The organism is Actinoplanes sp. NPDC023714 (assembly GCF_040639855.1).
GTDB lineage: Bacteria > Actinomycetota > Actinomycetes > Mycobacteriales > Micromonosporaceae > Actinoplanes.
The window spans coordinates 148,273-203,640 of the sequence record NZ_JBFAAR010000004.1 but is presented as its reverse complement, the minus strand read 5'-3'; the positions used below and the strand labels follow the sequence as shown (position 1 = coordinate 203,640).

57 protein-coding genes and 2 pseudogenes (1 of these 59 only partly in view) are annotated in these 55,368 nt (G+C 72.0%); 22 read left to right on the top strand and 37 right to left on the bottom strand.

Annotated features, from left to right (window positions below):
• Window positions 1-271 precede the first annotated feature (271 nt).
• Window positions 272-670 (bottom strand): nuclear transport factor 2 family protein, encoded by a 399-nt coding sequence (locus AB0G10_RS20290; RefSeq protein ID WP_360923592.1) that lies wholly within the window; start codon window positions 668-670, stop codon window positions 272-274.
• A 63-nt stretch (window positions 671-733) separates the two neighbouring features.
• Here AB0G10_RS20290 and AB0G10_RS20285 point away from each other — a divergent pair, with 63 nt between their 5' ends.
• Entirely contained in the window at window positions 734-1,288 is a 555-nt protein-coding gene (locus tag AB0G10_RS20285) for a helix-turn-helix domain-containing protein (RefSeq protein ID WP_360923589.1), read from the top strand.
• On the opposite strand, the gene AB0G10_RS20280 is transcribed toward AB0G10_RS20285, so the two are convergent.
• The 5 genes from AB0G10_RS20280 to metF form a co-directional block, all read right to left on the bottom strand.
• Window positions 1,244-2,668 carry an MFS transporter gene (locus tag AB0G10_RS20280; RefSeq protein WP_360923587.1) on the bottom strand — a complete coding sequence of 475 codons (1,425 nt, stop codon included), beginning with the start codon at window positions 2,666-2,668 and terminating at the stop codon, window positions 1,244-1,246. The genes AB0G10_RS20285 and AB0G10_RS20280 overlap by 45 nt on opposite strands.
• Before the next feature lie 32 nt (window positions 2,669-2,700).
• Window positions 2,701-3,168, bottom strand: coding sequence for a MarR family winged helix-turn-helix transcriptional regulator (locus AB0G10_RS20275; RefSeq protein ID WP_360923584.1), 468 nt, complete (start codon window positions 3,166-3,168; stop codon window positions 2,701-2,703).
• 83 nt (window positions 3,169-3,251) lie between these two features.
• Entirely contained in the window at window positions 3,252-3,680 is a 429-nt protein-coding gene (locus AB0G10_RS20270) for an HNH endonuclease (protein ID WP_360923582.1), read from the bottom strand.
• A 76-nt stretch (window positions 3,681-3,756) separates the two neighbouring features.
• Entirely contained in the window at window positions 3,757-4,395 is a 639-nt protein-coding gene (locus AB0G10_RS20265; RefSeq protein WP_360923579.1) for a CDP-alcohol phosphatidyltransferase family protein, read from the bottom strand.
• Between the two features lies 1 nt (window position 4,396).
• The gene (metF, locus tag AB0G10_RS20260) at window positions 4,397-5,320 is read right to left on the bottom strand and encodes a methylenetetrahydrofolate reductase [NAD(P)H] (protein ID WP_360923575.1); all 924 of its coding nucleotides are present in this window, start codon (window positions 5,318-5,320) and stop codon (window positions 4,397-4,399) included.
• 26 nt (window positions 5,321-5,346) lie between these two features.
• Between metF and AB0G10_RS20255 the strand changes: the two genes are divergently transcribed.
• Window positions 5,347-6,417: a polyprenyl synthetase family protein gene (locus AB0G10_RS20255; protein WP_360923572.1), complete on the top strand. Its 1,071-nt coding sequence runs from the start codon at window positions 5,347-5,349 to the stop codon at window positions 6,415-6,417.
• On the opposite strand, the gene AB0G10_RS20250 is transcribed toward AB0G10_RS20255, so the two are convergent.
• A complete protein-coding gene (locus AB0G10_RS20250; protein ID WP_360923569.1) occupies window positions 6,414-6,764 on the bottom strand; it encodes an Rv2175c family DNA-binding protein in 351 nt (116 codons plus the stop codon). The genes AB0G10_RS20255 and AB0G10_RS20250 overlap by 4 nt on opposite strands.
• Window positions 6,765-6,800: 36 nt before the next feature.
• Here AB0G10_RS20250 and AB0G10_RS20245 point away from each other — a divergent pair, with 36 nt between their 5' ends.
• The 3 genes from AB0G10_RS20245 (at window position 6,801) to AB0G10_RS20235 (ending at window position 10,666) form a co-directional block, all read left to right on the top strand.
• Window positions 6,801-7,652, top strand: a complete 852-nt coding sequence (locus tag AB0G10_RS20245) for a hypothetical protein (protein WP_360923566.1) — start codon at window positions 6,801-6,803, stop codon at window positions 7,650-7,652.
• A gap of 141 nt (window positions 7,653-7,793) precedes the next feature.
• A complete protein-coding gene (pknB, locus tag AB0G10_RS20240) occupies window positions 7,794-9,788 on the top strand; it encodes a Stk1 family PASTA domain-containing Ser/Thr kinase (protein ID WP_360923563.1) in 1,995 nt (664 codons plus the stop codon).
• On the top strand, window positions 9,779-10,666 hold the full coding sequence (locus AB0G10_RS20235; RefSeq protein WP_360923560.1) for a deoxyribonuclease IV: 888 nt from the start codon (window positions 9,779-9,781) through the stop codon (window positions 10,664-10,666). Before pknB ends, AB0G10_RS20235 begins: the two co-directional genes overlap by 10 nt.
• Here the strand turns inward: AB0G10_RS20235 and AB0G10_RS20230 are convergent.
• Window positions 10,637-10,873, bottom strand: coding sequence for a hypothetical protein (locus AB0G10_RS20230; protein WP_360925038.1), 237 nt, complete (start codon window positions 10,871-10,873; stop codon window positions 10,637-10,639). The two genes, AB0G10_RS20235 and AB0G10_RS20230, sit on opposite strands and share 30 nt — an antisense overlap.
• Window positions 10,874-10,953: 80 nt before the next feature.
• Window positions 10,954-11,532: pseudogene (locus tag AB0G10_RS20225) on the bottom strand (LysR family transcriptional regulator); the annotation flags it as partial.
• Between the two features lie 38 nt (window positions 11,533-11,570).
• On the opposite strand from AB0G10_RS20225, the gene AB0G10_RS20220 reads away from it, so the two are divergent.
• Window positions 11,571-12,272, top strand: a complete 702-nt coding sequence (locus AB0G10_RS20220) for a hypothetical protein (RefSeq protein WP_360923557.1) — start codon at window positions 11,571-11,573, stop codon at window positions 12,270-12,272.
• Here the strand turns inward: AB0G10_RS20220 and AB0G10_RS20215 are convergent.
• The 5 genes from AB0G10_RS20215 to AB0G10_RS20195 form a co-directional block, all read right to left on the bottom strand.
• Window positions 12,257-13,204 (bottom strand): IPT/TIG domain-containing protein, encoded by a 948-nt coding sequence (locus AB0G10_RS20215; RefSeq protein ID WP_360923554.1) that lies wholly within the window; start codon window positions 13,202-13,204, stop codon window positions 12,257-12,259. The genes AB0G10_RS20220 and AB0G10_RS20215 overlap by 16 nt on opposite strands.
• An 11-nt stretch (window positions 13,205-13,215) precedes the next feature.
• Entirely contained in the window at window positions 13,216-14,724 is a 1,509-nt protein-coding gene (locus AB0G10_RS20210; protein ID WP_360923551.1) for an IPT/TIG domain-containing protein, read from the bottom strand.
• Between the two features lie 65 nt (window positions 14,725-14,789).
• A complete protein-coding gene (locus AB0G10_RS20205; protein ID WP_360923549.1) occupies window positions 14,790-15,809 on the bottom strand; it encodes a GntG family PLP-dependent aldolase in 1,020 nt (339 codons plus the stop codon).
• Window positions 15,802-17,208, bottom strand: a complete 1,407-nt coding sequence (locus AB0G10_RS20200; protein ID WP_360923547.1) for a class II 3-deoxy-7-phosphoheptulonate synthase — start codon at window positions 17,206-17,208, stop codon at window positions 15,802-15,804. Before AB0G10_RS20200 ends, AB0G10_RS20205 begins: the two co-directional genes overlap by 8 nt.
• Before the next feature lie 67 nt (window positions 17,209-17,275).
• On the bottom strand, window positions 17,276-18,748 hold the full coding sequence (locus AB0G10_RS20195; protein WP_360923544.1) for a glycosyl hydrolase family 18 protein: 1,473 nt from the start codon (window positions 18,746-18,748) through the stop codon (window positions 17,276-17,278).
• A 171-nt stretch (window positions 18,749-18,919) separates the two neighbouring features.
• On the opposite strand from AB0G10_RS20195, the gene AB0G10_RS20190 reads away from it, so the two are divergent.
• From AB0G10_RS20190 to AB0G10_RS20170, 5 genes are all read left to right on the top strand, one after another.
• Complete coding sequence (locus AB0G10_RS20190) at window positions 18,920-19,390, top strand: glutathione peroxidase (protein ID WP_360923541.1); 471 nt, start codon at window positions 18,920-18,922, stop codon at window positions 19,388-19,390.
• Window positions 19,390-20,067, top strand: coding sequence for a DUF429 domain-containing protein (locus AB0G10_RS20185; protein ID WP_360923538.1), 678 nt, complete (start codon window positions 19,390-19,392; stop codon window positions 20,065-20,067). The genes AB0G10_RS20190 and AB0G10_RS20185 overlap by 1 nt, the downstream gene beginning before the upstream one ends.
• 141 nt (window positions 20,068-20,208) lie before the next feature.
• Complete coding sequence (locus AB0G10_RS20180) at window positions 20,209-22,059, top strand: SCO2524 family protein (RefSeq protein ID WP_360923535.1); 1,851 nt, start codon at window positions 20,209-20,211, stop codon at window positions 22,057-22,059.
• Window positions 22,060-22,061: 2 nt separating this feature from the next.
• The gene (locus AB0G10_RS20175; RefSeq protein ID WP_360924953.1) at window positions 22,062-22,964 is read left to right on the top strand and encodes an SCO2523 family variant P-loop protein; all 903 of its coding nucleotides are present in this window, start codon (window positions 22,062-22,064) and stop codon (window positions 22,962-22,964) included.
• Window positions 22,961-23,944, top strand: a complete 984-nt coding sequence (locus AB0G10_RS20170; RefSeq protein ID WP_360923532.1) for an SCO2522 family protein — start codon at window positions 22,961-22,963, stop codon at window positions 23,942-23,944. The genes AB0G10_RS20175 and AB0G10_RS20170 overlap by 4 nt, the downstream gene beginning before the upstream one ends.
• 6 nt (window positions 23,945-23,950) lie before the next feature.
• Here AB0G10_RS20170 and AB0G10_RS20165 read toward each other — a convergent pair whose 3' ends face one another.
• Both AB0G10_RS20165 and AB0G10_RS20160 read right to left on the bottom strand, forming a co-directional pair.
• Window positions 23,951-24,892 (bottom strand): DUF6879 family protein, encoded by a 942-nt coding sequence (locus AB0G10_RS20165; protein ID WP_360923529.1) that lies wholly within the window; start codon window positions 24,890-24,892, stop codon window positions 23,951-23,953.
• Window positions 24,893-24,903: 11 nt separating this feature from the next.
• Window positions 24,904-25,842, bottom strand: coding sequence for an SCO2521 family protein (locus AB0G10_RS20160; RefSeq protein ID WP_360923526.1), 939 nt, complete (start codon window positions 25,840-25,842; stop codon window positions 24,904-24,906).
• 151 nt (window positions 25,843-25,993) lie between these two features.
• On the opposite strand from AB0G10_RS20160, the gene AB0G10_RS20155 reads away from it, so the two are divergent.
• The gene (locus tag AB0G10_RS20155; RefSeq protein WP_360923523.1) at window positions 25,994-26,968 is read left to right on the top strand and encodes an FAD-dependent oxidoreductase; all 975 of its coding nucleotides are present in this window, start codon (window positions 25,994-25,996) and stop codon (window positions 26,966-26,968) included.
• Here the strand turns inward: AB0G10_RS20155 and AB0G10_RS20150 are convergent.
• The 5 genes from AB0G10_RS20150 to AB0G10_RS20130 all read right to left on the bottom strand — a co-directional run bounded on the left by AB0G10_RS20150 (window position 26,931) and on the right by AB0G10_RS20130 (window position 30,801).
• Entirely contained in the window at window positions 26,931-27,698 is a 768-nt protein-coding gene (locus tag AB0G10_RS20150; RefSeq protein WP_360923520.1) for a GNAT family N-acetyltransferase, read from the bottom strand. The two genes, AB0G10_RS20155 and AB0G10_RS20150, sit on opposite strands and share 38 nt — an antisense overlap.
• A 179-nt stretch (window positions 27,699-27,877) precedes the next feature.
• Window positions 27,878-28,687 carry a pyrroline-5-carboxylate reductase gene (gene proC / locus AB0G10_RS20145; protein ID WP_360923517.1) on the bottom strand — a complete coding sequence of 270 codons (810 nt, stop codon included), beginning with the start codon at window positions 28,685-28,687 and terminating at the stop codon, window positions 27,878-27,880.
• Window positions 28,688-28,744: 57 nt separating this feature from the next.
• Window positions 28,745-29,773 (bottom strand): 6-phosphofructokinase, encoded by a 1,029-nt coding sequence (locus AB0G10_RS20140; protein WP_360923514.1) that lies wholly within the window; start codon window positions 29,771-29,773, stop codon window positions 28,745-28,747.
• 142 nt (window positions 29,774-29,915) lie between these two features.
• The gene (locus tag AB0G10_RS20135) at window positions 29,916-30,410 is read right to left on the bottom strand and encodes a pyridoxamine 5'-phosphate oxidase family protein (RefSeq protein ID WP_360923511.1); all 495 of its coding nucleotides are present in this window, start codon (window positions 30,408-30,410) and stop codon (window positions 29,916-29,918) included.
• 199 nt (window positions 30,411-30,609) lie between these two features.
• On the bottom strand, window positions 30,610-30,801 hold the full coding sequence (locus AB0G10_RS20130) for a hypothetical protein (protein WP_360923508.1): 192 nt from the start codon (window positions 30,799-30,801) through the stop codon (window positions 30,610-30,612).
• A 264-nt stretch (window positions 30,802-31,065) separates the two neighbouring features.
• On the opposite strand from AB0G10_RS20130, the gene AB0G10_RS20125 reads away from it, so the two are divergent.
• Together AB0G10_RS20125 and AB0G10_RS20120 are read left to right on the top strand one after the other, a co-directional pair.
• Window positions 31,066-31,332 (top strand): hypothetical protein, encoded by a 267-nt coding sequence (locus tag AB0G10_RS20125; RefSeq protein ID WP_360923505.1) that lies wholly within the window; start codon window positions 31,066-31,068, stop codon window positions 31,330-31,332.
• Between the two features lie 139 nt (window positions 31,333-31,471).
• Entirely contained in the window at window positions 31,472-31,729 is a 258-nt protein-coding gene (locus tag AB0G10_RS20120) for a hypothetical protein (RefSeq protein WP_360923503.1), read from the top strand.
• 186 nt (window positions 31,730-31,915) lie between these two features.
• Here AB0G10_RS20120 and AB0G10_RS20115 read toward each other — a convergent pair whose 3' ends face one another.
• On the bottom strand, window positions 31,916-33,406 hold the full coding sequence (locus AB0G10_RS20115; protein WP_360923500.1) for a DHA2 family efflux MFS transporter permease subunit: 1,491 nt from the start codon (window positions 33,404-33,406) through the stop codon (window positions 31,916-31,918).
• Between the two features lie 95 nt (window positions 33,407-33,501).
• On the opposite strand from AB0G10_RS20115, the gene AB0G10_RS20110 reads away from it, so the two are divergent.
• Complete coding sequence (locus tag AB0G10_RS20110; protein WP_360923497.1) at window positions 33,502-34,152, top strand: helix-turn-helix domain-containing protein; 651 nt, start codon at window positions 33,502-33,504, stop codon at window positions 34,150-34,152.
• 9 nt (window positions 34,153-34,161) lie between these two features.
• On the opposite strand, the gene AB0G10_RS20105 is transcribed toward AB0G10_RS20110, so the two are convergent.
• Window positions 34,162-34,653: a polyadenylate-specific 3'-exoribonuclease AS gene (locus tag AB0G10_RS20105; RefSeq protein WP_360923494.1), complete on the bottom strand. Its 492-nt coding sequence runs from the start codon at window positions 34,651-34,653 to the stop codon at window positions 34,162-34,164.
• 25 nt (window positions 34,654-34,678) lie between these two features.
• Window positions 34,679-35,530, bottom strand: a complete 852-nt coding sequence (locus AB0G10_RS20100; RefSeq protein ID WP_360923491.1) for a phosphotransferase — start codon at window positions 35,528-35,530, stop codon at window positions 34,679-34,681.
• A 238-nt stretch (window positions 35,531-35,768) separates the two neighbouring features.
• Between AB0G10_RS20100 and AB0G10_RS20095 the strand changes: the two genes are divergently transcribed.
• Complete coding sequence (locus AB0G10_RS20095; RefSeq protein WP_122977019.1) at window positions 35,769-36,455, top strand: Crp/Fnr family transcriptional regulator; 687 nt, start codon at window positions 35,769-35,771, stop codon at window positions 36,453-36,455.
• 402 nt (window positions 36,456-36,857) lie between these two features.
• On the opposite strand, the gene AB0G10_RS20090 is transcribed toward AB0G10_RS20095, so the two are convergent.
• The gene (locus AB0G10_RS20090; RefSeq protein WP_360923488.1) at window positions 36,858-37,007 is read right to left on the bottom strand and encodes a hypothetical protein; all 150 of its coding nucleotides are present in this window, start codon (window positions 37,005-37,007) and stop codon (window positions 36,858-36,860) included.
• 76 nt (window positions 37,008-37,083) lie between these two features.
• A complete protein-coding gene (locus AB0G10_RS20085) occupies window positions 37,084-37,764 on the bottom strand; it encodes a lysophospholipid acyltransferase family protein (RefSeq protein WP_360923485.1) in 681 nt (226 codons plus the stop codon).
• Between the two features lie 141 nt (window positions 37,765-37,905).
• Here AB0G10_RS20085 and AB0G10_RS20080 point away from each other — a divergent pair, with 141 nt between their 5' ends.
• Together AB0G10_RS20080 and AB0G10_RS20075 are read left to right on the top strand one after the other, a co-directional pair.
• Window positions 37,906-38,769, top strand: coding sequence for a DUF308 domain-containing protein (locus tag AB0G10_RS20080; protein WP_360923482.1), 864 nt, complete (start codon window positions 37,906-37,908; stop codon window positions 38,767-38,769).
• 238 nt (window positions 38,770-39,007) lie between these two features.
• Window positions 39,008-40,456, top strand: a complete 1,449-nt coding sequence (locus AB0G10_RS20075) for a trehalose-6-phosphate synthase (protein ID WP_360923479.1) — start codon at window positions 39,008-39,010, stop codon at window positions 40,454-40,456.
• On the opposite strand, the gene AB0G10_RS20070 is transcribed toward AB0G10_RS20075, so the two are convergent.
• The 4 genes from AB0G10_RS20070 to AB0G10_RS20055 are packed head-to-tail and all read right to left on the bottom strand — an operon-like array spanning window position 40,436 to window position 44,088.
• Window positions 40,436-41,065, bottom strand: coding sequence for an alpha/beta hydrolase (locus AB0G10_RS20070; protein ID WP_360923476.1), 630 nt, complete (start codon window positions 41,063-41,065; stop codon window positions 40,436-40,438). The two genes, AB0G10_RS20075 and AB0G10_RS20070, sit on opposite strands and share 21 nt — an antisense overlap.
• The gene (locus AB0G10_RS20065) at window positions 41,062-42,408 is read right to left on the bottom strand and encodes an NAD(P)-binding domain-containing protein (protein ID WP_360923473.1); all 1,347 of its coding nucleotides are present in this window, start codon (window positions 42,406-42,408) and stop codon (window positions 41,062-41,064) included. Before AB0G10_RS20065 ends, AB0G10_RS20070 begins: the two co-directional genes overlap by 4 nt.
• Before the next feature lie 25 nt (window positions 42,409-42,433).
• Complete coding sequence (locus AB0G10_RS20060) at window positions 42,434-43,114, bottom strand: endonuclease/exonuclease/phosphatase family protein (protein WP_360923470.1); 681 nt, start codon at window positions 43,112-43,114, stop codon at window positions 42,434-42,436.
• A gap of 23 nt (window positions 43,115-43,137) precedes the next feature.
• Complete coding sequence (locus tag AB0G10_RS20055) at window positions 43,138-44,088, bottom strand: ROK family glucokinase (protein ID WP_360923467.1); 951 nt, start codon at window positions 44,086-44,088, stop codon at window positions 43,138-43,140.
• A 477-nt stretch (window positions 44,089-44,565) separates the two neighbouring features.
• On the opposite strand from AB0G10_RS20055, the gene AB0G10_RS20050 reads away from it, so the two are divergent.
• Complete coding sequence (locus AB0G10_RS20050; protein WP_360925036.1) at window positions 44,566-44,778, top strand: hypothetical protein; 213 nt, start codon at window positions 44,566-44,568, stop codon at window positions 44,776-44,778.
• 719 nt (window positions 44,779-45,497) lie between these two features.
• Here AB0G10_RS20050 and AB0G10_RS20045 read toward each other — a convergent pair.
• Both AB0G10_RS20045 and AB0G10_RS20040 read right to left on the bottom strand, forming a co-directional pair.
• Window positions 45,498-45,770: pseudogene (locus tag AB0G10_RS20045) on the bottom strand (hypothetical protein); the annotation flags it as partial.
• 27 nt (window positions 45,771-45,797) lie between these two features.
• Complete coding sequence (locus tag AB0G10_RS20040) at window positions 45,798-46,250, bottom strand: SRPBCC family protein (protein WP_360923464.1); 453 nt, start codon at window positions 46,248-46,250, stop codon at window positions 45,798-45,800.
• Between the two features lie 128 nt (window positions 46,251-46,378).
• Here AB0G10_RS20040 and AB0G10_RS20035 point away from each other — a divergent pair, with 128 nt between their 5' ends.
• Both AB0G10_RS20035 and AB0G10_RS20030 read left to right on the top strand, forming a co-directional pair.
• The gene (locus tag AB0G10_RS20035) at window positions 46,379-47,995 is read left to right on the top strand and encodes a sensor histidine kinase (RefSeq protein WP_360924950.1); all 1,617 of its coding nucleotides are present in this window, start codon (window positions 46,379-46,381) and stop codon (window positions 47,993-47,995) included.
• A 7-nt stretch (window positions 47,996-48,002) separates the two neighbouring features.
• Window positions 48,003-48,668 (top strand): response regulator transcription factor, encoded by a 666-nt coding sequence (locus AB0G10_RS20030; protein ID WP_014441555.1) that lies wholly within the window; start codon window positions 48,003-48,005, stop codon window positions 48,666-48,668.
• A 224-nt stretch (window positions 48,669-48,892) separates the two neighbouring features.
• Here AB0G10_RS20030 and AB0G10_RS20025 read toward each other — a convergent pair whose 3' ends face one another.
• A complete protein-coding gene (locus AB0G10_RS20025; RefSeq protein ID WP_360923461.1) occupies window positions 48,893-49,396 on the bottom strand; it encodes a MarR family transcriptional regulator in 504 nt (167 codons plus the stop codon).
• Window positions 49,397-49,464: 68 nt separating this feature from the next.
• Between AB0G10_RS20025 and AB0G10_RS20020 the strand changes: the two genes are divergently transcribed.
• On the top strand, window positions 49,465-50,706 hold the full coding sequence (locus AB0G10_RS20020; protein ID WP_360923458.1) for an MFS transporter: 1,242 nt from the start codon (window positions 49,465-49,467) through the stop codon (window positions 50,704-50,706).
• On the opposite strand, the gene AB0G10_RS20015 is transcribed toward AB0G10_RS20020, so the two are convergent.
• From AB0G10_RS20015 to AB0G10_RS20000, 4 genes are all read right to left on the bottom strand, one after another.
• Window positions 50,646-50,999, bottom strand: a complete 354-nt coding sequence (locus AB0G10_RS20015; RefSeq protein ID WP_360923455.1) for a thioredoxin family protein — start codon at window positions 50,997-50,999, stop codon at window positions 50,646-50,648. The two genes, AB0G10_RS20020 and AB0G10_RS20015, sit on opposite strands and share 61 nt — an antisense overlap.
• Before the next feature lie 43 nt (window positions 51,000-51,042).
• Complete coding sequence (locus AB0G10_RS20010; protein WP_360923452.1) at window positions 51,043-53,010, bottom strand: ATP-binding cassette domain-containing protein; 1,968 nt, start codon at window positions 53,008-53,010, stop codon at window positions 51,043-51,045.
• Window positions 53,011-53,198: 188 nt separating this feature from the next.
• Entirely contained in the window at window positions 53,199-54,329 is a 1,131-nt protein-coding gene (locus tag AB0G10_RS20005; protein ID WP_360923449.1) for a glycosyltransferase family 4 protein, read from the bottom strand.
• A gap of 28 nt (window positions 54,330-54,357) precedes the next feature.
• Window positions 54,358-55,368 carry the 3' portion of a M48 family metallopeptidase gene (locus tag AB0G10_RS20000; RefSeq protein WP_360923447.1) on the bottom strand. 234 nt of this gene lie beyond the right edge of the window, so 1,011 of the gene's 1,245 nt are visible here — the last part of the coding sequence; its start codon lies off the right edge, out of view; its stop codon occupies window positions 54,358-54,360.

Here is a 55,368-nt window from a genome sequence, read left to right as displayed (position 1 = left end):
GCACATCAGCGCTTTCCGACTGTCCAGTTTGTCGCCACGCCGCGCAGCCAGTCCCGGCCGGCTGTACACCACGGCTCACTCGCCGCCCGAAATGTCGCCCTGCAGTACAGCCAGCCCCGGCCGGCTGCACACCACGGCTCACTCGCCGCCCGAAATGTCGCCCTGCGGTGCAGCTGGCATCGGGCGGCTGCAGCCCGTTGTCGCGGAGCGGGCGGCGCGGGCGGGCGCGGCGGGGCGGGCGGGGCGGGCGCGGCGAGGCCGGCGGGGCGGGTCAGGCCAGGGCTTGGGCGATCGCGAGGGTGTGCTGGTATTCCTTCCAGTGGGCGAGCCTGCCGTCCCGCGTCGTGAGCACCCCGATGAACGGGGCCGCGGCCGAAACCCCGGTCACGACATGGGTGCCCACCAGCTCGTACTCCACGACGATCACGGAGGGGTCGGCTGTCTGGTGCACGAGCACGTCGCGGCATTCGTCGAAGCGGACCGGGAACGCGGCCCGGCCGGCCTCGGTGTAGGCGAGCACCTGCTCCCGGCCCGCGGTACGGGTGGGGTGGCCGGGCGCCGCGAACGGTGTCTCCACCACGACGTCGTCGGTGAGCATGTCGGCGGTGAAGGTCGGCGCACCGGCGAGCCACCGGGCCCGCATCCGGTCGAAGATCTCACTGGGGGTCACGACGGTCCTCCCATGGACGACGATAAACTCAGCCGATCCGACAATAGTGAGTGGAGACTCAACTTGGAAGAAGCGGAAGAAGCGGAAGGACCGAAAGGGCCGAAAGGGCCGAAGCGCGCGGACGCCCAGCGCAACCGCGCCCGCATCCTGGACGCCGCCGAGGGGGTGTTCGCCGAGTTCGGGCCGGGCGGCTCGACCGAGGAGGTGGCGCGCCGGGCCGGTGTCGCGATCGGTACGGTCTTCCGGCACTTCCCCACCAAGGACGCCCTGTTCACGGCGATCCTGAAGCGTCTGCTGGCCCGTCTCCTCGAGGAGGCCGGCGAGCTCGGCGGCCCGGACGGGCTGTTCCGCTTCATGACGAGTGTGGTGACCCAGGCCTCGGCGAAACGGGCGCACCTCATCGACCTGCAGCTGCCCGGGGCGGTGGGGCAGTTGCGGGACGCGGTCGGATCGCTGCTGGCGCAGGCCCAGGACGCCGGGACGGTCTCGCGCGATGTCGAGCTCGGCGAGGTGATGGCGCTGCTGGTCAGCCTCTGCCAGGGCGCGGTCGTGGGCGGATGGGAGGAGCGGTTGTCACGGCGTACCCTCGCGGTGGTCTTCGCGGGGTTGAGCGCCTGAAGGGGTGAGCGTGCGAGAAGCGGGTGCCGGCGGCCTGCGCAGGAACGTCAGAGCCACGAGGGATGCCGCCGCCACGAAGCCGGCCGCCAGCAGGAACGCCAGGCCGTAGCCGTCCTGCAGGGCCGCCACCTCCCCGGCCCCGCGCGCCGACGACGCCGCGGCCCGCCCCGCCGAGGCGGCCGCCAGCACCGACAGCCCGAGCGCCATCCCGGCCTGCTGCGCCGTGTTGTTCAGCCCGGACACGAGCCCGGTGTCCTCTTCGGACGCCCCGGCCATGGACAGCATCATGATCGCCGGCAGCGCCGCGCCGAGCCCGAGGCCCATGACGGTCAGCGCCGGCAGCACGCCCAGGAGATAGGACGGCGATTCCGGCAACCGGGACAGCGCGATCAGCCCGCCGGCCGCCAGGACCAGGCCGCCGAGCAGCACCCGGCGCGGGCCGAAGCGGGCCGTCAGCCGGGCCGCCAGGAGGAGCGAGACCAGGCCGATCATCACGGGTGTGGGGAGGAAGGCCAGCCCGGTCCGCATCGCGTCGAAGCCGAGGACCCGCTGGAGGAAGAGGGTGTTCACGAACTGGAAGCCGAGGCCGGCCGCCACGATCAGGAGCACCGCGCCGTTGGCGGCCAGCAGCCACGGGCGGCGCAGCAGCCGGAGCGGGATCAGTGGGCTGCGGGCGTGCTTCTGCCGTACCAGGAAAGCCGCGAGCAGCAGAAGCGCTGCCGCCCCGGCGGGAGCGACCCCGTCGACGATCGCGTAGACGCCGGCCGAGAGGCCCGCCGTGATCAGGAGAGCGCCCGGAACGTCCAGGCCGCCCGCCACCGGCGGTACCGCGGGGAGCAGGCGCAGGCCCGCCACGAAGGCGGCCACCCCGATCGGCACGTTGATCAGGAAGATGGCGGGCCAGCCGGCCAGGTCGGTGAGGACGCCGCCGACCACGAAGCCGATCGCGGCGCCGCCGGCCTGGGTGAAGCTGAAGACGCCGAGCGCGCGGGCCTGCGGGCCGGGGTCGGGATAGAGGCGGACGATCACGCCGAGGATCACGGCGGAGGCGAACGCGCCGCCGGCGCCCTGCAGGAAGCGGCCGGCGACCAGCAGTCCGGCGCTGGTCGCGAAGCCGCAGAGCAGCGAGGCCAGGGTGAACAGGGCGAGGCCGCCGAGGAAGACCCGCCGGGATCCGAGCAGGTCGCCGAGCCGGCCGGCGAGCAGGAGCAGGCCGCCGAAGGCCACCAGATAGCCGTTGATCACCCAGGCCACGCCGGCCGGGGAGAAGCCGAGGTCCTGCTGGATGGCAGGGATCGCGACGGCCACGATCGTGCTGTCCAGAACGATCATCAGGCCCACCGTGTTCAGCACGGCGAGCGTCGCACCACGAGAACTCATGGCGCTACGCTAACAGATAATCCGGAAGCGGACTATCTCTTAGGAGATCGAGCGCGGCGGATCGGGCCGGGCGCCCCCTCGGCCGAGGCCAGCGCCGTGAGCAACTCGACGAAGTCGTCCCGCCCGGAGTCCGAGAGGCCCGCGAGCGCCTCCCCGTGCACCCGGTCCACGATCGCCTGCGCCTCGGCGGCGGCCTTCCGGCCCTTGCCGGTCACCGCGATGATCCGGGCGCGCCGGTCGGTGGCCGACGGGCGGCGCTCGGCGAGGCCGCGCTTCTCCAGCTCGTCGACGGTGCTCACCATCGTCGTCTTGTCCATGAACGACAGTGCCGCGAGCTGGATCTGGGTGCGCTCCTCCTCCATGGCGTGGACCAGCACGCACTGCATGCGCGGGGTCAGGTCGACCTCGGCGAGCGCGGCGGCGAGCCGGTTGGAGAGGGCGTGGCCGGCGGCGTTGAGCAGACCGGTGATGTCGCGCTGGGTGCGCTCGGGAGCAGCCATGCGGTCAGTCTATCGCCGGATAATCCGCAATCGAATAAAAAGACGGCCGGCGGGTCCCCGTGAAACACCCGCCGGCCGCCCGCTCAGTGCCAGCGGGGCGCCATCGGCGTCACCAGCAATGGCATTCGCGCCTCGAGAGGCGTCCGGTCCCGCTTCCTGTTGTTGCACTTTCCACAAGCCGCCACGGTGTTCGCCCATTCGTTGCGGCCACCGCGCGAGCGGGGCAGCACGTGGTCGATCGTCGAGGCCGCGTCACCGCAGTAACCGCATCTCCGGCCGTCCCGCGCCAGCACACCGGCCCGCGACCAGGCCGGGCCGCGACCACGCCGCCACCGCGTCACGACGTAGCTGACCAGCCGCACCACGGTGGGAACCGGGTACACGCCTATTCGATCGTCCGGCAGCGCCTCGTGCACCACCGCCACCTGGCGGAACAGCATCCGGATCGCATGCCGGAGGCTGACCCGGTGCAGAGGTCCGCAATCCGCGTTCAGCACCAGCACCGCACTCATCGACAGTCACCCCCAGCAGAAGAAATCTGCTGAGAAAATACGGCCGGGAATAGACGGCCGACAACCGATTAAGCGATCACCGCAGGGCGCGGCGCACCGCGAAAATCAATTGCGCGAACCCGATCGACTGCAACAGGAGCCAGGCCGCGGCGAAAACCGTCATGGGTACGCCGAGAGCGCCGAACACGAGACCGGTGAAGGCGACGGAGACCCGCGTCGGCCGCTCCCCCACGGTCACCGCGCCGATCTCCGCCATGCCGCCGGCCACGGCCCGGGCCCGTACGTATTCATGGAGCCAGCTCGCGGCGCCCGCCGCGACCACCAGCGGCCCGGGCGCCCCCGCCACCCAGAACGCGGCGAGCCAGCCCAGCTCGCCCACCCGGTCGGCCACCGAGTCGAGGACGAATCCGGCCCGGCTCACCCGCCCGGTCACCACCGCCACCGCGCCGTCCAGCCCATCCGCCATCGCCGCGAGCAGCACCAGCAGCGCGCCGGCCGCGAGACCCACGCTGCCGCCCAGCGCCGCGAGCGGCACGGCCAGGCAGAGCACGACGCCGGCGATGGTCACGCTGAGCGGTGAGATGCGCTTCCTGCCGAGGAAGGAGCCGATCCGGTACGCCGACAGCACCCAGCCCCGCACCACCGCCGATGCCTCGCGAGGGTCGAACCCGCCGTGCAGCTTCGACCAGGCCGTCGCGTATTCGTCCCAGGTCACCTCAGGCCGCTGCCGCGACCTCGGACGGCGCGAGCCGCTGCCACACCTCACGGGTCGCGGTGGACCGGTTCAGGGTGATGAAGTGGATGCCCGGCACGCCCTCGTCGAGCAGCTTCGCGCACATCTCGGCGCAGGTCTCGATACCCAGCTCACGGACGGCGGCCTCGTCGCCGGCGACCCGCTCGAAGCGGCGCAGCAGCGCCGGCGGGAACGGCGCGCCGGAGAGCTGCTGGGCGCGCTCGATCGTCGCCATCCGGGTCACCGGCATGAGGCCCGGCACGATCGGGGTGTCACAGCCGGCCGCCGCGACCCGGTCCCGCAGCCGCAGGTAGTCCCCGGCCTCGAAGAACATCTGGGTGATCGCGAAGTCGGCGCCGGCCCGGCACTTGCGGACGAAGTTGCGGGTGTCGCTCTCCACGTCGCCGGAGCGCGGGTGCTTGTAGGGGAACGCGGCCACCCCGACGCTGAAGTCGCCGGCCTCGCGGACCAGCCGGACCAGGTCTTCGGCGTAGAGCACGCCCTCCGGGTGCCGCACCCACTCGCCCATCGGGTCGCCGGGCGGGTCGCCGCGGACCGCGAGCACATTGCGGATGCCGGCCCCGGCCAGCCGGCCGATCACGTTGCGCAGCTCGGCGACCGAGTGGTTCACGGCGGTCAGGTGCGCCATCGGCAGCAGGGTGGTCTCGGTGGCGACCCGCTCGGTCACCGCGACGGTGGTGTCCCGGGTGGTGCCGCCGGCCCCGTACGTGATCGAGACGAAGCTGGGCTTCAGCGACTCCAGCTCGCGGATCGCCTGCCAGAGCAGCCGCTCGCCCTCGGGCGTCTTGGGCGGGAAGAACTCGAACGAGAACGTCGGGGCGGGCTCCCGGATCAGCGCGCCGATCGACGGGGTCCCGGGGAGGCGGGAGGGAAGTCCGAGAGACACAGACGCACTGTACTAGCGTCTGGGACGTGACGACTTCACCACTCGAGCTCGCCGGCCTGCGTCAACGGGTCGACAAGGCCCTCGCCGGGTTCCTCGCCACCCAGCGGGCCCGGCTGCTGGAGATCGATCCGGCGCTCGACGAGGTGGCCGCCACCGTGTCGGCGTTCGTGCTGGGCGGCGGCAAGCGGCTGCGCCCGGCGTTCGCCTACTGGGGTTTCCGGGGCGCCGGCGGCGCCGACTCGGACGAGGTCGTCGCGGCCGTCAGCGCGCTCGAGTTCGTGCAGGCCAGCGCGCTCATCCACGACGACCTGATGGACCGCTCGGACACCCGCCGCGGCGAGCCCTCGGTGCACCGGCGGTACGAGGCCCGGCACCGTGCGGCCGGCTGGCGCAGCGACGCCGTGGGCTTCGGCGACTCGGCCGCGGTCCTCCTCGGCGACCTCGCGCTGGTCTGGTCGGACGAGATGCTGCACGGCTGCGGCCTGCCCCTGGCCGACCTGGCCCGGGCCCGTGCCGTCTTCGACCAGATGCGCACCGAGGTGACCGTCGGCCAGTACCTCGACGTGCTCACCCAGGCGACCGGTGACACGTCGCCGGAGCGGGCCGGCAAGGTGGCCCGGTTCAAGTCCGCGAAGTACACGGTGGAGCGGCCGCTGCTGCTCGGCGCGGCGCTGGCCGGCGGCGGTCCCGAGGTCTTCGCCGCGTACGCCGCGTTCGGCCTGCCGCTCGGCGAGGCGTTCCAGATGCGCGACGACGTCCTCGGCGTCTTCGGCGACCCGGCGCAGACCGGCAAGCCGGCCGGCGACGACCTGCGCGAGGGGAAGCGGACCTACCTGGTGGCGTCCGCGTTCGGCGCGAGCGGGGAGGCGGCGCGGACCGCGCTCGAGGCCGGCCTGGGCGACCCGGATCTGGACGACGCCGGGGTGGAGCGACTGCGCGGGATCATCCGGGACAGCGGCGCCCTCGCGGCCACCGAGTCCCGGATCGCAACGCTGGAGGCGGAGGCGCTCGACGCCCTGAAGCAGGCCCCGATCGAGGACGAGGCGCGGACCGTGCTCTTCGCCCTGGCCGAGGCCGCCACCCGGCGTTCCGTCTAGAAGCCGGCGGTCTGCGCCCGGCGCTTCACCTCACGCGCCAGGTCGCCGCCGAGACCGATCGCGGCATTGCCTCCGAGTGCCTCGTCCGGTTCGTAGAGCCACCGAAGGGCCTCTTCGTCGTTGTACCCGGCGTCGTGCAACAAGGTGATGACGCCGGGCAGGTGCTTCAGCACGGTGTCGTTCGCCACCAGTTCGGCGGGGACGAGCCGGATGCCGTCGCGCCGGACGGCGAGCAGGGCGCCTTCGCGGATCATCTGGTGCACCTTGCTGATCGACACGCCGAGCTTCTCGGACACGTCCGGCAGGGTGATCCATCCGGCCGGGCCGGCGGTTACGGGTTCGCTCACTCGTACAGCGTGCCAGACCAGATCGGAGAACTGTTGATGAGCCTGTGGCGGAGGATCCGCGAGGAAGCGGCCGGAGCGTGGCGGTCGGTCGGCTACGACCTCGGGCGGCGCCCACTCCCTCCGGCGCCGGCCGGTGATCCGGACGTGACCTCGACCGGGATGAACACCTTCGGAGGTTCGATGGTCGACATGCCCTCCCCGCTCGGGGGCGCCGACGCCGCTCCCCCGAGGCGATTTGTCGCGGTTACGGTGTTCTGCCTGCTTGCTCTCCTCGGGGCGGGTGGGTCGTACTTCGTCGCGACCAGCATCTTCAGCACGCCGCGAGGGGTGGTCCAGGAGCGGGGGACGCCGCCCCGGGCGGCCGCCGACGTGGTCCAGGCAGGCGAGCCGGCGGGCGTTCAGACCGGCATGGGTACGAGGACCGGAGGCGCCACCCGCCCCTCGCCCGCCGATCGGCCCGCGGGCGACGTGAGCAGCGCCACCGGCGTGGCCGGCACGGCGGGCGCCTCCGGCGTCGGCGGTGCCGGCGGCCCGGGCGTTTCCGGTGGTTCCGGCGCTTCCGGCGGTGCGGGCGTTTCCGGCCGCGCGGGCCGGACCGGCGGTGCCGCCGCCGACCCCGCGCCCGCCACCTCCCGGCACCCGCGCCCGGCCACCGTCGCGCCGGAGAAGACCCGGGTCGCCGAGCAGCCGTGCGACTGCGTCACGCCGCCGGTGCCGACGCCCACCGCGCCGTCCGCGAGCCCGGCGGTGTCACCCTCGCCACAGCCGTCCGGAAATACCGACAGTTCACCCGATCCGGGCGTCTCCGCGCGGCCGAGCGCCTCGGCCTCACCGGCCACCGACGACGAGATCACCGACGATCGCGACGGCCACCGCCGGCGCCACTAGCCGGACGAATCGGCCTCCGGTGATCGAACCGGCCCGGTCCGGGACGCGGCACCGCAGGTCACAGCCGTTCAGGTACCCGTTTGGACTCAGCTGTGACATCCTGGTCTACCCCCACGGGAAAGACACATACACTTCACGCCGATGGACACCACAGTCGCCGATACGTTGATCGGCACAACGATTGACGGGCGCTACCGGATCACCGGTCGCGTGGCCCGTGGTGGCATGTCGACCGTGTACCGGGCGACCGACGAACGACTGGGCCGCGACGTCGCGCTGAAGATAATCCACCCGTCGCAGGCCACGAACGTCCACTTCGTCGACAGGTTCACCGACGAGGCGAAGACGATCGCCCGGCTCACCCACCCCAACGTCGTCGCCGTCTACGACCAGGGCCGCCACCAGGGCCTGCCCTACCTCGTGATGGAGTTCGTGCAGGGCCGCACCCTGCGCGACCTGCTGAGCCAGCGTGGCAAGCTGACGCCGGTCGAGGCCGTCGCGATCCTCGAGCAGATGCTCGCCGCGATCGCCGCGGCGCACCGCGCCGGCCTGGTCCACCGCGACGTCAAGCCGGAGAACGTGCTGGTCGCCGAGGCGCCCAGCGGCGGCAGCGCCGACCTGGTGGACGCCGTGGTCAAGGTCGCCGACTTCGGCCTGGCCCGGGCCATCGAGGCCAGCACCGTCGACGACTCGGGCCAGCTCATGGCCACGGTCGCCTATGTCGCGCCGGAGCTCGTGCAGACCGGGCAGGCCGACGCGCGCACCGACGTCTACTCGGCCGGCATCGTGCTCTTCGAGATGCTCACCGGCCGGGTGCCGTTCGACGGCGCCGACCCGGTCGAGGTGGCCTGGCAGCACGTCGACAACGACGTGCCGGCCCCGTCGACGGTCGTGCCCGGCTCCCCGCCGGTCCTCGACAAGCTGGTCACCCGGGCCACCCGGCGCGACCCCGGCGCCCGCCCCACCGACGCGGGCGCGCTGCTGAGCGAGGTCCAGGCGGTCCGCGACGGTCTCGGCGCGGCGAACGTGGAGACCGCGCTGCTGCGCCAGGTCCCGCCCCGCCCCGGCGTGGCCGACGCCACCACGATCGTCCCGGCCATCCCGGCCGCCGCCGACGCCACGGCGTTCGTGCCGCCGGTCCCGGCCGGGGTCTACCAGCGCGGCCAGGAGACCCCGCGCCCGTCCTGGGCCCGGCTGCCGGAGCAGGGCGGGCAGCGCACCGCGCCGCACCGCCGCTCGGCCGAGCCGGCCGGCGGGTTCTTCGCCGACCGCCGCCGGGTCGTGCTCACCTCGCTGATCGCCGTGATGGCCCTGGTCATCCTCGGCAGCACCTGGTGGGTGACGCTGGGCCGCTACAGCGAGGCGCCGACGCTGCTGAACATGCCGCAGGCACAGGCACAGGCGCACGCCGAGGAGAAGGGCTTCAAGATCCTCGTCGGGGACGGCGTCTACAGCGACACCGTGCCGAAGGACTCGGTGGTCACCCAGAACCCGGGCGCCCAGGAGAAGATCGTCAAGGGCGACACGATCACCGTGAACCTCTCCCTCGGCCCCGAGGTGCACCCGGTGCCCGACCTGGTCGGCGTCGAGCTGGCCGCGGCGAAGGGCGAGCTGGAGGGCCTCGGCCTGAAGGTCAAGGAAGGCAAGCCGCAATACAACGACACCGCCGCCGAGGGCGTGGTGCTCTCCACCGACCCGAAGGCCGGCACCCAGCTGAAGCCGGGCGACACGGTCACCGTGGTGCTGAGCCGGGGCCGGGCCCCGATCACCATCCCCGACCTGGCCGGCAAGAACATCAACGACGCCCGCGCCGAGCTGAACCGGCTGGGCCTCAGCGGCGCCGAGCGATACAAGGACAGCGACCAGCCGAAGGACACCGTGCTCGGCCAGTCGCCGAAACCGGGCACCGGCGTGGAGAAGGGCACCGACGTCATCCTCGACGTCAGCAACGGCCCGCCGCTGGTCACCGTCCCGGATCTGACCAACCAGCCCTGCCCGCAGGCGCAGGCGACCCTTCAGGGGATGAACCTCCAGGTGCAGGTCAACTTCAACCCGAACGGCACGGTCCGCGGCCAGAACCCGGGTGGCAACACCCAGGTCCCGCCGCAGAGTGTGGTGCAGCTCCAGTGCTTCTAGACCGCAGGATCGGGTCGCACACGAAGACGTCGGGCGGGCTGGCGAAAGCCGCCCTCCCGTATGTCGACGCCGCCGGCTCGGAGACCCTCCAGGTGTACGTCTCCAACTCCCGTGGCTGGGCCCTCCCGGCCGGCGACCCGAAGCAGGACACGCTGTTCCGGGACGGCTGCGGCGAGCGGGAGATCCCGGCGTACATCCACGCCTCGCTGCTGGTGAACCTCGGCTCGCCGACCGGGCTGACCGTGGAGCGCTCGGTCGCGACCCTGGAGCACGCGCTGCTCCGGGGCAAGGCGATCGGCGCGACAGCGGTGGTCTACCACGCCGGCAGCTCGGTCGACGAGGCGCACGCCGAGAAGGCCATGCACCAGCTGCACGAGTCGCTGCTGCCGCTCCTCGACCGGGCCGCGACCGAGGGCCTGCCGCGGCTGCTCGTGGAGCCGAGCGCGGGCGGCGGCCGCAGCCTCGCCTCGAAGGTGCAGGACCTCGCGGCCTACCTGGAAGCCGTCGAGCGGCACCCGTGGCTCGGCGTCTGCTTCGACACCTGCCACGCCTGGGCGGCCGGGCACGACCTGGCCACCCCGGGCGGCATGACCGAGACCCTCGACGCGCTCGTCGAGGCGGCCGGTCCGGGCCGGTTGCAGCTCGTCCACGCGAACGACTCGAAGGACGCCTGCGGCTCCACCCGCGACCGCCACGAGACGATCGGCAAGGGCACGATCGGCGCTGCGCCGTTCGCCGAGCTGTTCGCCCACCCGGCCACGGCCGGCGTCCCGATCATCGTGGAGACACCGACGGTCGAGCACGAGGGCCACGCCGCCGACATCGCCCTGCTCAAGAACCTCCGCGATTCACCCGCCGAGGAGAAGGCGGCCCAATAGGGCCGCCGGCCCGGTCCCGGTCGCGGCGGCCGGGGCGCGCACCATCTCCCTCCGGTGCACCAGCCGGGGCGTGCCGACCGGCACACCCCGCAGCTCCGGCCGGCCCGCCAGCGCCGCGGCGGGCAGCAGGGCCAGCCCGTGCCCACCCGCGACCAGGCCGAGCAACACGGCGACGTCCGGCCCGTCGTAGCGGAGCGCGGCCCGCACCCCCTCGGCGGCCGGGGTGATCTCCGGGCGTCGATCCAGTAGGCGTCGGCCAGGTCGGCCAGGTCCACCGCGGCCCGGCCGGCCAGCGGATGCCCGGCCGGCATCGCGACGACGGCCGGGCTCTCGCCGATCCCGGCCGCCCCGGCGCCGCCCGGCTCGGGCAGCGGCAGCGGGTCGCTCGGCGCCGCGAACCCGTCCACCAGCGCCAGGTCGACCGCGCCGGTCGCGGCGGCCGCGACCATCCGGTCCCGGGCGCCGGAGATCACCCGGATCCGCAGCCGGGGCGTCTCCGCGCGCAGCGTGGCGAACGCGGCCGCGACGCCGGCGGTCCAGGAGAGCGGGGTGAGGCCGACCGCGAGCCGGCCGGGCGGCGCCACCGCGCGGACCACGTCGGCGCGGGCGGCTTCCAGGCGTACCAGGATCAGCTCGGCATGCCGGCGCAACCGCTCCCCGGCCGGGGTGAGCGCGACCGGCCGCCGGGTCAGCAGCGGGGTGCCGAGGTCCGCCTCCAGGGCCGCGATCTGCTGGGAGACGGCCGACTGGGTGTAGCGCAACCGCTCCGCGGCGAGCGAGAACGAGCCGGTCTCGGCGACCGCGGCGAAGGTGCGCAGCAGATGCGGGTCCACATCAGCGATGCTAATGCCGCGGTCAGTTTTCATCGTTGGACGTGATCTGAGCCGGAGCCGAGGATGGCGTCATGAAGACGATCGCCCTGGTCGGGGACCGGTCCCCGGCCGTCCGCGCGCACACCCGGATCCCGCGGCTCCTCGACGCCGTTCGCGAGCTCGAACAGATCGACCTGGACGTCTACTGGGTGCCGACCCCCGAGGCGGCGGAGCCGGGAGCGCTGGCCGGGTTCGCCGGGATCTGGTTGACGCCGGGTTCCCCGTACCAGGATGAAGCCGGCGGCATCGCCGCGGCCCGGACCGCACGCACGGCCGGAATCCCGTTCCTCGGCACCTGCGGGGGCTTCCAGCACGCCATGCTGGAGTTCGCTCGCGACGTGTGCGGCATCGGCGACGCCCGGCACGCCGAGAACGAGGGCGGCGCCGGCGACGACGACCTGATCGTCCCGCTCTCCTGCTCGCTGGCCGGGCACGAGGCGGCCATCGGCCTGACGCCCGGCTCGCTGATCGAGAGGCTGATCGGCGCCTCCCGGACGGTCGAGCGCTATCACTGCGCCTACGGCCTGGCTCCGGACCGGATCGGCCTGCTGCGCGCTCACGGCATGCGCTTCACCGGCCACGACGAGAACGAGGGCGGCGAGGTTCGGGTGGCCGAGCTTCCGGACCACCCGTTCTTCCTCGCCACCCTCTTCCAGCCGGAGCTGGCCGCGGGCGACACCCCGCACCCGGTGATCCGGGGCTTCGCCCGCGCGACGGCTCAGTTGTCGGTGTAGGAGAAGATCGCGGCCGCGGTGAAGCGGCTCCTCGTGCCGCTGCCGGACGTGAAGCTCACCGCGACCGGGCCGGCCGTGGTGGCGGGCGGGACCAGGCAGAGGAACGTCGGGTTGCTGGTGGCGCCCTGCTTCACGCAGTCGGCCGGGTTCTCGCCGAAGGTGAAGTCCTTGGCGTCGCCGATGGCCGCGCCGGCCACCTTCACGACGGTCTTCACGCCGCCGGTGAGGGTGCTGTACTTGACGCTGAGGCCGGTGACGACCGGGACCAGGGTGATCGTGGCGGGTTCGCCGGCGATCTGGTCGTGCACGACGGTGACGGTCGCCGACTCCGCCGTCCCGGCCGGTACGTTGATCTTCAGGTGGGTCTCGTCCACGTACGTCGCGGTGGTCTTGGTCTTGTTGAAGACCACCGAGACGAGCTCCTTCGCGAAATCCTTGGAGGTGGCCCCGAGCGTCCCGCCGGTGATGGTGAGGACGAGCGGGCCGCCGCCCGCCTTCGCCACCGGATTGCCCGAGGTGTCGACGCCGAGCGGGGTGCGGTAGTTCACCACGGTGGTCTTGGTGACCAGGCTCTCCCCCTCCGGCGTCGTGATGACCAGGGGCGCGGCGCCGGACGTGCCGGCCGGCACCACCGCGGTGATCTTCGTGGAGGAGGCGACGGTGTAGGAGGTCGCGTCGGCGCCGCCGAAGGTGATCGCGGAGACCTCGGTGAAGTTCTTGCCGGTGATCGTCACGGTGCTGCCGCCGGCGGTGCTGACCCGCGACGGGGTGATGCCGGAGACGGTGGGCCGGCCGGCCATCACCAAGGCCTGACCGGAAGCGGCCCGACCGGGAGCGGCCGGGCCCGGAGCGGCCGATGCCGCCCCGGCGCCGCCGGCGAGGACGAGAGCGCCCACCGCGACAGCGGCCGCGCCACGCAGGAGAACAGACACGGGTGACCCTCTCAGTCGATGTCGGTGTAGCTGAAGGCGGCCGCGGGCGTGAACCGGCTGGCGACGCCGCCGCCCGAGGTGAAGGAGACCCGGACCGGGCCGGCGACGGTGGCGGCCGGGACGGTGCAGATGTAGATCGTGGTGCTCTTCGGCTGCGGCGCGCAGGTGGCCGGCGTCTCGCCGAACAGGAAGCCGGTGGCCTCGCCGCCGGCGCCCGCGATCGTGATCTTGATGGTCCGGCCGCCGGCGAGGGTGTCGCTCGCCAGCGACATGTTGGTGATCACCGGCAGCACCGGGAGGGTGACCTCGGGGCCGGCCATCAGGTCCTGCATGACGGTGAGGGTCACCGTCTCGGTCGTGATGGCCGGCAGGGTCACCCGCAGGTGGGTCGGATCGACGTAGGTGGCCGTGAGCTTCTGGTTGCCGCGCTTCACGCTGATCTTCTCGGCCGCGAACGCCTTCACGTCGGCGCCGAGGGTGCCGCCGGTGACCGCGAAGATGTGCTGCCCGCCGCCGGCCCGGACGAACTGGGTGTCGCCGGCCGTGTCGATGCTGATCGGCCCGCGGAACTTGATCCGTGCGGCGTCCGACTCCGGGCTGACGCCGCTCGGGGTCTTCACCGTCACCGGGACCGACGTCCCGGCGTCACCGGCCTGCACCACGGCGTTGATCTGGGTGCCCGACTCCACCGTGTAGGAGGCCGCCGGGGCGTCGCCGAAGGACACCGCCGTGTTGTCCGCCAGGTCCACGCCGAGGAAGCCGGCGCCGGCGATCTGCACGGTGTCGCCGCCCGCGGCGCCCACCCGGCTCGGCGAGACGCGGGTGATCACCGGGTAGTAGTTGACCGTCCCGGTCGAGGGCGGGCCGGCCAGGCCGTTCTGCACCAGCGAGACGGGCGAGGCCGTCGCCGAGCCGGTGGGCGGCACGGTGATCTTCACGTGGGTGGCGTCCACCCAGGCGACGGTGGCCGCCAGGTCGCCGACCAGCGCGGTGTACTTGAGGGTCCGGAACGCCGCCACGCTGTCGCCCACGGTGCCACCGACGACGGTGCCGACGATCTGCTCGCCGCCCGCGGCGCTGGCCTCGACCGTCGTGATCTCGACGCCGAGCGGTTCCCGGTAGGCGAAGGCGGCGGACGTCGTGCTCGGGCCGTCCGTGCCGACCACCGTCACCTTGACCGTGCCGATGTCGCCGGGCGGGCTGATCGCCAGCAGCTCGATGTCCGACTTGACGACGATCCGGGTCGCCGCGGCGTCGCCGAACATCACGGATTCGGGCTTCGTCCGGTCCAGGCCGAGGAAGCCGGATCCGCGGACGGTCACGGCCGTCCCGCCGGCCACCGAGCCCATGACCGGGGTGATGCTCTTGACGACCGGGACGGCGAACGCGGCCGCTCGCGGCCGCTCGGGCGCCGGGGCGGCCGAGAGGACCGCACCGGGATGCACCACGATCACGGAGAAGCCGGCGACCGCGGCGGTGACGAGCGCGGCGCCCCGGCGGGCACGAGTTATGTTCCTCACGGGAACCCTATCGGCCGCCGGAGCCGCACTCCTTCACGAAATCGCCTTCACGAAATCGCCGGCAGTCAGGCGAGCAGCGCGCTCAGCACCTCGATCGCGTGGTCCACCGCGGCGTCGTCGACGTCGAGGTGGGTGACGATCCGCGCGGTCCGCGGAAGCATCGCGGCGATCAGCACGCCCTGCTCGGCGGCCTCCGCGGCCAGCGTCGGCGCGTCCAGCGCCGATTTCGAGAGATCCAGGGGTACGAGGTTCGTCCGCACCCGCGCGGGCTCGACCACGCCGTACACCGAGAGCGCCTCGGCGATCCGGTGCGCCCGCTCGTGGTCCTCGGCGAGCCGCTGCACGTGGTGGTCGAGGGCGTACCGGCCGGCCGCCGCGAGGATGCCGACCTGCCGCATCCCGCCGCCCATCCGCTTGCGGATCACCCGGGCGCGGTCGATCTTCTCGCGGCTGCCGATCACGAGCGAGCCGACCGGCGCGCCGAGGCCCTTGGAGAGGCAGACCGAGAGGGTGTCGAAGAGGGCGCCGTACTCGGCGAGCGGGACCCCGTCGGCGACGTGCGCGTGCCAGATGCGCGCGCCGTCGCAGTGCAGGGCCACCCCGTACGAGTCGGCCACGGCGCGCAGGTCCCGCAGCACCGAGAGCGGCACGACGCCGCCCCCGCCCAGGTTGTGGGTCTGCTCGACGGCGATGGCCGAGGTCGGCACGGACGGGAAGCCGGCCGGCCGGATCATCCCGGCGATCCGCTCCGGGTCGAGCGCGGCGCTGTCCGGGCTCCAGGTGCGGGTGGAGATGCCGCCGAGCGCCGCGGCGGCGCCCAGCTCGTACGTCACCACGTGCGCGTCGGCGCCGGCCAGCAGCTCGCCGCCGGGCCCGGCGACGAGCTGGAGGGCGATCTGGTTGGCCATCGTGCCGGACGGCGCGAACAGCGCCGCCTCGTGCCCGAAGAGCGCCGCGACGTGGTTCTCCAGCGCGTTGACGGTCGGGTCGTCGCCGAAGACGTCGTCGCCGACGGCCGCGGTCGCCATCGCCTCGCGCATCCCGGCGGTCGGCCGGGTCACGGTGTCCGAGCGCAGGTCAGCCACGGAGCATCTCCGCGACCAGGAACGCCAGCTCGAGGCTCTGCTGGGTGTTGAGGCGCGGGTCGCAGGCGGTCTCGTAGCGGCCGGGCAGGTCGAGGTCCTCGATGCCCTGCGCGCCGCCGAGGCACTCGGTGACGTCCTCGCCGGTCAGCTCGATGTGGATGCCGCCCGGGTGGGTGCCGAGGCCGCGGTGCACCTCGAAGTAGCCGAGCACCTCGTCGACGACCCGGTCGAAGTGCCGGGTCTTGTAGCCGTTCGAGGACTCGTGCGTGTTGCCGTGCATCGGGTCGCACTGCCAGACGACCTTGGCGCCGGTCGCCGTCACCTTCTCCACGATGGGCGGGAGCGCGTCGCGGACCTTGCCGTTGCCCATCCGGCTGATCAGGGTGAGCCGGCCCGGGATGTTCTCCGGGTTGAGCTTCTCGCAGAGCTCGATCGCGGTCTCCGGCGAGGTGCCGGGGCCGAGCTTCACGCCGATCGGGTTGGCGATCCGGCTGATGAAGTCGATGTGCGCGTGGTCGAGCTGCCGGGTCCGCTCGCCGATCCAGAGGAAGTGGCCGGAGAGCCCGTACGCCCGGCCGCCGGACACCCGGGTGAGCGCCCGGTCGTACTCGAGGGCGAGCGCCTCGTGCGAGCAGTAGAGGCTGACCGTGCGCAGCGCGTCGTTGTCGGTCATGCCGCAGGCGCGGATGAAGTCGAGGGCGCGGTCGATCTCGCGGGCGATCGCCTCGTAGCGCTCGCCGGCCGGCGAGGCGCGGACGAAGTCCTTGTTCCAGTCGTGCAGCCCGTGCAGGTCGGCGAGACCACCGGCCAGGTACGCCCGGAGCATGTTCATGGCGGCCGCCGAGTTCGCGTACGCCCGGATCATCCGCTGCGGGTCGGCGACGCGGGCCGCCTCGTTCGCGTCCAGCGAGTTGATCAGGTCGCCCCGGTAGGCCGGGAGCCCGAGCGAGTCGGTCATCGACGAGCGCGGCTTGGTGTACTGGCCGGCGACCCGGGCCACCTTCACCACCGGCATCGACGCGCCGTAGGTCAGCACGACCGCCATCTGGAGCAGCGTGCGCGCGTTGGCGAGCAGGTGGCTCTCGGTGTTGTCGGCGAAGGTCTCGGCGCAGTCGCCGCCCTGGAGCAGGAACGCCCGCCCCTCGCAGACGTCGGCGAGCTTCGCCCGGAGCTGGTCCACCTCGTACGGCGCGACGATCGACGGGACGTTGTCGAGGACCTTGCAGACCTCGGCGACCTCGTTCATGTCCGGCCACGGCGGCATCTGCACGCGCGGCAGGCTCCGCCAGCGGTCGAGGCCGAGAGCCTCGTCCTCGGCGGAGTCGGTGGACGGGCGGGAGGTCTGCAGGGCGGGGTTGCCCACTCCCGGGTGACTGAGCTGATGCCACTCACGGCGCATGGGCAAAGCGTACGGAAGAGGGGCACCGGGCCTGCGCCCGGTGCCCCTCCGTCTCACTACTCAGTTACTACAGGTTGCCCTTGATGGCGGTGATCAGCTCACCGTTGGTGGTGTCACCGGAGAGCTCCCAGAAGAACGCGCCGCCGAGACCCTGGTTCTTCGCGTAGGTCATCTTGCCGGCGATCGTCGACGGGGTGTCGTAGCTCCACCAGTTGCCGCCGCAGAAGGCGTACGCCGTGCCGCCGACGGTGCCGGTGGGCGGGCACTTGGTCTTGAGGACCTTGTAGTCCTCGATGCCCGCCTCGTAGGTGCCGGGAGCGGCGCCGGTGGCCGAGCCGCCCGGGGCGGCCTGGGTGACGCCGGTCCAGCCGCGGCCGTAGAAGCCGATGCCGAGCAGGATCTTGCTGGCCGGCACGCCCTTCGACTTGAGCTTCTGGATCGCGGCGTCGGAGTTGAAGCCGGCCTGCGGGATGCCGGCGTACGAGGTCAGCGGCGAGTGCGGGGCGGTCGGCCCCTGCGCCGCGAACGCGCCGAAGTAGTCGTACGTCATCGGGAAGACCTTGTCGAGCTTCGCGATGCCGGCCGCGTAGTCGGCCACGTCGAGCTTGCCGCCGTTGCTGCCGTCGGCGGAGATCGCCGAGGTGATCAGGTTGTTGGCGCCGAACTTGTTGCGCAGCGCGGTGAGCACGTTGGCGTACGCGGCCGGGCCGCTCGTGTCACAGCTCAGGCCACAGGCGTTCGGGTACTCCCAGTCGATGTCGATGCCGTCGAAGACATCGGCCCAGCGCGGGTCCTCGACCAGGTTGTAGCAGCTCTCGGCGAACGCGGCCGGGTTCTTCGCCGCGTCGGAGAAGCCGCCGGACCAGGTCCAGCCGCCGACCGAGTAGATCACCTTGAGGTGCGGGTACTTCTTCTTGAGCTTGCGGAGCTGGTTGAACGAGCCACGCAGCGGCTGGTCCCAGGTGTCCGCGACGCCGTCGACGCTCTCCGCGGCCGTGTAAGCCTTCTCGTAGTCGGCGTACGAGTCGCCGATGCTGCACTTGCCGCCGGTGGTGTTGGCGAACGCGTACAGGATGTGGGTCAGCTTGGAGGCCGAGCCGGACGTGTCGATGTTCTTCACGTGGTAGCCGCGGCCGTAGACGCCCCACTCGGCGAAGTAGCCGACGACCCACTTGCTACCGGTCGGCGGGTTCGTGGTGGGCGGGGTGGTCGGCGGCGTCGTGGGCGGCGTCGTCGGCGGGGTGGTGGGAGGAGTGGTCGGCGGGGTGGTGGGCGGCGTCGTGGTGCCACCGCAGACGCCGTTGTCGACCCACACGGCCCACTGGCTGCTGTTCGTCGCCGGGGACTCGTTCTGGGTCCACCACTTGGCGGTGTAGTTGTGGCCGTTCTGCGAGGCGACGTTGTCCTTCACGTAGACGGCGGTGGAACTCCAGGCCGGGGCACAGGCTGCGGCGGCGGACGCGGACACGGCGGGAACCGCGACACTTGCCGCGATCATTACCGCGCCGGCGAAGATCGCGCGACGGGCGGTTTTCTGCACGGGGATGTCTCCTCAACAGTTAGGAAACTTTCCAAAGAGAGGGATGCAGAGACCGTAGTCACATCGATTAACAACAGTCAAGGGAGGTCAGCACCTTTAAGGTCTGTTTAACATCAAGAAGCGGTCAACCACGGCGTGCGTTCATCTCCGCACTGCGCGTAGTCTTAGATCATGACCATCTTCGACGTCAGCATTGGCGCCCTCACCGGTGGCGCGACCGAATTGGACCGTTACCGCGGCTCGGTCGTCCTGGTGGTCAATGTGGCCTCACGCTGCGGCCTGACCCCGCAGTACTCCGGACTGCAAAACCTCTACGACACCTACCGTGACCGGGGATTGGTGCTGGTCGGCGTGCCGTGCGACCAGTTCGCCGGCCAGGAGCCCGGCACCGCCGACGAGATCGACGAGTTCTGCCGGGTGAACTACGGCGTCACCTTCCCGATGACCGAGAAGGTCGAGGTGAACGGTCCCGGCAGGCACCCGCTCTACCGGGAGCTGATCGGCGGCGGCGAAGACATCCAGTGGAACTTCGAGAAGTTCGTCGTGGCCCCGGACGGCACGGTCGCGGCACGGTTCGCGCCCGGCACCCAGCCGGACGACGGCGAGCTGGTAGCCACCATCGAGAAACTTCTCCCCCGCTGATGGGTGTACACGTCATAGGCGTCGACGCGTACGCGCTCGGCTGGGTCGGCGTCGAGCTCCGGGACGGCGTCTTCGGCCGCGCCGTGCTCGCCTCCACCCTGTACGAGATCGTCGCGGGCAGCTCCGGCGCCGCGGTGATCGGCGTCGACATCCCCCTCGGCATGCTCCCGGACAAGTGGCGGGCCGCCGACACGCTCGCCGCCGACCAGCTCGGCCCGCGCCGCGGCAGCGTCTTCCGGGTGCCGCCCCGGGCGGTCTGGATGGAGCAGGACTTCGCCTCGGCGAACCGGCTCTGCCGCGAGCTGACCGGCGCCGGCCTGAGCCGCCAGTCGTGGGCGCTGCGCCCCAAGCTGCTGGAGGCCAACGCCATCTGGGAACGCCACCCCGGCCTGCTCTTCGAGGCGCATCCGGAGCTCTCGTTCCGGACCATGGCCGGCGAGCCCCTGCCGTACGCGAAGAAGACCTGGAGCGGGCAGACCCGGCGGCGGGAGTTGCTGGCCCGCAACGGCATCGTGCTCCCGGACCAGCTCGGCCCGGCCGGTCAGGCCCCGCCGGACGACATCCTGGACGCCGCCGCGGTCGCCTGGACCGCGCACCGCGTCGCGACCGGGACGGCGCTGAGCCATCCGAGCCCGCCGGAGGAGGACGAGGGCGCCCGGATCGCCATCTGGTATTGATCAATTAGTCCCGGGAAGCGCGGATTGTAGCGAATCGGCTATGACCCGCGCTTCCGTCGTTCGGGCGGATCACTACCGAGCGTCACCTTTATAAACTGTCGTCGGGTTTCTCCACTACGAAGTGGCAGAGGAGACCGGACGATGAGGGTGCAGCCCCGGCAGGAGCTTCTCGAGATCTGGCAAGCGGTGGTCGAGCACTCCTACCGCGACGGCGAGTGGGTCTGGGGTGGCCGCGACGGCCGCAACTCGATCAGCGACGCCGAGCAGCTGCTCTGCATACTCGGGCCGGCCACGGCCATCCCGCCGTTCGCCCTCGACTCGCCGGACCGGGTGGCCGACGACGTCCTGGCCGCGATGAAACCGCTGGGCGGCGTCGTGGACGTCCCGCTCACCCTGCTCGAGGCCGTCGAGTCGTACCTGACCACCTACACCGACCCGAACGGGACGCCGATCTTCTCGGCGGCGAGTTACTTCCGCGACCCGGGCGGCAAGGACCCGGACGGCCTCAAGCCGGAGCAGCTCGCGCAGCCGGTGGTCGACTCGTTCGCCATCTCGCTCTCGCTGTCGCTGGCCACCATCGGCTTCGCCCGACAGTTCCGGAAGAGCCTGCGCCGGCGCAGCTCCCGGTCCGAGATCGACCGGCTCGAGGCGATGGCCAGCAAGCGGCTCTCGGCCGCCATGGTCGGCCTGCTGCGCAGCTTCACCGTCGACATCTTCGAGGTGGACTCGAAGGCCGGCCGGGCCCTGTGCCGCACGTTCAACCAGCGCAACCTCTCCACGAAGCGGGTCGTGCCGCAGATCCACGAGTCGCTGCGCGAGATCCGCGCCAGCCTCCGGGACGTGACGATGGGCTCGGGCGCCGGCCTCGCCGACGAGCTGGACCACCCGGACCGGCTCTTCGAGTGCGGCTGGAGCTGGGGCATCGTCCGGGACGCGCCCGCCATCATCACCAACCAGGAGGTCGGCGAGCAGCCGGCCGGCCTGGCCGAGCCGGCGCCGTACATCTACTTCACCGCCGTGGCGCTGGACGCGATCGAGGCGCTGTTCTCGACCCGTACGCGTCAGCTGGGTCTTCTCAATGAGGAGCAGCTGCGCCTCGCCCAGGGTCTGCAGCTGCGGTGGGACCTGACCCAGCAGTACTGGTCGAAGATCGCGGTGCCGACCGGCGGTGGCCGCTGGCCGCTCGAGGACATCCCCTGGCAGCGCACCACCGAGAAGGAGTCGGACTACTTCAGCCTGCACGTCTCCTCGATCGTGGTGCAGGACCTGGTCCGCCAGCGGGCCGGCGACAGCGACCTGGACCGGGTCGGCAAAGTCCTCGAGGAGCTGGCGAACCGGTCCCGGATCAACCGCCGGGTCTTCGCCGGGGACCAGTCCTACGAGCTGCACGCGCCCGGCTTCCCGATCAGCCTGGGCGGCAGCGACGAGCTCGGCGGGCCCCGCCTCACCTGGATCATGTCCGACTTCGCCCCGCTGCTGCTGAAGCGGACCATCACGCTGGCCGGGCTGCTCGGCGACCCGCAGCTGCGCGGCCGGATGCTGGCCCTGGCCGACGAGATCTGGGCGCACCTGGACACCCGGCGGCTGCGGCCGGACAAGCGGTACGGCCTCTGGGACCAGCCGGCCCGCGCGTTCGAGGAGTTCTCCGGCATGTACGACGCGCCCTCCTGGTACCACACGAAGCGCGTCGTCGACTGCCTGATCACCGCGGCCCAGGTGATCAGCGCACCACCACTGCGCAGCGACGGGCTGGCCGGGCTCGGCGCGACCCTGCTGAGCGAGGCCGAGCACCTGTACGACCAGGAGCTGCTCCAGGGCTCGCCGAACGGCGGCTACGCGATGCAGATGGAGCTGCAGGCGCTCGCGGCGAAGCTGAAGCGCGCCCGGGCCATCCTCGACGACAAGCCCGGCACCGCGGCCTCGCTCGCCAACGACGTGCTGCTCAACCTGGACCGCTTCGCCGCGGCCCGCGACCTCGACGGCGAGTCGTGACCATGCTGGTCTTCGCGACCTCCGACAAGGGAGGCACCGGCCGGTCGGTGACCACCAGCAACGTGGCGTACCAGGCCGCCGTCGCCGGCGCCGACGTCTGCTACCTCGACTTCGACTTCGGGTCGCCGACCGCGGGCGCGGTGTTCGACGTCGACGACGGGATGCTCGGCGTGCGGGAGGGCGGGCTGCACTCGTACCTGCTGGGCAGGGTGGACAAGCCGCGGCGCATCGACGTGTTCGCCGCGACCGAGCGCACCAGCGTGCGGGACCGGCCGTACCACGCCGGCCGCCTCGTGCTGATGCCCGGCGACGCCGGCGTCGGCGAGTTCCCGAGCAGCCCCGACCTGATCCGCCGCTGCGCCGGGCTGCTCGGCCGGCTCAACGGCGAGTTCGACGTCTGCTTCGTCGACCTGAGCGCCGGCCGGTCGTACGCCCTGCAGATGGCCCTCGCCGCAGTCCGCCGGCTGCACGGGGTGAAGAGCCGCTGGCTGGTCTACCACCGGTGGACCAAGCAGCACGTGCTCGCCGCCACCGCCCTGGTGCACGGCGAGCACGGCATCCTGCAGACCGGCGAGGAACTCGGCCACGACCGGGACGAGCTGCTCTCGTCGCTGCGCTTCGTCCGGACCGCCACCGTCGACCCGTCCCGGCCCGGCCTCACCGCCCAGCAGACCGTCTGGATCGAGAAGTGGGACGGGGAGCTGCGGACCATCGCCCAGTCCGAGGGCGCCGGTCCGCTCACGCTGCTGCACACCGTCCCGCTCGACCCGCTGCTGCAGTGGCACGAGCAGCTCATCACCAACCACGACGTCGAGTCGCGCGGCATCGCGAACCGGGCCACCGCCGACGCCTTCAAGAGGCTGGCCGAGCTGATCGGCGACGACCGGGCCTGGGAGGTGAAGTGACCGGGCTGGAGGCACGATTCCAGGAGCGGTCGGCGCAGCCCCGCGTCGAGCAGCTCCCGCTCTCCCATCTCTCGATCGAGCTGGGCCACCTCTACATGGAGGACTTCGAGGGCGGCGTCGAGCAGCTGCGCCGGCACTTCGGCGAGGTCCGGCCGTGGGTGTCCGCCGCCCGCGAACGGCTCACCGGCATGCTGCCGCCGGGCCGGCCGCCCCGGATCAGCACGTGCTTCCTGATCGACGATTACTTCACCGAGTTCAGCACCCCGGACAAGGTGATCGCGCAGCTGGTGGAGGCGGCCGGCGACCACGGGCTGACCATCGACTACGTGGCCCGGGAGGCCGGCTGCGCCCGGGCCGGCGACGTCCGCCCGGCCGAGCTGGTGCTGGACCGCCTGGTGGCCGACCCGCCGCCGGACACCGACGGGGTGTGGCCGCCGCCGCAGGAGATCGGCTGGCTGACCAACGGCGACCGGCCGCCCGGCTCCTCGGCCGCGCCCGCGATGAGCCGGGCGCAGGGCTGGCGGCCGCCCACCCAGAACGCGAAGAACCGCCACTCGATCTTCCTGGCCGTCGAGATCTTCTCGGAGGAGCCGGGCGGCCGGCAGTGGTCCTGCCCGTACCTCGCGTCGGTGTGGCAGCTGATGCGGCTCGGCATGCTGCGCTGCGACGGCCGCCCGGTGGCGCCGCCGGAGCCGGCCGGCGACCGGCTGCCGTCCTCCTGGCAGGAGATGCCGGCGGTGCTCCGGCTCAATCCGAAGGCGCAGCCGTTCAGCGCCTACCGGACGCTGTCCATGCTGGCCCGGCGCTTCCAGAGCATCGAGGCTGCGGTCGGCGTGGTGATCGGCCAGGTGGCCGTCGACGAGGAGGTGCAGAGCCAGGTCCGCGAGCGGGCCGCGGGTGAGGGCATCACACTCCCGGCCGACCTGGTGCAGCGGATCGCCTACGTCTTCGACGGCGACACCACCCGGGTCCTGGTCTGAGCCCGGTCAGCGGGGCTGCGCGGCGTCCCACAGCTCCCGGAACCGCTCGCCGCGCTCCTCGACCCGGCTCGGCCGCAGCACCAGCCGGGTGTTCACCACGATCGGCGGCGTGTTCTCGTCGATCCACGAGCTCGTCGTCACCTCGTAGCTGATCACCCCGTCGAAGAGCACGAAGTCGAAGAGCGAGGTGCGCCGCAGGTCGGTCGCGTTGGAGAGGTCGAGCACCCGTACCTCGACGCCGATGTCGGCGTGCTGGCGGTAGATCTTGTCGAGCGCCGCCTGGCCGCCCGGCTCGGGCCGGTCCTGGATGAAGATCCGCCGGATCTTCACGCCGCGCTGCACGGCGTCCCGCTGCGCGTCGAGGTATCGCTGCCCGAGGTCGGTGGACCACATCCCGCCGCCGTCGACGGTGGTCAGGCTGGTGGCGTCGATCCCGCCGTCGGCCGAGTAGGTGAGGCTGAGCAGCCAGTCCCGGTCCTCGCCGTCGTAGATCGCCTCGGTGTTGTCGCCGAGCTCCTTGAGGAACTCGGACATCCGCTCCAGCTCGCGCTGCGCCAGCCGGTGCGCGAGCCCGGGCGACTCGGTGCCGATCCGGGTGGAGTGCCGGACGAGCTGGCTGAGCAGCTCGGTCTGCACCGCGGACTCCTCGATGGCGCCGAACAGCTCGGTGGCCTCGCTGATCGCCCGGAACCGCTCGTCGACGCAGGCCCGGATCTGCTTGGCCTGGTCGACCTGGCCGACCTGCACCTCCCGCAGCCGGCTCTCGAACTCGACCAGGAACTGCACGACCAGGGCCGAGCCGCCGACCAGCACGGACAGCGTGATCGACAGGATCGGGTCCTTGTCGGCGAGGTTGGTGAGCGCGAAGGCCACCCCGCCGGTGACCAGCGCGATGACCACCTTGCGTACCACTTCGGACAGGCGTCGGCCGGCTCCGTCAGCCCGCATGGTCAGCCCGCTCACGACGCCGCCGGCCCGGCCAGACGACCGAGCTCACGGAGGGTCGAAAGGGCCAGGTGGTCGCGGATCCGCTGCACCGCCGCGGACCACTGCCGGCCGAACCCGGCCCGCTGCTCCATCTGCTCCCAGTAGCGCCGGGTCTCGAACTCGAGGCGCGCCCCCGGCATCCACAGGTGCAGCAGGTGGTCCACGGCGGGCCGCAGCCGGTCCACCGCGGCGCCCGGGCGCGGCCCGGTCAGCGCCGCCCTCGTGACGATCCCGGTCAGCGTGGTGAGCAGCCAGTCGTGCAGGGCGAGGTCCTCGCAGAGGGTCACCACGCCGGCCAGGCCGGTGCCGCTCGTGTGCAGCCGCACCGACCGGCGGTCGTCGCCCTCCACGGTGAAGGAGAGGACGTCCTGCCCGGCGTCGTCGAGGACGGCCGCCCAGCGCAGCGCCGTCTCCCGGCTCGGGAACGGCGCCCGCGAGTCGACGAGGGAGCTGCCCCGCACCCGGTCGGCCGTGTGCGTCGCGATCGCGCCGAGGTTGAGCATCGGCGCGGCCGGCCCGTCCGCGAGGAAGGCCTCGATCACGGCGCGCTCCTTGAACTTCCCGACGATCTCGACGGTGGCCGGCCGGGCCAGGTAGTGCGACCACGGCAGCCGGCGGCTGTGCGGGCTGCGGACGGCCACGGTCCGCGCCGACGACTGCAGGACGTGCCCGCCGGTGAGCACGGCCCGGGTGGTGACCGTGCCGATCGCCCGGGCGCTGCCGTGCGGCCCGGTCGGCAGCCGGCAGTCCACCCCGGTCAGCCGGTCCGGGGAGACCACGACCGGCATCGGGCGGTCCGAGCGGAGCACCTGGGCGCCCGCCGTGAGGGCCAGCAGCCGCTCCCCGGCGTCGGCCGGGAGCGCCGTGGAGGACGGCAGCAGGGATGTCAGCACCTCACCCAGAACCAGCATCGCCCCGTGACGCTCCCGTCCCGCTAGAAGTACCAAGAATCGATTGGACCGCACGACCACCGATAGCGCAACGTCCCCGGATTGTCACCTTCCGCATTCATCTTGAGTTCACCACCGTCGATCTCCGGACCGGTTCGATTAAAATGTGTGAATGATCCACGGGACGGACGTGGTCGTCGTCGGCGCCGGAGTCTCCGGGCTGACCTGCGCGGTGCGCCTCGCCGAAGCCGGCCGCCGGGTGCTCGTCCGCAGCGCCGACACCCCCTCCAGCACGACGTCCTGTGCCGCCGGCGCGATCTGGGGCCCGCATCTCGTGGCGCACGAGCGCGCCGGGCAGTGGGCCCTCGAGTCGCTCGAGGTCTTCCGCGAGCTGAGCCGGGACCCGGCCACCGGCGTCCGGATGACGCCGGGCGTCGAGGCGAGCCGGGACGGGCTGGAGACCCCGGAGCCGGGGCTCGGCGCCGAGGCGGTGCAGCGGTGCGACCCGGCGACGTTGCCGCCCGGCTACACGAGCGGCTGGCGCTACACCGTCCCGCTCATCGACATGACCCGCTACCTGGCCCACCTCGCGGCCCGGCTGCGGGACCTCGGCGGCCGGATCGCGGTCCGCCGGCCGGTCACCGCGGCCGAGCTGCCCGGCCTCGGGGCGATCGTGGTGAACTGCGCCGGCCTCGGCGCGCGGGACCTGGTGCCGGGCGACGACATCCGGCCGATCCGCGGCGACCTGCTGGTGGTCGACAATCCGGGGATCGACGCGTTCTTCGTCGAGCACGACACCGACGAGGACGGTCTCACCACCTACGTGCTGCCGCAGGGCGGCCGGGTCATGCTGGGCGGCAGCCGGTACGCCGGGGAGTGGTCACGCCGGCCCGACCCGGGAGTCGCCCGGGGCATCCTGGACCGCTGCGCCCGGGCCGAGCCGCTGCTATCCGGGGCCCGCGTCCGGGAGCACCGGGTGGGGTTACGGCCGGTCCGCGACCGGGTGCGCCTCGCCGCCGACGAGCGATATGCCCACCTCATCCACAACTACGGCCACGGCGGCGGCGGGGTGACCCTCTCCTGGGGGTGCGCCGGCGAGGTCCTGGCGCTCACCGGCGCCGCAGCACATACCACCCGAAGGGGCTGAAGCCGGCGACCTCGTGCTCCACCAGCGCGGTACGGAACCCGGCCCGCACCCCGAACCGCCAGTCCCGCGCCCGCTTCGGATCGTCCTGCCGCAGCTTCTCGATGTTGCTGGGCGTGGGCACCAGGCAGTGCACCCCGTCGCCGAGGAAGTGCAGCGCGCCGGGCGAAGCCTCGAAGTCCCAGTCGTCCGGCTTGATCGACAGGCTGGAGACGTCGGGGATCGCGGTGATCTCCGGGGCGGCGAACTCCCACTCGATGAACAGCCGGTCGGTCTCGTCGTCGTCGTTGAGCCCGTCGTTCAGGCTGTTGTAGAGGTCGTTCTCGTAGCTCAGCACCCGGGCGTGCAGCTTCGCGAGGTTGAAGTGGGCGTTGCGCCGCACCAGCGGGTCGAACGTCCACCGGATCCGGTCCAGGCCCTCCGCCTTGGCCCACAGTGCCTCGTGCTGCTTCAGTTCGTACCCGAAGCCGGAGCCCTGGTGATCAGGGTGCACGCCGACGATGTGCGAGTGCAGGTGCGACCGGCCCCGGATCGCCACGGCGGCGGCGACCATCACGTCGTTCACGTAGAGGCCGGTGACGTAGTTCTCCGCCTCGGCGAGCGCCCACAGCGTCGACGCGTTGATCAGGTCGACGGCGGAGTCGGCTTTCCAGACCCGGCACAGGAGGTGAACCATCTCTTCGAGCTCGTCGATGAGCTTGAGTTCGCGGAACTCCACCTGCTCGATAGTCATGGGGACTCACCACAGTCGATTGAGGAGGGACGAAGGCCGGGCCGCGCAAGCGTAGACGGACGCCGACCACCACCGCGACACCCGTTCGCAGGATGCCGTTACCACAATGATGTGCCCATTACCGGGCGGAGCGAACGCCTTTCCTCAACGTAACTGCGAATGCGGGCAGAAGTTACTTATTACTTCATTTCTCCCGCGATCTCCCGCGCCCGATTCCGGGCCGCCTCCAGCGCCGCCAGCAGGGCCGGCCGTACGCCGTGGTTCTCCAGCTCCCGCAGCGCCGCCGCCGTCGTCCCGGCCGGGGACGTCACCGCCTCGCGCAACAGAGCCGGGTGCTCACCCGAGTCACGCAGCATCACCGACGCGCCGAGGGCGGTCTGCGTGGCCAGCTGGTGCGCCGTCTGCCGAGGCAGACCCAGCAGCACGCCCGCCTCGATCATCGCCTCGACCACGAGGTAGAAGTACGCCGGCCCGGAACCGGAGAGGGCGGTCACCGCGTCCTGCTGCTTCTCCGGCACCCGGACCGTCGCGCCGAGCGGCGTGAACATGGCCTCGGCGAGGTCGAGGTGCTCGGCCGTGGCGTGCGGACCCGCGGAGATCGCCGTCATGGCCTGGTCGACCAGCGCCGGGGTGTTCGTCATGACCCGGACGACCGGGGTGCCCGCGGGCAGCCGGGCCGCGAAGAACGCGGTGGTGAGACCGGCGCAGAGCGAGACGACGAGCTTGCCGGCCCCGACCTTCGGGCCGATCTCGTCGAACAGCGCGCCGGCGTCCTGAGGTTTCACAGCGACAGCAATAATGTCCGCTTTGTCGACGGCTTCAGCGTTCTCCACGACCGATATGCCGTATTTTTCGGACAATTCGGAACCACGCTCGGCGCGCCGGGTGGTGACCAGCAACCGGCCGGCGGGCCATCCCGACCGCAGCAGGCCGGCCAGGACGAGTTCGCCCATCTTGCCGGCGCCCAGAACCGCGACGGTGTGCGTCAACTCTTCCTCCGCAACAGAAAAGGGGCCGGGATAGCCCCGGCCCCTTTTCTAACAAACTCAGTTACCGAAGAAGACCTCAGCCTCTTCGTACCGCTCCAGCGGGACGGTCTTCAGCTCGCCGGTGCCCTCGATGAGCGGGACCCGGACGATGTCGGTGCCGCGCAGCGCCATCATCTTGCCGAAGTCGCCCTCGTGCACGGCGTCGATCGCCTGCAGGCCGAACCGGGTGGAGAGGACCCGGTCGAACGCGGTCGGGGTGCCACCGCGCTGGATGTGACCGAGGACGACCGTGCGGGCCTCCTTGCCGGTCTTCTCCTCGAGCTGCTCGGCGAGCCACTGGCCGATGCCGCCGAGACGGACGTGGCCGAAGCTGTCCAGCTCCTGGTTGTGCAGGACCATCTGGCCGTCGAGCGGCTGCGCGCCCTCGGCGACGACCACGATCGGCGCGTACTCGACCTGGAAGCGCTTGGTCACGTACGTCGCGACCTGCTCCACGTCGAACTTGCGCTCGGGCAGCAGGATCACGTTGGCGCCACCGGCGAGACCGGCGTGCAGGGCGATCCAGCCGGCGTGCCGGCCCATGACCTCGACGACCAGGGTGCGGTGGTGCGACTCGGCGGTGGTGTGCAGCCGGTCGATGGCCTCCATCGCGATGTTGACCGCGGTGTCGAAGCCGAACGTGTAGTCGGTCGCGTTCAGGTCGTTGTCGATCGTCTTCGGCACGCCGACGACGTTGACGCCGAGGTCGTGCAGCTTGGTGGCGACACCGAGGGTGTCCTCGCCACCGATCGCGACGAGCGCGTCGACGCCCTGCTCGGCCAGGTTGGCCTTGATCTTCTCGACACCACCGTCGATCTTGAACGGGTTGGTGCGCGAGGAGCCCAGGATGGTGCCGCCGCGCGGCAGGATGCCGCGGACCTCGGCGATGCCGAGCGGCTTGGTCAGACCCTCCAGCGGGCCCTTCCATCCGTCGCGGAAGCCGACGAACTCGTGGCCGTAGGCGGTGACGCCCTTGCGGACCACGGCACGGATGACCGCGTTGAGGCCGGGGCAGTCGCCGCCACCGGTCAGCACGCCGATACGCATTTTTCTTCCCCCAAGATCGGGTCGCGAAAAGCGGATAGCCCTGCGGCCCCGGGGAACGGAGGTTCGGCAGCGTTGCCGGGCCCGGGGGCGGGCCGCATCAGCGACTCTAGCCGCCCCCGGATGACCGGCCGAACGCGCCCCGCTAAAGCCTGACGGTTTCGTTCTCGCCGGCGTCCGGCGTCTTTCCGGTGACGGCCGCCTTCGCGTAGCCGAGCATGGTGATGACCTTCGAACTGTGCGCCGCCGCCCAGTACTCCGCGGTCTCCCCGGTCACCTTCACGAGCGTCAGATTCGGCGTCTCCAGCCCGTCCGGGAACCACGCCTTCAGAGCCGGGTTCCACAGCTCCTCCGCCTTGGCCCGATCCTCGACCCGGGTCGCCGCACCGGCGATCGACACCCAGTTGTTCTGCTTGGTGTCACTGAACGCCACGTTGACCTGCGGATGCCGCCCGATCTGCTCGACCAGATCCGAGTCCGAGTAGGTGAAGAACCACAGATCCCCGTCGAACTCCACGTCCTGCAGCGCCATCGGCCGGCTCACGTGCCGGCCGTCCTCCGTCATGGTCGTGACCATGCAGATCCGCGCTTCCTTGACGATCTCCCGAACCTTGTCCCGCTGCGCCTGCTCATCAGTCATACCGATTCCCATACCCCGCAAAATCAAGATCAAAATCAGGAGGTCGCATCGGGGTGGTGCGTTCAGGCCGTCGCTCACGCCGAGGGCCCGCCGCGATTCGCTGCGCTCTCGCGCCGGGCGGCCTGAGTGGGTGGTGACGCTCCTTCTCCTATCAGTCCCCACCACTCCCGCCTGCCGGCCGCGCCCTGCGCCACACACGTCACAGCAGCAGCTCGACCGCGCCGAGCGCCTCGGCGTCCCGCCTCAGCTCGGCCCGCACCACCGTCCAGCCCTGCCGCGGCGCTCGGGGCGCTGTGCCGCAGCAGCGCCTCCCGAGCCCCGTCGACCACGAACGCTCCCGCCTCCACGAACCGTCCCCCGACCACCACCACGGCCGGATCGAGGACGTCACAGAGAGCAGCCGATCCTCGACGGGCGAAGCCGCTCCCGTCCCGGCCGTCGCCTCCGGCGTTCGAGGCCGGCGCCGCGCAGGTCATGCCGTACTACGGGATGCCCGTCGACACCGAGCACGAGGAGGTCGGCTTCGGCTTCAGAAGGACGGTGCTGGAGGGTCTGCTGCGGCAGCGGTACGGCTTCGACGGCGTGATCTGCACCGACGGGGGACTGGTCACCGACGCCGAGATCATGGGCACCCCGATGCCGGCCCGCGCCTGGGGTGTCGAGCACCTGGACCGGCACGCCCGCGTCCAGAGTCCTCGAGGCGGGCGCCGACCAGCTCGGCGGCGAGCAGCGCCCGGAGCTCATCGTCGATCTCGTCGAGCAGGGCCGGATCGGCGAGGAGCGGATCGACGTGTCGGTGCGCCGGATCCTGCGCGACAAGTTCCGGCTGGGCCTGTTCGACGACCGCCGCTACTCACCGAGGGCATCGCCGTTTATCTGGACGGCGTCGACCCGGACGTGGCGGCCCGCTACGCGAAGGTGACCGGCGACCCGGCGCAGGCCGACGTCGCGATCGTCCGCCGTTCGAGCCGCGCAGCGGCGGGTTCGAGGCCTTCTTCCACGCGGGCCGGCTCGACTTCACCGAGGACGAGCTCGCCCCGATCCGGGAGCTCGGCGGCACGATGCCGACCGTCGTCGACGTGATGCTGGACCGCCCGGCCGTGCTCGCCCCGCTGGCCGCCGGGGTGGCGGCGCTGACCGGCACGTTCGGCTCATCCGACGAGGCCCTGCTGGACGTGCTGTTCGGCCGCTGCCCGTCGTCCGGGACGCTGCCGTTCGAACTGCCCTCCTCGATGGCCGCCGTCGAGGCATCCCGCGAGGACGTGCCGAACGACACCGTCGCGCCGCTCCACCCGTACGGATATGGCTTGAAGATCTGACACCCCCGCGTGTCGAGTTGGGGCGCAATCCACACCTCAACTCGACACGCAAAGGCGAAAACCTCACCGCGTGTCGAGTTGGGGCGCAATCCACACCTCAACTCGACACGCAAAGGCGAAAACCTCACCGCGTGTCGAGTTGGGGCGCGGTCCGCACCTCAACTCGACACGCGATGGTGGGGAAGGTCAGTGGGCCATCGCCGGGGGCGCGTCCGGGTCGACGTCGAGCGGGCCGGTGCGGAAGAGGACCGCCGCCACGATCGCGGCCAGCACGAAGAAGCCGGTCGACCACCAGAAGACGGTGTGGTAGCTCTCCAGCGCGGCCTGCGCCTGCACCAGCTGCGTCGGCTCCTTGCCGACCATGTAGTCGCTCGCCGCGGTGGCCGCGAACGAGCTGAGCAGCGCCGTGCCGATCGAGCCGCCGATCTGCTGCACCGTGTTGATCATCGCGGAGGCGACGCCGGCGTCGGAGTGGGTGACGCCGGAGGTGGCGGCGTTCTGCGTCGGCGCGAAGACCAGACCCAGGCCCAGACCGATAATGATCAGGCCGGGGAGGACACCGGAGGCGTACGTCGAGTCCAGCTCGAGCCGGGTCAGGAAGAGCATGCCGCCCGCCGCGACGAGCGCGCCGACCGGGACGAGCGGGCGCGGGCCGATCTTCGGGGTGAGGATCGAGCCGGCCGTGGTCGCGGTGAGCATCACCGACGCGAGCATCGGCAGGAACGCGAGGCCGGTCCGGATCGGGGTGAACCCGAGGATCGAGGTCAGGTAGTAGGTGAGGAACAGGAAGATGCCGAACATGCCGGCGCCGGCGATCGCGATCGAGGCGTACGAGCCGCCGCGGTTGCGGTCGAGGACGACGCGCATCGGCAGCAGCGGGTGCTCGACCCTCAGCTCGATCACCACGAAGGCGGCGAGGACGACCAGGCCGGCCACGATCGGGCCGAGCGTCATGGCGTCGGTCCAGCCGTCGGTCTCGGCGTTCGCGAGGCCGTAGACCAGGGAGACGAGACCGGCGATCGCGGTGATGGCGCCCGGGATGTCGATCTTCCCGTGCGCGGCGACCGGCTCGTCCTTGAGCTTCAGGAACGCGCCCGCCACGGCGATCGCGGCGATCACCAGGTTGACGTAGAGGCACCAGCGCCAGGACACGTACTCGGTGAGCACGCCGCCGAGCAGCAGGCCCATGCCGCCGCCGGCGCCGGAGATCGCGCCGAAGATGCCGAACGCCTTGCCGCGCTCGGCCGGCTCGGTGAACGTCGTCGAGAGCAGCGAGAGCGCCGCCGGGGCGAGCGCCGCGCCGAACGCGCCCTGCAGGGCACGGGCGAAGATCAGCACTTCCAGGTTCTGCGCGGCGCCGCCGAGGGCCGAGGCGAGCGCGAAGCCGACCAGGCCGATGACGAACATCCGCTTGCGGCCGAAGAAGTCGGAGAGGCGTCCGCCGAGCAGCAGCAGGCTGCCGAAGGCGAGCGCGTACCCGGTGACCACCCACTGCCGGCCGGCGTCGTCGAACGCCAGGTCGGCCTGCGCGGTGGGCAGCGCGATGTTCACGATCGTGGCGTCCAGCACCACCATGAGCTGCGCGAGCGCCAGCACCACGAGAGCCCACCAGCGCCCGTTGCCGGATGCCTGCTCCTCACGTCCGGCCGGACGTGGTCGATCAGTAAGCGTGCTCATCGCAGCCTTTCCAGAAGTTGAGGAACATCCTCCGCTTCGGCAGGCTAGCAGGGGAAGTTGAGGAATTGCCTCCACTTAGTTGTAGGCTTCGACACATGACCATCGAGGCCAAGCCGCTGCGGCGGGACGCCCAGCGCAATCGGGAGCGGATCATCGCGGCTGCTCACGAGGTCTTCGCGACCCGCGGCTTCGCCGCCACGCTCGACGACGTGGCGCACCACGCGGGCGTCGGGGTGGGCACTGTCTACCGCCGGTTCCCCACCAAGGAGTCGCTGGTCGAGGCCGTCTTCACGGACCGCCTCGAGGACATGGTGACGCTCGCCGAGGAGGCCCTCGCGGCCGAGTCGGCGTGGGACGGGCTGGTCGACTTCCTGCGCCGCGCGGCCCGGCTGCACGCGGCCGACCGCGGCCTGCGGGACGCCGCGCTCAGCATGAACGAGAAGCACTTCACGCAGGTCGGCGAGCACATGCTGCCGCTCATCCAGCAGATCCTGGACCGGGCGCACGCCGAAGGGACGCTCCGGCCGGACACCGGGCTGCACGACTTCCCGATCATCATGGCGATGGTGACCGAGCTGGCGCAGAACAGCTCGGCCTGCCGCCCGCAGCTCTACGAGCGCTATCTGACCCTGATCCTGGACGGCCTGCGGGCGCGGCCGGGCAACAGCGACCTGGGCCCGCAGCTCAGCGAGCAGGACGTGCAGGCCGTGATGCGGGAGTGCGTGCCCCCGCTCAAGAGCCGCTGAGGAGAAGCCTCAAGAGCCGCTGAGGACCTTCCAGCGCTCCAGGTTGTGCCGGGCGTCGACGAGCGCGTCGTGCCGGCCGGCCATCTCCGGCAGCTTCGGGCGGCCCTGGTCGTCCCAGCGCTGCCGCAGGTCCTTGGTGAACCGCGGGATCTCCCGGGGCAGGGCCGGCATGGCGCCCCACAGCTGGGCGAGCGCCACGTGGTCGTACGCCGCGTACCAGGCCCAGAGCTCCATCTGCTCGGACCGGCCCCGGATCGGCTCCATCAGGAACTCGTAGAGGTCGTCCCGGATCCGCTCACGGCTGCGCCAGGCCTTGTCGGCCGGGGAGGGCAGCTTGTCGAGCACGTTGCGGCGTACCCAGGGCACGGCCTTGGAGTCGTCGAACTCGGTGCTGATCGCGTAGAACTCGCGACCGAACTCGTCGACGACACCGATCGAGACGAGGTCGACGGTCCGGCCGTCCTCGATGAACTCGCAGTCGTAAAAGTAGCGGTAGGGCATCACCGCATATCCTTGCGTATAGCCGTCAGGGCATGGACTCCAGGGCCACCCGCGCCGCGTCGAGGGCGTTGGCGCAGCCCCGGCGGGCCGCCCGGTCCGCCTGCACCGCCCAGCGCAGCCGCAGCAGCACCGGTAGAGCGGCGTCCAGCTCGTCGTGGCGTACCGGGCCGGCCGCCAGATAGCCGTCGAGCAGCTCGGCGGCGTGGTCCGGGCCGCCCGCGTAGGCGACGGCGGCAGCCACGTCATAGACCAGCGGGCCGGTGCCGCACGCGCCGCAGTGCAGCAGGCCGGACCGCCCGGTGTCCGGGTCCAGCACGAACACGTCGGCGCCCGGATCGCCGTGCAGCGTCCCGTAGGTGAGCTGGTCGGTCACGGTGAGCCGGGTCGCGGCGGCCACCGCCGCGGTGACCGTCCCGCGGAGCCAGGGCTCCGCGTCCAGATGGGGTGCGTCGGGGTCGGGCAACTGCCAGGGGCGCAGGCCCGCGTGCCGGAAACCTTGAAGAGCCTTGTGTACGACACCAAGACGCTCCCCCCACCACTGCTGGTCGACCGGGTCGCGGCCGTCCAGGTGCCGGCCGGGCAGGCGGCGCTGCACCGCGAGCGCGCCCTCGGCGGTCTCCACGGTGAGGGCGCCGGCGAGCGTACGGATGGGCTCCCCCGCATCGATCCGCCGCAGCCGCAGGTGCTCGGCGGCCACCAGGCCGGCCTCCATCGGCTGCCGCGCGCCGCTCTCGGCGAGCCGGGCGACGTACCGTCCGGTCGCGGCGGTGACGTCCCAGCCGCGGGACATCACCGACTTCGGCCGTTCGGTGATCTTCGATGGGACGAGATGCCACTGTTCCCGCAATGTCGATCGAAGGAGCTCATCATCCGGCACCGCGGGATTATCTCGGCACAACCGACTAAAGCGACGGACAGCGGGGGTGACAATCACAGAAGGCGATGGGAGGTTTACAGAAAGCGACCGAAGCGACATGATCGTACGGGAGTGAGCTTCGATGTCCGACTCAGGATGGCGTTCGAGGCGCGCTTCATGCTAAGAGTGATCGTTCGCGTCGTGGGGCCGGCGCCTTCCGGGTCGACGACGCGGTCCCCACCGGGGGAGGGATAGCGCCGTGGATCATCGTTTGCCGGATTCCGGCGACGCGCTCACCGGCGTGGAAATGTTCGCGGGGCTAGAGCCGGACGTGCGCCAGCGCGTCATCGCCACCGCCGTTCCGCGTCATTACCGCAAGGGTCAGATCCTCTTCGTCGAGCACGACCCCGGCGACTCTCTGATCATCATGAAGCGCGGCGCCGTCGCGGTCTTCCGGACCGCACCGACCGGCGAGCGCGCGGTCCTCACCGTGGTCCGCCCGCCCGACGTCCTCGGCGAGGTCTCACTCCTCGACGCCTCCACCCGCAGCGCGTCCGCCGAGGCGATCGAGGACTCCCAGGCCCTCTCGCTCTCCCGGGCCGCGTTCATGGACCTGGTGCACTCCAACCCGCGCATCCTGGACGCCGTGATGCGCTCGGTCGGCGGCCTCATCCGCCGGCTCACCGAGCAGAACGCCGACCACGTCTTCCTCGACCTCCCCGGCCGGGTCGCCAAGACCCTGGTCCGCCTCTCCGGCGAGAGCCAGGCCCCGATGATCACCATCGAGCTCAACCAGAGCCAGCTGGCCGAGATGGCCGGCGGTTCCCGGCAGAGCGTCAACCAGGCGATCGGCTCCTTCGCGAACCGGGGCTGGCTCCGCACCGAGGGCCGGCGCATCGTGGTGACCGACGTGCAGGCCCTCAAGCGCCGGGCGGGGATGAGCTGACGGGCTGTTCGCGCCGCTGACGGACGAGGCGATGTCCGGCCGGCCTCGATAAGGGCTGGGCTGGTCGCCGCCGGTGTCCAGCAAGGCGTCACGGACGTGTTCGGCGTTCCGGCTGCGGCCTGGATGGAGCAGCATCACATAGCGGGTGGTGCGTTCGACCGGGCCCGGCGGTTCCTCGGCATGCAGTTGGCCGCGGAGGGCTGGTACTCGCCGTCCGGGCGGCGGTTGCACCGGGCTTCGCGGCTGGTCGTGCGCGATCGGCCGGCCCGGCTCCGCCGCAATCGCTGCCCCGCTGCCCCGCTGCCTCCGGCCAGCGATCAGATCCGCTCGGCCTGCGACAAGTACCGAGGCGAGCGTGCGGCTCCGGCAGGCCTCGGTCGTGCCCATGCCCTGCGCCGGCGTTCACCACCCCTCCCAGAGCCCGCCCTCCCAGAGCCCGCCCTCCCAGAGCCCGCCCTCCCAGAGCCCGCCCTCCCAGAGCCCGCCCTCCCAGAGCCCGCCCTCCCAGAGCCCGCCCTCCCTGGGGGCTCCCCCACAGGCCAGTGTGGCCACGATCGGCGATCTTCGGGTTGTGGCCTGTGGAGGACGCGGAACTGTGGACGACGCGCGGTGACCCGCCCTGACCGGGTCAGGCGGCCACCGGCTGCTTGAGGCTCGCGGCGTAGACGTCGACGTACTCGCGGCCGGACAGCACCATCAGCTCGTACATGATCTCGTCGGTGATGGCGCGCTCCACGAAACGATCGCCCCGGCTCTCCGCGTAGCGGGAGAAGTCGAGCGGCTTGCCGACCCGGATCCGGACCCGCTTGACCGCGGGGATCAGGGTGCCGGTCGGCTGGATCTCGTCGGTGTTCAGCAGGGCGACCGGTACGACCACCGCGCCGCTCTCCAGGGCGAGCCGCGCCACGCCCGTCTTGCCGCGGTAGAGCCGCCCGTCGGGCGACCGGGTGCCCTCGGGGTAGATGCCGGCCACATTGCCCTCCCTGAGGACTCTCAGGAGGGTGTCCAGCGCCGCCTGGGCGGCCTCCCCACCCGAACGGTCCACCGGGATGGTCCCGGCGCCCACGAAGAACATCCGGGAGAACCAGCCCTTGATCCCCTTGCCGGTGAAGTATTCGGCCTTGGCGACGAAGGTCACTTTCCGCCGCATGATCAGCGGGGTGAAGATCGAGTCAGAGAACGAGAGATGATTACAGGCCAGGATCACCGGACCGGAGCGGGGCACGTTCGCGAGCCCCTCCACCTTGGGGCGGAACAGCAGTCTCAGGACCGGTCCGAGGACCACCAACTTCAGCAGCCAGTAGAACACTGGTGTCCTTTCCGCGGATGCCACCGGCGTCCCGGGGCGATAGAGAAGCGTACGAAGCGGGGGCGGCGCGCCACAACGCACTCCCGCAACAGGCGCCTGCCGTGTCACCATTCAAGGCACGGTCGGCAAGGGGGTGCATCGGTGACAACGGGTGGCGCCCGTCGGGGGCGACGCGACAACGGGCTCGACGCGGCCGACTATGCCGTGGCGGGTGACGTGGATCCGCGGGTGGGAGAGCACTTGCTCGATGTGCTCGCCGCCGGCGGCATCGCGGCATACCTTCAACCGACGGCTGACCTGAACCCGATCCTGCGTGCCACGACGCTGCCGGCACGCCCGATCGACCGGCTCTACGTGGATCGCACGCGCCTGGAGACCGCCCGCGAGCACCTGCAGAAGGTGACCGGCGGGCAGTTGCCCACGCCGCCGTCCCCGCCCACGCCGGCCGACACCCGGCCGCAGGCCGAGGTGGACGCCGAGTGGGACAAGATCATCGCGGGCTTCCACACGCTCGACGACAGCGCGGGCACGCCGTGGCCGGAGGCGGAGAGCGTCGGGCCGGCCGATCCGCCACGACCGGCGGGCCGTCCAGGGGAGAAAGGCCGCCCCGGGGAGAAAGACGGCCGCCCGGTCGACGAGGAGGGCCGGCCGCTGAACCGGCGGCGTACCGACCCTCAGCCACCGCCGCCGCCGGAGGAGCAGTCCCTCCTCTACGGACTCGACACCTTCGGCGCCGACCTGCCGGACGCGGACGACGACGAGGACGAGCGCTACATTCCTCCGCCGCCACCCCCGATGCCGAAGATCTCGAAGTACGCCGTGATCGGCCTGCTCGGCGTGGTGGTCGGCTTCGTGCTCTTCCTGTTCCCGCGGCTGCTCCCGCTGGACAGCACCTATGTGACGCTGTTCGGCTTCGCCGCGATCGTCGGCGGGGCGGTGACGCTGGTCTGGCGCCTGCGGTCGGGCGATGACGACGACGAGTTCGACGACGGAGCCGTCGTCTGAGAGACGCCGAAGCCGTCGTCCGATAGATCGCCCGAGAGACTCCCGCGATCTTGTGAATTGGCGCAGGGACGGTCCTGCGCTCTTCCACAAGATCGAGGCAAAGGGTTCCCGGCGAAGGGTTCCGGGCGAGGGGTTCCGGGCGAGGGGTTCCGGGCGAGGGGTTCCGGGCGAGGGGCCGGCCCGAAGGGGTCGAGGATCACATAGACGATCGTGGGTGCATGACCGGTAACCTACGGTGATGCGCCAGAGCTCGCTCGTCGTCGTAGCCAACCGCCTGCCGCTGGATGACAACGCCGCCCCGGACGGGGCGTGCGAATGGCGCCGAAGTCCCGGGGGCCTGGCCGGGGCCCTGCGCGCGATCTTGGAGCAGACCCCGGCGACCTGGGTGGGCTGGGCCGGCGGGGTGGGCCCGGCGCGGCAGCTGTCCGACATCGGCGGCCTGCGGCTGCGGCCGGTGTCGCTCAGTGAGGACGACCTGCGGGGCTACTACGAGGGGTTCGCCAACTCGACGCTGTGGCCGCTCTACCACGACGCCGTGCAGCAACCCGTCTTCGACCGGAACTGGTGGGAGACGTACCGGACCGTGAACCGCCGGTTCGCCGAGGCGGCGTCCGAGGTGGCCGAGCCGGGCGCGGTCGTCTGGGTGCAGGACTACCACCTGCAGCTGGTGCCGCAGATGCTCCGGGACCTCCGCCCCGACCTGCTGATCGGGTTCTTCATGCACGTGCCGTTCCCGCCGCCCGAGCTGTACATGCAGCTCCCCCGCCGGGTCGAGCTGCTGCGCGGGATGCTCGGCGCCGACCTGGTCGGGTTCCAGCGGGAGCAGGCCGCGCACAACGTCGCCCAGCTCGCCCAGAAGCTGCTCGGCGCCCGGGCCACCGACGACGCCATCGAGGTGGACGGCCGGACGGTGCGCACCGGCGCGTTCCCGGTCTCGATCGACGTGGCCGAGATGCGGGCCCTCGCCGGCCGGCCGGACGTGCTGAGCCAGGCCCGGCAGCTGCGGCAGGATCTCGGGCAGCCGAAGCGGGTGCTGCTGTCCGTGGACCGGCTCGACTACACGAAGGGCATCGAGCACCGGCTCACGGCGTACAGCGAGCTGCTGCGGGACGGGCACGTGAAGGTCCGGGACACCGTGATGGTCCAGGTGGCCGTGCCGAGCCGGGAACGGGTGGAGAGCTACTCGGACCTGCGTGACCGGATCGAGGGCGAGGTGGGCCGGATCAACGGCGAGTTCGGCCGGGTCGGCGAGCCGGCCATCCACTACCTCAACCAGCCGTTCGCCCGCTCCCAGCTGGCCGCGCTCTACCGGGCCGCGGACGTCATGGTGGTGACCCCGCTGCGGGACGGCATGAACCTGGTCGCCAAGGAGTTCGTGGCGGCCCGGGGGGACGACGCCGGCGCGCTGGTGCTCAGCGAGTTCGCCGGGGCGGCCGCCGAGCTGCCGCAGGCGTTCCTGGTGAATCCGCACGACCTGGACGGCCTCAAGGAGACGCTGCTGCGGGCCATGTGCGCCGACCCGGCCGACCTGTCGGGCCGGATGGCCGCCATGCGCGAGCATCTGGCCGGACACGACATCCTGTCCTGGGCCCGCGCCTACCTGACCGCTTTGGATCACACAGGCAGTCTCGCCGAAAGACTTGCGGGCGAGCGTACGAAGGCAAGCTCAGTGCCCTGGCACCGGTAGCTCCTTGAGCAGCCAGTCCAGGATCGCGTCGATCGGTTCCGCCCACCCGTCCTCGAGCATCAGGTCGTGGCCCATGCCGGGGAAGAGCAGCGGCGCCCCGCCGTAGACGGCCGCCGCCCGGTCCAGCGCGGCCGGCTTCACGAGCCGGTCGTCCGGGCTGCCGACCACGAGGACCGGCGTCCGGCCGGCCGGGCGGGGCAGACTCGGCTTGGCGAACACCGCGAACCGGGGCGTCAGCCGCGGGGCGGCCAGGACCGCGGCGCGCGCCGGGTAGCGGCCGAGCGCCTTCGCCACGACGAGGGCGCCCTCGCCGTGCCCGATCAGCACGGTCCGGCGCGGCAGCGAGGCGGCCGTCTGCACCGTGTCGTGGACGAGGGCCCGCAGGTCGCCGCCGGGGCGCGCGCTCAGGGCGTACCCGGAGAAACCGCGACCGGCCGCATGGCCGAGCCAATGTTCGGCGAAGACCGAGGCGGCCCGGCCGGGAGCGGGAACGAAGAGCAGAGGCGGGTGACCGTGGTCGTCCTCGGGCAGGCGGGAGACCACCTCCCGGGCGGCCGGTGCGACAGGTGTGGTCCAGTCCGCGAAGCGCAGGACTTCCGGCGTACTCATGCGGGGGTTTCCATCTGATCCAGGAGTCCTTCGACGGACCTCAGGTAGTCGACGTGGTCGACCTCGAACCAGTGCCGCTGCGTCGGCACGACCCGGCGCCGCGACCAGGAGTCCAGCGGACGGGTGGACTCCTTCTGCTGCACGGCGGCGGCCCGCTCCGGATCGTCGGCGCGCAGCCGCAGCCAGCGCGCCACCGCGACGCTCTGCCAGTGCGCGAGCGGGAAGACACCGGAGTCCGGCTGCAGCAGGCCGATCACCGCGAGCGTCGGGTGCCGCCGGGCGAACGCGTGCAGGTGCAGGTCGGGCCGGCCGTTCTCGTCGGTGTCGAGCAGCTCCGGCTCGAGGAAGTCGAAGCGCGGCCGGTAGCCGGTCGCGGTGATCACCAGATCCGGCTCGATCCGGGTGCCGTCGGTCAGCACCACGCCCGCGCCGTCGTAGCGCTCGACGTCCGGCACCGGCTCGATCCGGCCGTGGCCCAGGTAGTACGGGAGCTGGCTGTTCACGATCGGGTGCGACTCGTAGGGGCGGTGATCCGGCTCGGGCAGGCCGAAACGGGTCAGGTCGCCGGTGGTGAGCCGGAGCGTGCGGCGGTAGAGCCACTGGCGCATCCGCAGCGGCAGGCCCCACCGCAGCAGACGGTCGTTGACCTGGTCGGCGGGGCGGCCGAAGACGTACTTGGGGGCGTACCAGTAGCCGCGCCGGGTGGAGTGCCAGACCCGGGCCGCCTGCTGGGCCGCCTCGACCGCGATGTCACAGCCGGTGTTGCCGCCGCCGATCACCAGGACCTTGCGGCCCCGCAGCCGGGACGGGTCCTTGTACGCCCGCGCGTGCATGGTCTGGCCCTGGAACTCGCCGGGGATCTCCGGGGTGACCGGCGACCAGTTGTGCCCGTTCGCCACCACGATCGCGGCGTAGCGCTGCACCCGGGACGACTCGCCCACCCCGGTGGACCGGATCGTCACGTCCCACCGGCCGCCCTCGACCGGGACCGCCGAGGTGACCTCCATGCCGAACCAGATGTCGTCGGTCAGCGCGAAGTGCTTCGCGTAGCGCTCCAGGTATTCCAGGACCTGGCTGTGGTGCGGGTAGTCGGGCCAGGTGTCCGGCATCGGGAAGTCGGGGAACTCGGTGAGCGGCCGGGACGAGATCAGGTGGGTGCCCGCGTAGATCGGGCTGCGGTCGTGGCGCCAGTTCCAGGCGCCGCCGACGGACGTCTCGCGCTCGTAGCAGTCGACCGCGAAACCCAGCTCACGCAGGTTCTTGACGGCGGCCAGTCCGCTGGCTCCGGCGCCGACGACACAGACGGCGTCGCCACGGTCGCCCGGGTCGGGGGTGTCGTGCACCCGGCGATCCTCGCAGAGGCCGGGCTCACACGGAAGGGAGCCGAAGATCCGTTACGACCGGTAAATGATCACTTGCTCGGCGTGCCTTCTCGGAGTCGATGATCTCGTAGGATTCGATCTCCACGTCGGGGCTGACGAAGATCCCGTCGAGGCGGCGGGACGGGAGCGCAGACGGATAGGTCAGGATATCTCTGTCATTTCCGACAAATCCATCCGCAACCGTACGCCAGGCGCCGCCGCCCGGGCCTTCGTTGAAGTCGGCCGCCACGATCACCTGCCCGGATATTTCCGAAATTTCGGATTTCCACCTCTCGGCCTGCGCCGGACGCTCGGCCGGATCGGTCGCCAGGTGTGAACCCGTGACGGTGAACCGTCCCGATCCGAGGATCGACCCCTCCACGAAGACCGCCCCGCGCATGTGCCGCCCCGGCGTCAGCGGATAGCGCAGGCACCAGGTGCGATGGACGTTGACCCGGAGGCTGACCAGCACCAGGTTCCCCAGCGACGGCAGGCCGCCCTCGGCCACCACCATGCCGCACTGGCCGGCCAGCGCCGCGCACTTCTCCCGCCAGCGGAACCGGCGCGGCGCCTCCTGCACGACCAGCACGTCCGGGGCGAGCTCGCGGATCAGGCCGGTCAGGGCCCGCCGGTCGTCCCGCAGACCATGGATGTTGTAGCTCACCACTCGCAGCGGGACGCCCGGCATGCTCGCCTCTCCGTGAATCGCCGTCAGCCCAGCCGGGCCAGGTCGGCGGCGCCGACGACACCGGCCGCGTTGCCCATCTCGGCGGCGCGTACCTCGGCCACCGGGAACCGGTCGCGCTGCGCGAGCTGGTCCCGGTACGTCCGCTCGGCCGGCCCCATCAGCAGCGGGCCCGCGTCGATCACGCCGCCGCCGATCACCATGATCTGCGGGTCGAGGCTCTGCGCGAGGTCGGCGAGGGCGACGCCCAGCCAGTAGCCCACCTGTGCGAACGCGTCCATGGCCACGCCGTCGCCGGCCCGGGCCGCCTCGGTGATCTGCCGTCCGCTGATCGCCAGGGCGTCGCCGCCGGCCAGTTCGAGCAGGAGCTTCGCGCGTTCCGGTTCCTGCCGCGCGCCGGCCCGGGCGAACCGGACCAGGGCGTTGCCGGAGGCGTACTGCTCGAGGCAGCCGAGCCGCCCGCAGCCGCAGGGGTGCCCGTCCGCGACCGACTGGATGTGGCCCAGCTCGGCGGCGATGCCGTTGGCGCCCCGCCACAGCTTCCCGTTGATCACGATGGCGCCGCCGATGCCGGTGCCCACGGTGATCATCACCATCGAGTTGTCGGCGTGCTCGGCGACCCCGAACCGGAACTCGGCCCAGCCCGCCACGTTGGCGTCGTTCTCGAGCACGGTCGGCAGGCCGGTCGCCTTGCTCACGTAGTCGCGCAGCGGCTCGTCACGCCAGGCCAGGTTCGGCGCGAACAGCACCGTCGACCCGGCCGCGTCGATCCACGCGGCGGCGCCGATCCCGATCGCGGCGGCCTCCGGGTATTGAGCCGCCAGCTCGGCGGCGACCTCGACGATGGTGTCCCGGGTGGCGGCCGGGTCCTCCGCGGGCGTCGGCCGGCGGTTCGACGCGAGCACGTTGCCCCGTTCGTCGACCACGCCACCGGCGACCTTGGTACCGCCGACGTCGATTCCGATGGTCAGCGTCACGCTGCCCGTCCCCTCTGCAAACAGTTCACACCGCGTCGCCTGGCCGGGCGCCGTCGCCCGGACCGGCGCCCTCGCGGTCCTCGGGCGTCTCGACGCCCAGCACATGATCCACGCTACGGTGCCCGCCCCGGCTCCCCGGAAGAGGCCTCCGTTCCCGCCACATCCCGGGCGATCGCCGCGGCCTCAGCGCCGGCTTCAGCCTCTGCCGCGGCTTCCGCCTGAGCGACTGCGGAGGCCCAGACATCATCGGTACGAGGGGAAGCACCCACTCCCCCATGGTCCGACGCTTCCCCGCCCCCGGTCAGCCGTGTCCCGGAATCCGGCCCCGCCTCCCCGTGCCCTTCCCCACCCCGAACGGCCTCCGCGCGCTCTTCCCCACGCCGAACGGCCTCCGCGCGCTCTTCCCCACGCCGAACGACCTCCTCCTGAACCGGCTCACCACGCGTAGCAGCCGCCCACGTCGCATCGGCGGCCCGAATGGCCGCGGCCCAGATCGCGTCAGCCCGAGTAGCCGCAGCCCAGGAAGACGTCCGAGCCGAACCCGTTCCCACCGCCGCCTCACTGGCCGCCGCCGCGCCGGCCGCCCCCTCACTGGCCGCCGCCGCGTTCGCCGCCCCCTCGCCGGCCGCCGTCGCGCCGGCCGCCCTCTCCTGGGCTGCCTGCTCCTGGGCCTGCTCCTGGGCTGCCTGACGCCGGGCCGCCTCATCGCGGGCAGCCTTCGCGGCGGCGACCGCACGAGCCACCGCCTCCTCGGCCGCCGCCGCCCGAGCCCTGGCCGCAGCCGCCGCCGCACGAGCCGCCTCACGCGCACTCTCCGCCGTGGCCGCCGCCCAAGGATCACCCGCCGCCCCCGAATCGCCGGCAGTCCACGAATCGCCCGCAGCCGAATCGCCCGCAGCCCACGAATCGCCCGCAGCCCACGAATCACCGGCCACCGCTCCCTCACCTTCGGACAAATCCGGAATTTCGGAAATGTCGGGCGAGGTGTTCCCGGCCTCAGCCGTGCCGGAGCGCGCAGAGGCAGCCGGAGACGAAGCCGCGTCGGAGTGCGAGGCATCGGCCGAGGACGGAGCCGCAGCCTGGGACTGAGCCGCGCCCTCGGATTGAGCCGCGGCCCGGGACTGAGCCGCGCCCTCGGATTGAGCCGCGGCCCGGGACTGAGCCGCGCCCTCGGATTGAGCCGCGGCCCGGGACTGAGCCGCGGCCTGAGATTGAGCCGCGCCCTCGGATTGAGCCGCGGCCCGGGACTGAGCCGCCGCCTGAGATTGAGCCGCCGCCTGGGACTGAGCCGCGCCCGGCCGGGCGGGATCTGCCGCTTGGGTGGCCGCCGACCAGACCGAGTCCGGGTTGGGCGGGGGGTGTTCGGGGGATCGGGGGGCCGGGGCCGGTTTCGGGCGGTCGGCGGCCATCGAGGAGAAGGCGCGCATCAGGCCGGCCACGCCGGTGGCTATCTCGCCGGCGCTGGTGGCCAGGCGTTCGGCGGTCTCCGGGTTGGGGTCGCGGACGGCGGCGATCACCCGGCACAGCGGGCAGACGCAGCATTCGGCGCTGCCGGTGGACCAGGAGCCGGCGCCGTGCAGCATGCCGGCCAGGCCGCTGACGAGGTCCGGACGTTCGGAAGAGGCCATCGCGAGGAATGTCGCGACCAGGCGCTCGGCCTCTTCGCGTGCGGAACCGGCCATTTCGCCCTCCTCGTCGCCGGGGGCCGGTCAGGCCGCCGGCAGGCTCTCGACGCGGCGCTTGAGCTCCTTCAACGCCGTATCCATGATCACTTTCTCGGCCTTGCGGCGGAACATGCCGAGCATGCCGATCGCCAGGTCCACGGCGAGCGAGTAGGTCACCGTGGTCGTGCCGTCGCCCGCCTCGACCAGATCGTAGGAGCCGTCCTGGGAGCGCTGGGTCTTGGACGGCTCGACCAGGTGCCATTCGATGCGGGAGAGGTCGTCGGCATACGCGTATTCCAGCGTGTATTCGTCGACCAGCACGGTCGCGTCGATGGCGAAGCGCACCTGGGCGGCATACCCGTCCTCGTACTCCTCCACCACCTCGGCCTTTTTGATCGACTCGGCCCACTCCGGGTAGCGCGGGAAGTCGCAGATCACCGCGGCCACGCGAGCCAGCGGCGCATGGATCTGAATCGACTGCGTCGAGGTGTCGGCCATGCTGGGAGGCTACTCGGCCCGCATCAGGATGGGCGATGTCGGCCCCTCCCGATACCATCCGTTCCGTGCCAGCCCAAGCCAATGGTCCCGCGCGCCTGCGCCCCGCCGAAGCCGTCGCGCGTGTCGTGATGCTCGTGCTGGTCGCCGTGCTCACCCTGACCGCGACGGACGACCCGAGGCAGCTGGGCTGGATCGCCCTGCTCGCGGTCGCCGCGGTGCCCGCCTTCGCCGTCCCCAAGCACCACTTCTGGGCGCCCGCCGGCCGGGCCGCCGAGGTGGTCGTGACGAGCCTCGCGGCCGGCTTCATCGCGGCCTCGGCCGACACGATCGGCCGGGTCGACGCCGGGTTCGGCGCCGAGGCGGTGCTGCCCTACCTCGCCGTGCCGCTGCTCACCGCGGCGCTGCACCGTCGCTCGACCGAGGGACCCGTGCTGCTCGGCGTCGCGGCGGCCACCATGGTCGCCGGCGGCCTGATCTCCGGGTCGTGGGACGAGCCGGGCTACGTCGCGGCCTGCGGGCAGTGGCTGGTGCTCGGCGCGATCGTGACGTTCGCGGCCGAGACGATGCGCCAGCTGCTGCAGCCGCCGGAGCCCACCCCGCAGCCCTACGCCGAGGCCACCCGCCTGCTCACCCAGCTGCGCAGCGTCGCCCGTTCGCTGCCGGGCGCCACGCTCGACCCGGGCGGCATCTCCGAGCACCTGCTGGAGGAGCTGCACGCGGTCGCCCCCGGCCACCGGACCGCGGTGCTCTCGGCCAGCGGCGGCGGCCGGCTCGTGGTGCTCGCCCAGCGCGGCGCCGAGCGGGTCGACTGGGAGGTCACCCTCGACGCCGACTCGGCGATCGCGGATGCGTGGGCCACCCAGCAACCGCAGGGCGCCAACCGGTCGCAGGCGCGCACGCACTCCGGCGGCGAGGCTTCCTCGCTCGTGGTCCCGCTGGTGGCCGGTGTTCGTACGATCGGGCTGGTGATCCTGGAAACCGACGCGGCGGGGGCCTATCCGTCGTCGGTGGTCCAGGCCGTGACCGAGGTGACCGGCCCGGCCGCGCTGCGACTCGAGGCCGCGCTGCTCTTCGACGACGTCCGCTCGCTCGCCACCAACGAGGAACGCCAGCGCCTGGCCCGGGAGATCCACGACGGGGTCGCCCAGGAGCTGGTGATGGTCGGCTACGGCATCGACAACGCCCAGGCCACCCTGCCGGAGGGCGCCGAGGAGACGGCCGAGGAGCTGCGCACGCTGCGCGGCGAGGTGACCCGGGTGATCACCGAGCTGCGGCTGAGCCTGTTCGAGCTGCGTTCCGAGGTCGACCGGAACGGCGGTCTCGCGGCCGCCATCGCGGAATACGCGCGGACCCTCGGCACGAGCGCCGGCCTGCGGGTGCACTTCACGTTCGACGAGTCGACGGCCCGGCTGCCCGCCGCGACCGAGGCGGAGCTGCTGCGCATCGCGCAGGAGGCGATCACCAACGCCCGCAAGCACGCCGGGGCGTCCAACCTCTGGGTCACCTGCACCGTCGACCCGCCCTACGCGGAGATCGAAGTGTCCGATGACGGCAAGGGGTTCGCGGACGAGCGCCCCGACGGCCGTTACGGCCTTACCATCATGGCCGAGCGTGCCGAACGCATCCGAGGTCGCCTCAAGATCACGCCGCGACACCCGAGCGGGACAACCGTCGCCGTAGTGCTCGGAACACCGCCTCGGCGCGATAGCGTGCGGGAGAGTGTTTCCGCTCCAGAAGGGGAGTAACCCGACCATGACCACTCCTGCGCCGACCGGGCGCACCAAGGTCCTGCTAGTCGACGACCACGACCTGATCCGCAAAGGGCTGCGACACGCATTCGAGCGCGACCGGCAGTTCGAGGTCGTCGGCGAGGCTGCGACCGCGGCGGAGGCGGTGCGCCAGGCCGGCGCCCTGCAGCCGGACGTCGTGATCATGGACCTGCGCCTGCCGGACGGCAGTGGTCTCGAGGCCACCCGGGCACTGCGCAAGAACAACTCGAACATGGGCATCGTGGTCCTGACCATGTACGCCGGCGACGACCAGCTCTTCGGCGCTCTCGAGGCCGGGGCCAGCGCGTTCGTCCCGAAGACCGCCCCCGCCGACGAGGTCGTGGCCGCCGCCCGGCACGCCGCCTCCGCCCCCAGCGCGTTCACCGCCGCCGACCTGGCCGAGGCCATGAAGCGCCGGCTCGCCCCGTCCGGCCCGCAGCTCTCCCCGCGCGAGGGTCAGGTCCTGCGCCTGCTGGCCGACGGCATGAGCGTGGCCGGGATCGCGAAGCAGCTCTTCGTCTCCGAGTCGACCGCGAAGACCCACATCTCGAAGCTCTACGAGAAGCTGGGCGCGGCCAACCGGGCGCAGGCGCTGATGACGGCGCTCCGGCTGGGTCTGCTCGAGGCGCCGGACGCCCCGAAGTTCTGACTGATACCGTGGGAACGCTCCCACGCGGATGAATCAGACATTTTCGGCGTTTCGCGGCTTCAGCCTCCGGAACGCCAGATAGGCCACGCAGCGACGAGTCCCGGTGTCTCCGCGCCCCGAACCATCCCCCGCGGAGCGCTCCGGGACGTCCCCCGCGGAGCGCCCCGGGATATCAATCCCGGAGACGCGCCCCGGGACATCCCCCGCGGAAAACGCTGAGGAAGTCATTCCCCCAGGGACAGCAGCACTTTCCGCAGCAGGGCGTTGAGCTCCACCAGCTCGTCCCGGTCGAGGGCGCTCATCACCTGCTTGTCCCGCTCGATGCCCTCGAAGATGTACTTGTTCCACATCTCCCGCCCCTTCTGCGTGGGGCGCACCAGGACGCGGCGGCGATCGACCTCGTCGACCTCCCTGGTGATCAGCTCGGCCGCGGCGAGCCGGTCGAGCCGGCTGGTCATCGCCGCCCTGGTCACGTTCGCGGCCTCGGCGAGCTGGGCCGGCGTCGCCTCGGTCGGCCACGGCTGCACCATCAGCGCGTGCAGGGTCTTGTAGTCCTGCAGCGTGAAGTCCTCGCTCCCGGCGAACGCGGCGACGTCCTCCCGCCGCAGCCGCCGCTGGATGTGGATCATCCGGATCAGCGCGCCCTCGACCTCGGGGTCGAAGGCCGGCTCGTCCTTCCAGAACGACGACCAGCGGTCGACGTGGGCATCCACGCTGTCTCGGTCCATGCCCCGATTCTGCCATGTCTCTGATTATTCGATTGCTAATAGTTAGACGGTGAACTACTTTCTCCGTCATGACACGCGACTTCCGGCTCCTCGCCACCGGCCAGGCCCTCTCCTGGCTCGGCAACGGATTCCAGACCGTGGCCCTCGCCGTCGCGGTGGTCACGACCGGCGGCGGCGCGGGCGACCTCGGCCTCGTGATGGCGTCGTCGGTCGTGACGCTGCTGATCGGCACCCTCTTCGGCGGGGTGTGGGCGGACCGTCTCCAGCCGCAGCGCGTCATGGTCGCCTCGGACCTGGTCCGCTTCCTCGCCACCGCCGGCATCGCCGCGATGTTCGCGACCGGCGGCTACCACCTGGCTCTGCTCTGCTCGCTCACCGTCGTCTCGGCCGCGGCCGGCAGCTTCTTCTCGCCGGCCATGACCGCGCTGAAGCCGCTGCTCGTGCCGGTCGAGCGCCGCCAGTCCGCGAACGCCACCCTGAGCATGCTGCAGACCGCGTGCGGCATCGCGGGACCCACCCTCGGCGGGATCACCGTCGCTGCCGCGGGCAGCGCCGCGGGCTTCGCGGCCAATGCGTTCAGCTTCCTCCTGTCGCTGGTTGCGGCGGCGATGATTTCGGTACGGGCGGAGCGTGGTCCCCGGTCGCCGATGCTGGCCGAGCTCGCCGCCGGATGGAAGGAGATCCGCACCCGCGACTGGCTCATGGGCGGCCTGTTCGGCGCCACCGTCTACCACATCGCGAACGGCATGATCCTCGTGCTCGTGCAGGTCATCGCGGTGGAGCGGCTCGGCGGCGCGCACGCGGTCGGCCTGATCTACGCGGCCGAGGGCCTGGGCGGCTTCCTCGGCGCCGCGCTCGGGATGCGGTTCCGGCCGCGGCGGCTGCTGCGCGCGGGCTGGCTGGCACTGATGCTCATGCCACTGTGGGCGCTCGCGTACGTCTGGCCCGGCGTGCTCTGGGCCGTCCTCGCCGGGGCGGTGGCCGGCTATGCGGGCCTGCTCTTCTACGACGTGGCCTGGGAGACCGCGATCCAGGACAACGTCCCGCAGCGGATCCTCGGCCGGGTCGCGTCCTGGGACTACGTGACGTCGTTCCTGGCGATGCCGATCGGCAACGCGCTGGCCGGCCCGCTGTCCGCCCACTTCGGGACCGACCGGGTGATGACCTGCTGCGCCGCCGTCCTGTTCCTGGCGACCGCCTCCCAGCTGCTGATCCCCGGCACCCGGAGGCTGACCCGGGCGGGAGCCGATCAGCCCTCGGCGGCGGAGGTCCCGGAGGACAGCGCCCCGGCCACCGCGGCGATCAGGTGAGGCTTCGCCGGGACGCCGGTGGCCCGCTTCACGACCCGGCCCCCGGCGTCCAGCACGAAGAGCGTCGGGGTACGCGAGACGCCCAGCTCGCGGACCTCGTCGAGATGGCTCTCGGCGTCCACCTCGACGTGCTGGACGCCCGGCACCAGCGCGGCCACCTCGGCGCTGACCCGGCGCACGGCCCGGCACGGCGCGCAGAACGCCGTGGAGAACTGCAGCAGCGTCGCCGGGGCCCCGGTCACGCCCAGCCGGCGCAGCAGAGCCGGGTCGATCCTCGTACCGTTGGGGTCCATCCCTCAAGCGTGACCGGCGTCGCCCGGAGTGACCACCGCGGGGTCAGGCCGACTGGTAGGCGCTGGCCTGCAACGTGAACAGCTGCGCGTAGAGGCCGTCCTCGGCCATCAGCTCGTCGTGATCGCCCTCCTCGACGACCCGGCCGTGGTCGAGCACGTAGATCCGGTCGGCCTCGCGCACGCTCGCCATCCGGTGCGTGATCAGGACGACAGTGCGGCCCGAGGCGAGCTCGCGCAGGCGCTGGTAGACGTCGTGCTCGGCCCGGGCGTCCAGGTTCGCCGTCGGCTCGTCGCAGATCAGCAGGGGCGCGTCGCGGTGGAAGGCGCGGGAGACCGCCAGCCGCTGCCACTGCCCGCCGGAGAGGTCGGCCCCGTCGGTGAAGTGCCGGGACAGCAGCGTCTCGTAGGCGCGCGGCAGCTCCATCACGAAGTCGTGCGCGTCCCCGGCCCGGGCCGACGCGCGCACCTGCTCCATCGAGGCCGGCCGGTCGTGCCGGCCGATCGCGATGTTGAGCCGGGCCGAGAGCGGCCACCGGGTCGGCTCCTGCATGACCACGGCGACCCGGTCCCGCACCGAGTCCGGGTGCAGGCCGGCCACGTCGGCGCCGTCCCAGCGGACCGTCCCCCGCTGCGGCCGGTACAGCCCGGCCAGCACCGCGGCGAGCGTCGACTTGCCCGAGCCGTTCTCCCCGACCAGCGCGATGATCTCGCCGCGGCGCAGGGTGAGGCTGACGTCGTCGACGGCCGGGCGGGTCGCGTCCGGATAGCTGAACGTCACCCCGTCCAGGACGATCTCGCCGAACCGGGCCGGCGCCCGGCGGTCCGGCGACGGCTCGGCGCGCAGCTCGGACAGCTCGCAGAAGCCCTGGAAGCCGGAGAAGTAGAGGCCCTGCTCGTACACCCGGTTCACCGAGAAGGCCAGCTCCCGCAGCTGTCCGATGCCGATGTTGATGGCGTAGGCGGCCGCTCCCCCGGCGGCCAGCTCCATCCGGCCGGTCCACAGCAGCCAGAGCAGCACCGCGTAGGTGAGCCCGGTGAGCAGCCCGCTGAGCGCCTGGCCGAGCAGGTTGCTGCGCACCGAGCGGGTCACCACCCGGATCTCCTCCACCGTGGTGATCCGCAGCAGCCTCGCCACCTCGGTGAGCAGGAACCCGCGTACGGTGAAGGCCCGCAACTCCCCGGCCGGTTCCCGCGCCGCCAGCAGCTCGGCGAGCATGTGATGCCGCCGCCAGACGGCGACGAGCCTCAACCGGCTGCGATAGCCGACGCGTGCCGCGCGCACGGCGGCCCATCCGGTCGGCACCGCCGCGAGCACGAGCAGCGGCAGCAGCACCGGATGCAGCACGGCGAGCACACCGCCGGCCACGACCAGGCCGACCACATTGGTGAGCACCCCGATACCGAAGTCGACCATCTGCTGCGCCGCGTAGATGCCGCGATCCCGGGCCCGTTCCATCGAGTCCCGCCACTCCGGGTCGTCAAAGGTGGCGAGATCGACCCGGGTCGTGAGGTCGAGCAGGCGCATCTGGGCGGCCTCGTAGACCCTGGGCGCCAGATGTCCCTGCGCGGTCGCCGCCGCCGACGTGAGCACCGCACGCAGGGCCAGGGTCACGATCAAGACCAACAGCGAGGGTACGGCGGCCCGCACGCGCTCCGGAGTCGGCCCGGACTGGAGCAACCCGTCGAACACCCCGACGACGCTGATCAGTCCCAGTGCGGCGGCGGCGCCCGACCCGAGCTGGAGGACCAGGACGGCCGCGGTGGTACGCCGGCCGGCCCGCCACGCCAGCAGCCAGGCTTCCCGGAGCAGGCGCGGGAGGCGGCGCATCATCTGGAAGAAGGTGGTGTTGGCCGCCTCTTCGGTGCTGGTCAGCCAATACGGGAGATCGAGCTCACCGTCGTCCTCGGACTCGAGCAGCGTGGCGGCTTCCGGCGGGGATTCGGAGGGCTTGTTTTCGCTGGCTTTGGCGGTGCTGGGCTGGTCGGTGCTGGGCTTGTCGGTGTCCGGCATCGGCGCGGCCTCCGGTCGGGAGGGGTCCGTCTGCCTGTAGTCCTACGCCGCCGCACGACACGGTGTCCACCGGATTCCGGCTCACTCACGTGCCCGTGCCTCAGTGCGAGCGTGCCCGGGCGCCGGTGCGAGCGTGCCCGGTCGCCCGTGCGAGCGTGCCCGTGCCTCAGTGCGAGCGTGCCCGGGCGTCAGTGCGAGCCGTCGAGCAGCGCGGTCAGCCTGGCCGCCTGCTTCTCCCAGCGCCACTCGTCCTCCACCCAGGCCCGGCCGGCCGCGCCCATGGCCCGGGCCCGCTCGGGATCGCTCAGCAGGTCGACGACGCGGCCCGCGATGGCCCGCACGTCGGCGCCGCCGACCACGAAGCCGGTCTCGCCCTCCCGGACCGCGTCCGGCGCGCCGCCCGAGTCGCCGCCGACGACCGGCAGGCCGGTGGCCGAGGCTTCCAGGTAGACGATGCCGAGGCCCTCGACGTCGAGGCCGGCCGCGCGGGTGCGGCAGGGCATCGCGTACACATCGCCCGCCGCATAGTGCTCGGGCAGCTCGCCCCACGGCACCGAGCCGGTGAAGACCACGTCGGACTCGACGCCGTTCTCCCGGGCCAGCCGCTCCAGGGTCTTCCGGTAGGGCCCGCCGCTCACCAGCAGCAGCGCCGCCCCGGGCACCCGGCGGCGGATCTGCGGCATGGCCCGGATCAGCATGTCCTGGCCCTTGCGCGGCACCAGCCGGGACACGCAGACGACGACCGGCCGGCCGTCGAGCCCGTGGCGTTTGCGCACCTCGGAACCGTCGACGCCGGGGTGGAACGCGTCGACGTCGACGCCGGGCGCGAGCCGGCGCAGGTCGGTGAGCCCGTGCAGGGCGCGGTCGAGCCGGGTCCGCTGGTATTCGCCGAGGTACGTGATGACGTCGTTGCCCCGGGCGATCCGCCGCAGCAGGGTCCGCGCGCCGGGCAGCGCCGCCCAGCCGATCTCGTGGCCGTGGGTGATGCCGACGGCCCGCTCGATCCCGGCGTCCTTCCGGAGGCCCTGGGCCAGCAGCCCGAGCGGCGCCGCCGCCCCGAACAGGACGGTGTCGCAGCCGTTCGCCCGGGCGATCTCCGCGGCTCGGCGGGCGGCACCGGGGGTCGGCAGCAGGACCTGGGTGTCCTCCCGGACCACCTCGAACGGCTGCTCGGCGTCGAACGCGGCCGACCCCCGCCACTGCGACGCGTAGACCACGACCGACCCGGCCGGCTGCCGCACCGCGAGGTTGTGCACGAACTGCTGGATGCCGCCCGGCCGTGGCGGGAAGTCGTTGGTGACGAGCAGGGTGCGGGCCATCAGCGGACCTTCCGGGAACGGGCGGCCGTCATCGGACGCCCCGGGCGTAGGCGCGGGCAGCAGCCATCCGCTGCACCGTGGACGGATGGGAGGCGAACAGGGCGTGCTCCCAGTGCGGCGGATCCGGGTCGGCCAGGTTGATCGTGCCGAGGCGGCGCTGCATCGCCTCGAACGTCTCCGGGTCGCCGGTGAGGTCGAGCGCGTGGGTGTCGGCGCGGGCCTCGACCCGGCGGGACACGAACGCCTGCGCCGGGCCGGCGACCAGCCCGGCGATCGAGCTGATCGCGAGGAGCAGGCCGATCGCGCGGGGCTCGGCGATCGAGTCGACGCCGGCCAGGTCGAGCAGGGCGGTCCAGGAGCCGAGCAGGTGGAGCGCGACGACCGCGGCCGCGGCGCCGAGCGCGCCCATCAGGGTGCCGGTCAGCACGTCGTCGTCCTTGGCGTGGCCGAGCTCGTGCGCGGTCACCGAGACGACCTCGTCCGGGGTGGCCTCGGTCAGCATCGTGTCGAAGACGACGATCCGGCGGGTCGGGCCCAGCCCGGAGACGTAGGCGTTCACCGCCCTGGTCCGCCGGGAGGCGTCGGCCACCAGCACGTCGCGGACCGGGACGCCGTCGCGCTCGGCCAGGGCGAGCAGGTCGGCCCGGAGCGCGCCCTCGGGCATCGGGGTGAACCGGTTGAAGATCGGCTCGACGAGCACCGGCAGCACGAACGAGAGCAGCACCACGAGAACGGCAACGCCGGCCGCGCCGAACGCCCACCACCAGTCCGGCGCGAAGTGGGTGATCGTGAAGAAGCCGGCCAGCACGAGCGCGCCGAGGACCGCGCCCACGGCGTACGACTTCAGCAGGTCGGCGGCCCAGGCGCCCCAGCTCTGGGTGGAGATGCCGTAGCGCACCACGACGGTGTGCCGCCAGATCGCGATCGGCAGCGTGACCAGCTCGGTCACCAGGATCACGAGCAGGCCGCCGAGGACCGCCCGGGTCAGCCAGTGGTCGCCGGTCAGCTCGACCAGCCGGGCGCCGGCCGGGGTGAGGCC

Coding starts and splice junctions, on each gene's coding strand:
- AB0G10_RS20280 (WP_360923587.1), bottom strand. CDS start 2,668: ATGAGTTCTCGTGGTGCGACGCTCGCCGTGCTGAACACGGTGGGCCTG.
- AB0G10_RS20275 (WP_360923584.1), bottom strand. CDS start 3,168: ATGGCTGCTCCCGAGCGCACCCAGCGCGACATCACCGGTCTGCTCAAC.
- AB0G10_RS20270 (WP_360923582.1), bottom strand. CDS start 3,680: ATGAGTGCGGTGCTGGTGCTGAACGCGGATTGCGGACCTCTGCACCGG.
- AB0G10_RS20245 (WP_360923566.1), top strand. CDS start 6,801: ATGAGCCTGTGGCGGAGGATCCGCGAGGAAGCGGCCGGAGCGTGGCGG.
- pknB (WP_360923563.1), top strand. CDS start 7,794: ATGGACACCACAGTCGCCGATACGTTGATCGGCACAACGATTGACGGG.
- AB0G10_RS20220 (WP_360923557.1), top strand. CDS start 11,571: ATGAAGACGATCGCCCTGGTCGGGGACCGGTCCCCGGCCGTCCGCGCG.
- AB0G10_RS20200 (WP_360923547.1), bottom strand. CDS start 17,208: ATGCGCCGTGAGTGGCATCAGCTCAGTCACCCGGGAGTGGGCAACCCC.
- AB0G10_RS20190 (WP_360923541.1), top strand. CDS start 18,920: ATGACCATCTTCGACGTCAGCATTGGCGCCCTCACCGGTGGCGCGACC.
- AB0G10_RS20185 (WP_360923538.1), top strand. CDS start 19,390: ATGGGTGTACACGTCATAGGCGTCGACGCGTACGCGCTCGGCTGGGTC.
- AB0G10_RS20180 (WP_360923535.1), top strand. CDS start 20,209: ATGAGGGTGCAGCCCCGGCAGGAGCTTCTCGAGATCTGGCAAGCGGTG.
- AB0G10_RS20175 (WP_360924953.1), top strand. CDS start 22,062: ATGCTGGTCTTCGCGACCTCCGACAAGGGAGGCACCGGCCGGTCGGTG.
- AB0G10_RS20165 (WP_360923529.1), bottom strand. CDS start 24,892: ATGCGGGCTGACGGAGCCGGCCGACGCCTGTCCGAAGTGGTACGCAAG.
- AB0G10_RS20160 (WP_360923526.1), bottom strand. CDS start 25,842: ATGCTGGTTCTGGGTGAGGTGCTGACATCCCTGCTGCCGTCCTCCACG.
- AB0G10_RS20155 (WP_360923523.1), top strand. CDS start 25,994: ATGATCCACGGGACGGACGTGGTCGTCGTCGGCGCCGGAGTCTCCGGG.
- AB0G10_RS20150 (WP_360923520.1), bottom strand. CDS start 27,698: ATGACTATCGAGCAGGTGGAGTTCCGCGAACTCAAGCTCATCGACGAG.
- AB0G10_RS20140 (WP_360923514.1), bottom strand. CDS start 29,773: ATGCGTATCGGCGTGCTGACCGGTGGCGGCGACTGCCCCGGCCTCAAC.
- AB0G10_RS20135 (WP_360923511.1), bottom strand. CDS start 30,410: ATGACTGATGAGCAGGCGCAGCGGGACAAGGTTCGGGAGATCGTCAAG.
- AB0G10_RS20120 (WP_360923503.1), top strand. CDS start 31,472: ATGCCGACCGTCGTCGACGTGATGCTGGACCGCCCGGCCGTGCTCGCC.
- AB0G10_RS20115 (WP_360923500.1), bottom strand. CDS start 33,406: ATGAGCACGCTTACTGATCGACCACGTCCGGCCGGACGTGAGGAGCAG.
- AB0G10_RS20110 (WP_360923497.1), top strand. CDS start 33,502: ATGACCATCGAGGCCAAGCCGCTGCGGCGGGACGCCCAGCGCAATCGG.
- AB0G10_RS20105 (WP_360923494.1), bottom strand. CDS start 34,653: ATGCCCTACCGCTACTTTTACGACTGCGAGTTCATCGAGGACGGCCGG.
- AB0G10_RS20075 (WP_360923479.1), top strand. CDS start 39,008: ATGCGCCAGAGCTCGCTCGTCGTCGTAGCCAACCGCCTGCCGCTGGAT.
- AB0G10_RS20070 (WP_360923476.1), bottom strand. CDS start 41,065: ATGAGTACGCCGGAAGTCCTGCGCTTCGCGGACTGGACCACACCTGTC.
- AB0G10_RS20060 (WP_360923470.1), bottom strand. CDS start 43,114: ATGCCGGGCGTCCCGCTGCGAGTGGTGAGCTACAACATCCATGGTCTG.
- AB0G10_RS20050 (WP_360925036.1), top strand. CDS start 44,566: ATGGCCGCGGCCCAGATCGCGTCAGCCCGAGTAGCCGCAGCCCAGGAA.
- AB0G10_RS20040 (WP_360923464.1), bottom strand. CDS start 46,250: ATGGCCGACACCTCGACGCAGTCGATTCAGATCCATGCGCCGCTGGCT.
- AB0G10_RS20035 (WP_360924950.1), top strand. CDS start 46,379: ATGCTCGTGCTGGTCGCCGTGCTCACCCTGACCGCGACGGACGACCCG.
- AB0G10_RS20030 (WP_014441555.1), top strand. CDS start 48,003: ATGACCACTCCTGCGCCGACCGGGCGCACCAAGGTCCTGCTAGTCGAC.
- AB0G10_RS20025 (WP_360923461.1), bottom strand. CDS start 49,396: ATGGACCGAGACAGCGTGGATGCCCACGTCGACCGCTGGTCGTCGTTC.
- AB0G10_RS20020 (WP_360923458.1), top strand. CDS start 49,465: ATGACACGCGACTTCCGGCTCCTCGCCACCGGCCAGGCCCTCTCCTGG.
- AB0G10_RS20015 (WP_360923455.1), bottom strand. CDS start 50,999: ATGGACCCCAACGGTACGAGGATCGACCCGGCTCTGCTGCGCCGGCTG.
- AB0G10_RS20010 (WP_360923452.1), bottom strand. CDS start 53,010: ATGCCGGACACCGACAAGCCCAGCACCGACCAGCCCAGCACCGCCAAA.
- AB0G10_RS20005 (WP_360923449.1), bottom strand. CDS start 54,329: ATGGCCCGCACCCTGCTCGTCACCAACGACTTCCCGCCACGGCCGGGC.